The organism is Kitasatospora phosalacinea, assembly GCF_030268885.1.
In the GTDB taxonomy this organism is placed as follows: domain Bacteria; phylum Actinomycetota; class Actinomycetes; order Streptomycetales; family Streptomycetaceae; genus Kitasatospora; species Kitasatospora phosalacinea_C.
In genome coordinates, this window is sequence record NZ_BSSA01000019.1 from 1 (window position 1) to 56627 (window position 56627).

Sequence of the window (56627 nt, forward strand, 5' to 3'; positions counted from 1 at the left end):
CGGCCAGCCGTCGTGGTAGTTGGTGTAGTAGGGGACGGCCTGGCCCTTGGCCTTGACGGCCTTCAGGTCGGCGAGGAACTCCTCGGGGGTCTTCGGCCAGGCCGTCACCCCCGCGTCCGCCCACACCCTCTTGTTGTAGACGAAGCCGGTCACGGTGCCGAAGTTCGCGATGCCGTAGACCTTCCCGCCGACGGTGCCGTAGTCGGTCCACTGGTAGGTCTTCGACAGCTCGTCCGCACTGCCCAGCGAGGAGAAGAAGGTGGGCAGCTGGGCGATGGACAGGTCGGAGGGGATCGGCAGCACGTCACCGTAGTTCTCGGTGTTCATGCGGATCTTGACTTCGCCCTCGTAGTCCTTCATGGCCTCGAACTTCACCTTGACGTTCGGGTAGACCTTGTTGAACTCCGCGGCGTACTTGTCGAGCGTGCCGTCGCCCACCTGGTCGGTGCGGTTGGTCAGCACGGTGATCGAGCCCGTGACCTTCGCCGGGTCGGAGTTCACCGACGGCGCAGCGGACACCCCGCCACCACCACTGCTGCTACAGGCAGTGAGCACCACCATGGAAGCGGCCCCGACGGCCAGCCATCCTCTGCGCATCTCGCTCATCCTTCACGCTGTTCCTCATCGACCCCGGACCACCCCCGGGGCTGTTGGACGCTTAACGTAGACGTCACATCGCAGCCCTGTCCATAGACCGGTCAACACTGAAATACAGCGGATCTACGGCGACAAAGCACCGATCAACTAAAACTTTACTTAACTAGATGACGGATGAGTCTCGTTACCGGACCGCGATCGCGAACCACTGGACAACGTTGTCAAAGCGGGTCAGAATTCACCGCAGCACAGTCACGTTGAGTCACCGCGCCCGGGCGTGCAGAGGCCGCGGCCACGCCCCGGGAGCGAGGGGCGGGGCCGCGGCCGGAGTGGCGTCAGACCGTCCGGGCCAGCCGGTCGGCCAGCAGCTTGGCGAAGCGGGCCGGGTCGGCGAGGTCGCCGCCCTCGGCCAACAGGGCGGTGCCGTAGAGGAGTTCGGCGGTCTCGGTGAGGGCCGGGTCGTCGGCGCGCTCCTCGTGGGCGGTGCGCAGGGCGCCGACCAGCGGGTGCTCGGGGTTGAGCTCCAGGATCCGCCGGGCGGGCGGGACGTCCTGGCCCATCGCCCGGTACATCTTCTCCAGGGTCGGGGTGAGGCCGTCGGCGTCGCTGACCAGGCAGGCGGGCGAGTTGGTGAGGCGGCTGGTCAGGCGGACGTCCTTGACCTCGGCGAGCGTCTCCTTGAGCCAGCCCAGCAGCGGCGCGTACGAGCCGGTGCGCTCCTCGGAGACCTCCTCGGCGGGCAGGTCGACGGCGCCGCGGGCCACCGAGCTGAACTCCTTGCCCTCGTACGCGGGGACGCCCTCGACCCAGATCTCGTCCACCGGGTCGGTGAGCAGCAGGACCTCGTAGCCCTGGGCCCGGAACGCCTCCAGGTGCGGGGAGTTCTCGACCTGGGCGCGGCTCTCGCCGGTCATGTAGTAGATCTTGTCCTGGCCCTCCTTCATCCGGGCCAGGTAGTCGGCCAGCGAGGTCGGCTCCTCGCCCGCGGTGCTGGCGAAGGAGGCGACGTCGAGGATGGCCTTGCGGTCCTCGGCCGGGTCGAGCAGGCCCTCCTTGACGGCGGGGCCGAACTCGCGCCAGAAGGTGCGGTACTTCTCCGCGTCGCCGGTCATCATCTCCTTGATCGTGGCCATCACCTTCTTGGCGAGGCGGCGGCGGATCAGCTGGATGTGCCGGTCCTGCTGGAGGATCTCGCGGGAGATGTTCAGCGACAGGTCGGCGGCGTCGACCACGCCCTTGACGAAGCGCAGGTGGTCGGGGAGCAGCTCGCGGCTGTCCTCCAGGATGAACACCCGCTTCACGTACAGCTGGACGCCGTGCCGGCCGTCGCGCTGGAACAGGTCGTGCGGGCGGCGGGCCGGGATGAACAGCAGCGCCTCGTACTCGAAGGTGCCCTCGGCCCGCAGGCTGATGGTCTCCAGCGGGTCGGTCCAGTCGTGCGAGACGTGCCGGTAGAACTCGTGGTACTCCTCCTCGGCGACCTCGGCGCGCGGGCGGGCCCACAGCGCCTTCATCGAGTTGAGGGTCTGCTCCTCGGCGCCCGCCGCCGCGGTGGCGCGGATCGGGAAGGCGATGAAGTCGGAGTAGCGCTTGACGATCCGCCGGACGGTCGCCAGGTCGGTGTAGTCGTGCAGGCCGTCCTCGCCGTCCTCGGGGCGCAGGTGGACGGTGACCGAGGTGCCCTCGGGCGCGTCCGCGACCTCCTCGACGGTGTAGGTGCCCTCGCCGGCCGACTCCCAGCGGGTGCCGGTGGGCTCGCCGGCCTTGCGGGTCAGCAGGGTGACCCGGTCCGCGACCATGAAGGTGGAGTAGAAGCCGACGCCGAACTGGCCGATCAGCTCGGCGGGTTCCTTGCTCTCGCGCAGGCGGCGCAGCGTCTCGGCGGTGCCGGAGCGGGCGATGGTGCCGATCAGGCCGACGACCTCGTCACGGCTCATGCCGATGCCGTTGTCGCGGACGGTCAGGGTGCGGGCGTCCGGGTCGACGGCGAGGGCGATGTGCAGGTCGTCGGCGCGCAGCCGCTCGTCGGTCAGTCCGGCCAGGCGCCGCTTGTCCAGGGCGTCCGACGCGTTGGAGATCAGCTCGCGCAGGAAGACGTCCTTGTTCGAGTAGATCGAGTGGACCATCAGCTGCAGCAACTGCCGCGCCTCGGCCTGGAACTCCAGCGTCTCGGTGGTCATGGGGCCCTTCTCGCTCAGTTTCGCTCGGGTGACGGTACGGGTTCGGGAGCACGCGCTCCGTGGCAATGTGACACACCGGCGGCGGCCCGGACAAACCCCGTGGACGGTGGGTCCAGGCCCACCCGGTCGTACGGGCAGGCCCATGTCGGGGCGGCCGCGCGCTCCGTAGCGTCGAAGGCACCACGACACCGCGAGACCCGGGGAGCCCGAGACCGTGAACGCCACCGACGCCAACGCCGCCACCGCCGCCACCGCCGCCACCGCCGACGACACCTTCACCGACCGCCGCGCCGGGGAGGCGCTCGACACCGTCCGGACCTGCATCACGCTGTTCGGGGCGGTCGGCGGGATCGTCCTGGCCACCGTCGCCGTGACGGCCGCCACCGGGCACCCGACCACCGCGTTCATGTGGGTGCGCGGCGCGGTCCTGTTCCTGGCGACCTTCCTGCTGCACCGCTACCTCGGGCGCGTCCGGGCGGGCGACGCCAAGGCGTTCGACCGGCTGCGCACCCTCTCGGCCGTCGCCCCGGTCGCCGTGGTCGGCGTCGACCTCGTCCCCGGGCTGTGCCCGGCCTGGTACGCCGTCCTGCAGGGCCTGTCCGCGCTCGCGCTGGTCGGGGTCGCCGTCCTCACCCGCGGGGCCGCGCTGCGGGCCGCCTTCCCCGCCGCGCGGTGACGGCCGCCGGAGCCGGGGCCCGGCGGCCGTCGGGCGTGCCGTCAGACGTGGGCGGGCGCGCAGCCGGGGTGGCCCCAGCCGCTGCCCACCTTGGTGATCGTCTCGCCCTTGCCGTAGGAGCGCCCGCACGGGCACCGGCCGGGGAACTTCGCGGCCAGCGTCCGGCCGCCGCCCGTCGCACCGCGCTTCGCCGCCCCACCGCCGGCGCCGGACGCGGCGGAGGACGCGGAGGACGGGGAGGAGCGGCGGGCGCGCGGGGCGGGGGCGGTGACCGGGTCGGGCACCGGCAGGTCGGCGGCGGTGCCCGCGGCGGACTGCTGGGTGCGGGCCGCGTCGCTGGCGGCCTTGTCGGCGATGGCGTTCAGCCGGTCGCCGTCCACCTGGTGGGCGGGCACGTAGACGAACTCGACGTCGCGGCCGGTCAGCAGCGCGTCGATCCGCTGGATCAGCTCCTGGTTGGCGACGGGCTTGCCCGCCGCGGTCCTCCAGCCGTTGCGCTTCCAGCCGTGCAGCCACTTGGTGACCGCGTCCCGGGTGTAGGTGCTGTCCAGGCGCACCTCCAGCGGGGCCGCCGGGTCGGTGGCCTCCAGCAGGCGCTGCAGGGCCGTCAGCTCCCCGACGTTGTTGGTGTTGCGCCCCAGTGCGCCGGACTCCCAGCGCTGCGGCGCGCCGTTCCCGTCCGCGACCACGTAGGCCCACCCGGCGGGCCCCGGGTTGCCCTTGGCCGCTCCGTCGCAGGCGGCGATGACTCGTTCAACCATCCCTCGATCATGCCAGCCCGCGCCCACGGCACCGTCCCGCCCGCCCTTCCTCCGCGGGAGGGGACGGGTGGGGCGGTGCCGCCGGTCAGGAGGCGCGGCGGCGGAGGAAGCCGGTGCTCAGGACGCCGACCAGCACCAGGGCCGCGTTCACCAGCACGGCGAGCGTGACGCCGTCCAGGACCGCCGCGGCGGACGGGTGGGCGCCCGCCCGGGCCGCGACGACCGCGCTCATCACCGGGGTGCCCACGGTGATGCCGATCTGCTGGGTCATCGTCGCCAGGCCGGTGGCCAGGCCCTGCTCGCGGTCGGGCAGGCCGGAGGTGGCGGTGACCATGAAGCCGACGATCACGTACATGTTGCCGACGCCGCCGACGAAGGTCGCCGCGAGCAGCAGCCACAGCGAGGAGTGGCCCGGGCCCAGCAGCAGCAGCGCGGCCGTGGCGGCGGCCTGCACCAGGCCGCCGGTCACCAGGGCGGTGCGGGTGCCGGTGGCGGCGATCAGACGGGCCGCGGTGGCGCCGCCCAGGACGGTGCCCAGGCCCAGGACCCCGAAGGACAGGCCCGCGGCCAGCGCGGAGAAGCCCAGCACCTCCTGCAGGTAGAGGGTCAGCAGGAACACCAGCGAGGTCTCGGTCAGGAAGGCGATCAACCCGGCCGCGTTGCCCCACACCACGCTGCGCCGCCGCAGGACCGCCACCGGCACCAGCGGCGCCGCGGCCCGCCGCTCCACCGCCAGGAACACCAGCAGCAGGGCGGCGCCCAGCGCGAGCCCGCCCAGCGCGAGCGCGTCGCCCCAGCCCGCCGCACCGGCCCGGGTCAGGCCGTACACCAGGGACAGCAGGCCCAGCGTGACGGAGAGCGCGCCCGGCACGTCCAGCTCCGGGCGGGCCTCCGGACGGCTCTCCCGGATCACGCCCGGGGCGACCAGCAGCACCGCGAGCGCCACCGGCACGTTCACGAAGAACGCCCAGCGCCAGGACAGCAGGTCGGTGAGCACCCCGCCGAGCACCGCGCCGGTGGTGAACCCGGCCGACATCAGCGCCCCGTTCAGGCCCAGCGCCCGGTCGCGCAGCGGGCCCTCCGGGAACGAGGTGGTCAGCAGCGACAGGCCCGCCGGGGTGACCGCCGCCGTGGCCAGGCCCTGCGCCACCCGGGCCGCGACCAGCACCGCCGGTCCGGTCGCCAGACCGCCCACCAGCGAGGACGCCCCGAGCACCGCCAGGCCCAGCAGGAACAGCCGGCGCCGCCCGAACAGGTCGGCGACCCGCCCGAACAGCAGGGTAAACCCGGCCGCGGCCAGCGCGAACGCCGTCCCGATCCACTGCAGTTCGCCCAGCGGGAGGCCCAGGCCCCGGCCGATCGCCGGGAGGGCCACGTTCAGGATCGAGAAGTCCACCGCCAGCATGAACTGGGCGACCAGCAGGACCAGCAGGACGACGCGCTGACGCTTCGTCAGTCCTGATGCCGAGTACGGGCGTTGAAGCTCCCCGGGTACCGTTTCCGTCGTCATGGCGGGCCTCCCTCTCGATGCTGCTGCGCGGTTGCGCGGTGACGAGGAGGAGACTGCACCGGCCCGGGAGACCCACCCAGACCCCTGCGGAAGGTAGCACCGGCAGGGACACCCTGCACCGGCCGCGCAGGCGCCCCGCACCGGCACACTGGACGGCATGGAGACCTCGACCGACCTCGGCGCGTTCCTGCGCAACCGCCGCGCCCGGCTGCGCCCCGAGGACGCCGGGCTGACCCCGTACCCCGGCCGCCGACGGGTGCCCGGGCTGCGCCGCGAGGAGCTCGCCCTGCTCGCCGGGGTCAGCGTCACCTACTACACCCGGCTCGAACAGGGCCACAGCGCCAACGCCTCCGACGGTGTCCTGGACGCGCTCGCCCGCGCCCTGCGCCTCTCCCCCGACGAGCGCGCCCACCTCTACGACCTGGCCCGGCCCTCCCGCGTCCGGCGTGCGCCGCAGCTCCGGCCCGCGAAGGTCCGGCCCGCCACCAAGCACCTGATCGACGCGATGCCGCTGGTGCCCGCCGTCGTCCTGGACCGCGGCAACGACGTCCTCGCCTGGAACGCCCTCGGCCACGCCCTGCTCGCCGGGCACCTCGACCCGACCTCCCCCGACCGGCCCGCCGACCGCCCCAACCTGACCCGGCTGCTCTTCCTCGACCCGCACACCCGCGAACTCCACACCCGCTGGGACGAGGACGCCCGCACCGCCGTCGCCGCCCTCCGGCTCGCCGTCGGCCGCCACCCCGAGGACCACCGCCTGGCCCGGCTCGTCGGCGAACTCGCCATCCAGAGCACCGAGTTCGCCGCCCTCTGGGCCCGCCACCCGGTCCGTGACTGCACCGTCGGGACCAAGTCCTTCCACCACCCCCTGGTCGGCCCGCTGGAGCTCGACTTCGAGAGCCTCCCCCTCTCCGACGGCACCACCCACCGCCTCCTCCTCCACACCCCCGCCCCCGCCACCCCGTCCGCCGCCGCCCTCGCCCTGCTGGCCACCACCCTCACCGCGCCGACGGGGGAACCCGGACGGGCACGGGCAGCGGGGACGGCGGCAGGGCGCGGGGACGGCGACGGCGGCTGAGGGCGGGCCGGAGAGCGGGGCGCCGCACGTGGAACCGCCCCCGGCGTCCCGCCCCGGGGAGCCGGGGCGGGAGGTCGGGGGCGGGGGTGCGTGCGGGGTGGGTCAGCCGATCCAGCCGTGGCTCTTGGCGAGTTGGAGCATGGCGGCGCGGACCTGGAGGATCTGGGTGCCGGTCAGGGACGGGGCGGCTTCCAGGAGGGCCTCGGTGACGTCGTCGAGGTAGTCGTCGGAGGCGAGCTGCTCGTCGTCGTCGACCGGGCGGGCGATGCGTTCGGCGAGGGGGGCGGCGGGGGCCTTGGGGTCGGCGCCGGGGGCGAGTTGGACGGAGGAGGCCTTGGGGCCGCGGTCGCCCTCCTCGATGTCGAAGACCACGGCGAGGCCGGTGCGGATGTAGGACTCGGGGATCAGCAGGTCGTTGACGTGCAGGAAGACGTCCTCCCCGCCCTGGTCCGGGGCGATGAACCCGTAGCCCCGAGAACCGTCGAACCGCACCACGCGACCGGCAACCATGCCAACCCCCAGACACCTTCCGGGCCCCTTGCCCGCAACCTGGGCCCGAGGATAGTCCGGCCGCGGCGGCGTGGCGAACCCGGCCGTTCGGGGAGCGGTGGGCCGGGTGTCACCCGGCGGTCGCCGGGGCGGGGCGGCGGGGCCGCGGGCGGGCGTTCCGCACCGCGGAACGGTCGGTGTACAACGGCGAATCGGCCCTCGTAGCATCCCGGTCAACGGAACGCTCTCCGAGGGGAAGACCCGCATCATGAAGCCCTGTGCCCGGACGGTGAAGGCCCTGCGCGCTGTCGCGTGCCGCCGCTGTCCGCGCCGCCGCTGTCCGCGCTGACCACGCGCGCCGGACGTCTCCCGCTTCGCCCTCCCCGTCCCGCCCTCCCCCGTCGCCGTCCCCCTTTCTCCGGTGCCGCCGGTCGCCCGTCGTGACCGTGCTGCCCTCGTCGCCGTTCCCGCGACTCACCCCTGCCCGAGGATTGGATTCGCATGCCGGTGCACTCCCGTGTGGAAACCGTCGAGTTCTTCCTGCCGGAACTCCCCCGCCTCCTCCCCTACGCCTACCATCCGCAGGCCGCGCAGATCGAGATCGCGTCGAACGGCTGGATCCGCCGACTGCTCGCCGACACCTTCGCGGACGAGGACGCCCTGCTGTTCTTCCTCCGCCAGCGCAACGGGATCTACGGGCCGCTGACCGTCCCGCACGCCCCGTACCAGCGCGCCCTGGACATCGCCGACTGGTACCAGTACGTCACCGTCATCGACAGCTTCGTCTCCGACCGCACCGCGCTGGGCTCCAGCGCGCGGGCCGCCCGCGAGGTGTTCGCCCGGATCCTCGGCGACTTCGAGGGCGACGTGGAGCCGGACCCGCAGTTCCCGTACGGGCGGGCCGGGCAGGACCTGTGGCGGCGGATCAGTCCGGGGCTCAGCAAGCACCAGGTCAAGCGCTTCGCGGCGAGCCTGGAGGCGTTCCTGCGCGGCTGCGCCACCGAGATCCAGGCCAAGGTGGACGACGCCGTGCCCGACTACGAGACCTGCATGGCGGTGCGGTTGGACAGCTTCGGCTGCGACTTCATCGAGCTGATGACCGAGTACGGCACCGAGACCGACATGAGCGAGCTGCTCCCCCGGCTGGACGAGGTGCACCTGCACTGCCGACGGCAGATGATCATCATCAACGACCTGCTGTCCTGGCGGAAGGAGCACGCCCAGGACGACAAGATGACCGTGGTGCGCGTCCTGACCGAGGGCCAGGGCCTCGGCCTGCAGGACGCCGTGAACCGGCTCTGCGCCCTGGTCGAGGAGCACGAGCGGGCCTACATCGCCGCCCGCGACGAACTCCTCGCCGGACCGCTGGGCGAGCGCGAGGACGTGCGGCGCTACCTGCGCGGCCTGGACCACCTGATGGGCGGCAGCCAGGAGTTCGAGTACCTGACGCCGCGCTACTTCGGCGACGGCTCGGCCTGGGACGGCACCACCTCCGGCTGGGTCGACCTGAACGCGCCGGTCACCCGCTTCCGGCCCGAGCCCTACCCGGCGACCGCGGCGGCGGGGGAGGCGGCCGCAGGAGCGGAGGAGCCCGCGGCGCCGGAGGAGCCGGAGGAGCCCGCGGCGCCGGAGGAGCGCGCGGAGGCCGCGGGGCCGCAGGAACCCGCGGGGCTCCCGGCGGCGGAGGCGGCCGCGGTCCGGCGGCTCGCCGCCGGTGGCGGGGAGCGGGTGGCGGAGCGGCCCGCGGGCCGGGCTGCGGCGGGGCGGGACGGCAGGGGCGAGTGGAAGGTGGTGGCGGCCCGGAGGGCGGTGCCGGTGCTGGGGCACGCGCTGCCGCTGTGGCGGCGTCCGCTGCGGTTCCTGGCCGAACTGCCGGGCGACGCCGACCTGGTGGAGGTGCGGCTGGGCCCGAAGCGGGCGTACCTGGCGCACAGTCAGGAGCTGGCGCAGCAGGTGCTGACCGATTCGCGGACCTTCGACAAGGGCGGCCCGCTGTTCGAGAAGGCCCGGCTGCTGGTGGGCAACGGGCTGGTGAGTTCGGAGTGGGAGCCGCACCGGCGGCAGCGCCGGCTGCTGCAGCCCGCGTTCCACCCGTCCCGGGTGCCGGGGTACATCGCGCTGATGGGCGAGGAGATCGAGGAGGAGCTGGCGTCCTGGCGGCCGGGGAAGGCGCTGGACGTCAGCGAGGTGATGCACGGCCTGACGCTGAAGATCACCGCGCGGACGATGTTCGCGACCACCGCGGACCGGCGGGCGATCGACGAGGTCGCGTACTGCATGCCGGTGATCATGCGGGGCGTCTACAAGCGGATGATCGCACCGCTGGGCCTGCAGGAGCGGCTGCCGACCGCGCACAACCGGGACTTCGAACAGGTCCGGGTCCGGATGCGGACGCTGATCCGGGAGACCCTGGAGAAGTACCGGGCCCAGGGCTCCGAGGACTCCGGCGACCTGATGTCGATCCTGGTCAACGCGCGCGACGAGCAGACCGGGGCCGGGCTCAGCGACGAGGAGATCCACGACCAGGTGATGACCCTGCTGATCGGCGGCACCGAGACCACCGGCAACACCATGGCCTGGGCCTTCCACCTGCTCGCCACCCACCCCGAGGTGGAGGAGAGGCTGCACGCCGAACTGGACACCGTCCTGCAGGGCCGCACCCCCGGCTTCGCCGACCTGCACAGCCTGCCGTACACCGGCCGGGTGCTGACCGAGACGCTCCGGCTCTACCCGCCCGCCTGGCTGCTCACCCGCACCGTCACCCGCGACACCGAACTCGCCGGACGTCCGCTCGCCAAGGGCTCGATCGTGATGTACAGCCCGTACGCGCTGGGGCACAACCGCTCGGTCTACCGGGACCCGGAGCGCTTCGACCCGGACCGCTGGCTGCCCGAGCGCGCCGCCGAACTGCCGCGCAACGTCAACCTGCCGTTCGGCGGCGGCAGCCGCAAGTGCATCGGGGACAGCCTCGGCTTGGCCGAGACCACCATCACGCTGGCCGGCATCGCCTCCCGCTGGCGGCTGCGCGCGGTGCCCGGCGCCCGGGCCGGGACGGCGGTGCCCCGGGCCTCGCTGGGCACCGGCCCGCTGCCGATGCTCCCCGAGCCGCGCGGCGCCGCCGCCCGCACCGACGCCCTCGCCGGGGCGGTGGCCCGGTGAACGACATCCGGATCGAACCCACCGCCCGCCCCGACGCCCTCGACCTGCTGCCGCTGGACGGCGCCGACGTCCTGCGGACCCTGGAGCTCTGCCGCGACCTGGTGGCCCCCGCGCTGCGCGAGGCCGTCTCCGGGCTTCCCCCGGACATCGGCCGGGCCGTCGAGTACACCCTCGGCTGGCGCAGCGTCGAGGGCCTCCCGCAGCAGGCCGGCGGCAAGGCGCTGCGCCCGGCGCTGGCCCTGCTCGCCGCGCAGGCCGTCGGCGCGCCGCCGCGGAGCGCGGTGCCCGCCGCCGTCGCGGTCGAACTGGTGCACGTCTTCTCGCTGGTGCACGACGACATCATGGACGGCGACGAGCAGCGGCGGCACCGGCCCTCGGTGTGGAAGGCGTACGGGGTCGGCCCGGCCGTGCTGGTCGGCGACGCGCTGCTGGCGCTGGCGCTGGACTCGCTGGCCCGGGCCACCAGCGGCCGGATCGGCGCCGCGGCGCTCACCTTCCTCTCCTCCTCGCTGGTCGAACTCGTCGCCGGGCAGGCCGAGGACATCTCCTTCGAGGACCGGCCGTGGACCGGGCAGCGGGCGGTGACCGTCGCCGAGTACAACGCCATGGCCGACCGCAAGACCGCCTCCCTGCTGGGCTGCGCCTCCGGGCTCGGCGCCCTGCTGGGCGGCGCCGACGCCGCACAGGTCGCCGAACTCACCCTGGTGGGGCGCCACTTGGGGCGCGCCTTCCAGGCGTCCGACGACCTGCTCGGCATCTGGGGCGACCCGGACGTCACCGGCAAGCCCGTCTTCAACGACCTCCGGCAGGGCAAGAAGACCCTTCCGGTGATCGCCGCGCTCGGCTCCGCCGCCCCCGCGGCCCGGCTGCTGGCCGCCCTGCTCGGCAGCGGCGAGGGGCCCGGCGTCAGCGACGAGCAGGACCTGCGGGACGCGGCCGAGCTGATCGCCGCCGCGGGCGGCCGCTCCTTCGCCGCCGAGGCCGCCGCCCGGCACCTGGAGCAGGCCACCCGGATCATCACCGGCACCGCCGTGGAGAGCGGCGCCGCGAACGCGCTGGCCGCGATCGGCCGGTTCGCCGTCCACCGCAGCCACTAGCGCGGTGCCGGGCGGCCCGCCCCACCCGGGCGGGGCGCCCGGCACCGGACCGCACCCGCACACCCACGCACCCGCACCCGCACCCGCACCGCACCCGCACCTCCTCGTACCCGTGCATCCGTACCCGTGCATCCGCACCCCAGAGAACGGCTCGACCCTCATGAGAAGCAGAACCGTGCCCGGCGCCTGCCGGCGCGCCCTCCCCGCCGTGCTGTCCGTCGGCGTGCTGGCCCTGGCCGCGTGCGGCTCGCCGGCCGCCGGTGGCGGCGGCGGGGCGGGGGCCGCCGGAACCCCCCGCAGCGGCGGCACGCTGACCTACGCGGTCGGCACCGACGTGCTGTGCGCGGACCCGCAGCAGGCCGGGAACGGCGACGAACTCGCCGCGGCCCGCGGGCTGGTGGACTCGCTCACCGCCCACGACCCGGACAGCGGCAAGCAGGTCCCGTGGCTGGCGAGCTCCTGGGAGGTCGGCGAGGGGGCCCGCAGCTTCACCTTCCACCTGCGCACCGGGGTGACCTTCAGCGACGGGACGCCGCTGGACGCGCAGGTGGTGAAGGGCAACTTCGACAACGTCGCCAAGCTGGGCGCGCACGCCGTCCAGGCCACCAGCTACCTGGCCGGGTACCGGGGCACCACCGTGGTCGACCCGCAGACCGTGCGGATCGACTTCGACCAGCCCAACGCCAAGTTCCTGGAAGGGACTTCCTCCCCCAGCCTGGGCCTGGTCGCGACCGCGACGCTGGCGAAGCCGGCCGCCGACCGGTGCAGCGAGGGCGTGATCGGCTCCGGCCCGTTCACCCTGGAGCGCTTCACCCGCAACCAGCAGGTGGTGGAGGTGCCGCGCAAGGACTACGCCTGGGCCGCCGCCAACGCCGCGCACCAGGGCCCGGCGTACCTGTCCTCGCTGGTGTTCAAGGTGGTGCCGCAGGACGGGGTGCGCTCCGGCGGCCTGCGCTCCGGCCAGTTCGACGCGATCGGCGCGGTCGGCCCGCAGGACCGGCAGCCGCTGCGCGCCGCGGGCTACCAGCTGCTCACCCGGGCGGTGCCCGGCCTGGTGTACAGCCTGAACGTCAACGTCTCGCGGCCCGCGACCGCCGACCCGGCGGTGCGCACGGCGCTGCGGCTGGCCCTGGACCGGCAGCAGATCGTCGACACCGTGCTGGGCGACGGCAGCAAGGCCGCCACCAGCGTCCTGGCCTCGACCACCCCCGGCTACACCGACCTGGGGCCGAAGCTGGCCGCCGACCCCGCGGGCGCCGCCCGGCTGCTGGACGGCGCGGGCTGGACGAAGGGCCCCGACGGCGTCCGCACCAAGGACGGAACCCGGCTGTCGCTGGTCGCCGTCTGGTTCGGCGGGGCCGGGCCGGTGCAGACCAGCCTGGAGCTGGCCCAGCAGCAACTGAAGTCCGTCGGCGTGGAGTTGACCCTGCGGCCGATCGCGATCGCGCAGGCGATAGCGACCTTCAAGGCCGGGGACTACGACCTGATCGACGGCCAGGGCTCCAACGCCGACCCGGACATCCTGCGCACCTACTACAACCCGCAGGGCCTCAACGTGGTCCGGCTGCCCGCCGGTCCGCTGCAGGACCTGCTCAACTCCCAGGCCACCGAGGCGGATCCGGCGGCGCGGGCGCAGCAGGTCGGCAAGGCCCAGCAGCAGCTGGTCGACGACGGCTACGCGATCCCGCTGTACGAGGCGACCGGCGTGATCGGGCTGGCCCCGCGCGTCCACGGCGTGAGCTTCGACGCCGCCTCCCGGCCGCAGTTCCACGACGCCTGGCTCTCCTGAACCTCCCGGAACGGGCACACCGCCCGCACCCTGCACCCCAGAAGTACACAACTGGATTGCTACGCACCGCAGTTCGAACATATCAGCGATGTGAACAGTTCATTGAACCGCCGCCCGCCCGCGCCCGGCGTGGTGACCTGGCCCGACCCGCTACCGACACGGAGTGTGAACCATGAACGCCACGGTGAAGTCCGCGGTCCGCGCGGCGGCCACCGCCGAGGGGCTCGGCCCGGAGCCGCACGGCGCCGTGGCCAAGTCCGTCCTGGTCCTGGACACCCTGCCCGGCGACGGCAACTCGATCGGGCTCGCCGAGATCGCCCGGCGCACCGGACTGCCCAAGACCACCGTCCACCGCATCCTCGGCATCCTGACCGGCCTCGGCCTGGCCGGGCGCCACCCGACCGGCTACCGCCTCGGCGACCACATACCCGACCTGGTCAAGGAGACGCCGTGCGTGCGCACCACCGAACTGCGCGAACGGATGCTCCCCTACCTGCTGGACCTGCACCGGCTGACCGACGAGGCGGTGCACTTCGGGGTCCTGCGCGACCAGGGCGTGCTCTGCCTGGAGCGGCTGCACGGGCACCGCAGCGCCCCGCTGCCGGTCCGGGTCGGCCGGGTGCTGCCCGCGCACGCCACCGCGCTGGGCAAGGTGCTGCTGGCCTTCACCGACGAGTCGGCGCACGCGTCCACGTCGGCTCCGGCTCCGGCGCAAGGCGGCGTCCGGGCGCACGAGTTGGCACCCTTCACCGCCCGCACCCTGACCCGCACGACGGCCCTGGCCCGCGAGCTGGCGACCGTCCGCACCCGCGGGATCGCCCTGGACCACGGGGAGTTCCGCCCCGAGGTGCACTGCCTGGCCGCGCCCGTGTGGGGGCCGGGCCGGGTGCTGGTCGGTGCGGTGTCGACCAGCTGGCCCGCGAACCGGCTCTGCGTGGAGGAGGCCGGCCGGCACGTCCGGCTGGTCGCGCACGCCGCCTCGCGCGCCCTCGGCTCGCTCTCCGAGGCGGCCTGACCCCGCCATGACCCGCTACCTGCTGCGCCGCCTGGCGCACACCGCCTTCGTCCTGTGGGCGGCCTTCACCGCCTCCTTCGTGCTGCTGTTCCTGCTGCCCGGCGACCCGGTCGCGACCATGGTGCTCGGCGGCGGCGGATCGGCCGCCCTGGACGGCGCCCAGGTCGCCGCGCTGCGGCACGCGTACGGCTTCGACCGGCCGGTGCCCGCCCAGTACCTGGACCGGCTGCTGCACGCCCTGCACGGCGACTTCGGCAGTTCGGTGCAGAGCGGCGAACGGGTCGGCGCGCTGATCGCCGACGCGCTCCCGCAGACCGCCCAGCTCACCGGTGCGGCCCTGCTGCTGGCCCTGCTCGGCGGCGGCGCGCTGGCCCTCGCCGGGGCGTGGACCCGCAGCCGCCGGCTGGCCCGGCTGCTCGACGCGGCGCCCGCCCTCGGGGTCTCCGCGCCGACCTTCTGGACCGGCCTGATGCTGATCCAGTTCGTCTCCTTCCGGCTCGGCCTGTTCCCGTCCGTCGGCGCGGCCGGACCGGCCGCGCTGGTGCTGCCCGCGCTCACCCTGGCCCTGCCGGCCGGCGCGGTGCTCGCCCGGGTGTTCACCGGCAGCCTGCGGGCCGCCCTCGGCGAGCCGTACGTCACCACCGCGCGGGCCAAGGGCGCCACCCGGGCCCGGGTGTACTTCGGGCACGCCCTGCGCAACGCGGCGGGCGCCCCGCTGGCCCTGCTCGGGCTGCTGGTCGGCGAACTGCTCGCGGGCTCGGTGGTCACCGAGACGGTGTTCTCCCGCGGCGGCCTGGGCCGGGTCACCGCCTCGGCCGTCGCCACCCAGGACATCCCGGTCGTCCAGGGCCTGGTGGTGCTCGGGGCCGCGGTCTTCGCCCTCGCCAACCTGGCCGTCGACCTGGCCCAGCCGCTGGTCGACCCGCGCCTGCTCGTCCGCACCGCCGCCCCGCGGAGCGTGACCGCGTGAGCCTGCTGACCGCCACCTCGGTCCGGGTGCGCTCCGCCGGTGCGGGCGCCCTGACGGCCGCCGGGTACCTGCTGCTGGTGCTGGTCGCGGCCGTCGCCCCCGGCCTGTTCACCGACCGCGACCCGCTCGCCGCCCGCCCCGCCGACCGGCTGCTGCCGCCCGGCTCCGGGCACCCGTTCGGCACCGACGAACTGGGCCGCGACCTGTTCGCCCGGGTCGTGCACGGCACCGCGCTGTCGCTGGAGGCCGCCGCGATCGCCTGCGCGATCGCCCTGGTGCTGGGCACCGCGCTGGGCCTGCTGTCCGGGGCGCTCGGCGGCCGGGTCGACGAGCTGCTGATGCGCGCCACCGACGTGCTGCTGGCGATCCCCTCGCTGCTGCTGTCGCTGGCCCTGGTCACCGCGCTGGGCTTCGGCACCGTCAAGGCCGCGGTCGCGGTCGGCGTGACCTCGGTGGCCGGGTTCGCCCGGATCATGCGGGCCCAGGTGCTGCGGGTGCGGGCCGCTCCGTACGTGGAGGCGGCCCGGGCGGCCGGGGCCCGGTGGCCCGCCGTCCTGCTCGGGCACGTCCTGCCGAACGCCTGGGGGCCCGTCCGCGGCTTCGCCGCCCTGCAGTTCGCGACCAGCCTGCTGTCGGTCTCCTCGCTGGGCTTCCTCGGCTACGGCGCCGCGCCGCCCGCGCCCGAGTGGGGCTCGCTGGTGGCCGCCGGACAGAACTGGTTCGCCTCCGCCTGGTGGCTGAGCACCCTGCCCGGGCTGACCGTCGCCGCGACCGTGCTGGCCGTCAACCGGCTCGCCGCCGCCCTGCCGGACGCGGAGAGACCTTGAACGAGGAGAGAGCGTGACCGAGCACCCGCCCGCCCTGCTGTCCGTCCGCGCGCTGACGGTGTCCTACCGCGTCCGCGGCGGGCCGCCGGTCACCGCCGTCCGGGACGCCTCGCTGGACGTCGCGCCCGGCGAGGTGGTCGCCCTGGTCGGCGGCTCCGGCTCCGGCAAGTCGACCCTCGCGCACGCCCTGGTCGGCCTGCTGCCCGCCGGGGGGCGCCGCGAGTCCGGGCAGGTCCTGTTCGACGGCACCGACCTCGCCGCGCTGCCCGAACCGCAGCTGCGCGCCCGGCGCGGCCGGGACCTCGCCCTCGTCCCGCAGGACCCGCTGACCTCGCTCAACCCCGTCCAGCGGGTCGGCCGCCAGGTCGCCGAGGTGCTGCTGCTGCACGGGCTCGCCGACCGCGAGCAGGCCCCCGCCCGCGCCGTCGAACTCCTCGACCTGGCCGGGGTGCCCGACCCCGGGCGCCGCGCCCGGCAGTACCCGCACGAGCTCTCCGGCGGCCTGTGCCAGCGCGTCCTGATCGCGATCGCGATGGCCGGCGGGCCGCGGCTGATCGTCGCCGACGAACCCACCAGCTCGCTGGACGCCCTCGTGCAGCGCCGCGTCCTGGACGAGCTCGGCGAGCTCACCCGGCGCTCCGGCACCGCCCTGCTGCTGGTCACCCACGACCTCGGCAGCGCCGCCGAACGCGCCGGGCGGCTGGTCGTGATGTCCGGCGGCACCGTCGTGGAGAGCGGCCCCACCGAGCAGCTGCTCGAACGCCCCGCCCACCCGTACACCCGCGAACTCCTCGCCGCCGCCCCCGGCCTGACGCCCCGCCGGTACGCCCCACCTCGGCCGGTGCCGACCGTGCCGCTGCTGACCGCCCGCGGCCTGGTGCACGCCTTCCCCGGCGCGCCCGCGCCCGCCGTCGACGGGGTCGGCTTCGAGATCGGCCGCGGCGAGACCTTCGCCCTGGTCGGCGAGTCCGGCTCCGGCAAGTCCACCACCGCCCGGCTGGTCGCCCGGCTCGCCCGCCCCACCGGCGGCGAACTCCACTTCGACGGACGCGAGGTCACCACCCTGCGCGGCACCCCGCTGCGCGAGCTGCGCCGCCGGGTCCAACTCGTCCAGCAGAGCCCGTACGCCTCCCTCGACCCGCGGCACAGCGTCGCCCGGATCGTCGGCGAACCCCTGCGCGCCTTCCGCACCGGCGGCCCCGGCGCCGCCGGGCGCCGCGCCCGGGCCGCGCTGGTCGCCGAGATGCTGGAGCGGGTCGCCCTGCCCGCCGACACCGCCCACCGGCGCCCCGCCGAGCTCTCCGGCGGCCAGCGCCAGCGGGTCGCCATCGCCCGCGCCCTGGTGCTCCGCCCCGACCTGGTCGTCTGCGACGAGCCGGTCTCCGCGCTCGACGTCACCGTGCAGGGCCAGATCCTGCACCTGCTCGCCGAACTGCAGGCCGAACTCGGCGTCGCCTACCTGTTCATCACCCACGACCTCGCCGTGGTCCGCCAGATCGCCCACCGCGTCGGCGTCCTGCGCTCCGGCCGCCTGGTCGAGACCGGCGACGTCGACACCGTCCTCACCGCCCCCGCCCACCCGTACACCCGCGAACTCCTCGCCGCCGTCCCCGGCCCGCCGAAACCCGCGGCCGCGCAGCAGGCCACCACCTGAGCCCCGGCCGGCCGGAAAAGCGTTCGCGCCCCGGCCCGGGCTCGGGCAGGATCGGCCGGTGGACCTCCCCCTGCTGCTGGCCGCCGTCGAACGCGGCGACGAAGACACGGCGCTCGAACTCCTCTTCGGCGCCAGCGCGGGCGACCTGGCGAGCGAGGACGCCGTGACCCTGCTGGCCGCCGCCGCGCGGGCCGGACGCCAGCGGGTCGTCGACCACCTGGTCGTCTGGGACGTGGACGTCACCCGTCCCTGGGAGGGCGGCGTCGACCCGGTGGCCTGGGCGGCCGAGAACGGCCGCTACCTGGTACTGGAAGCCCTGCTGTCGCGCAGCGGCGACCCGCTGAGCGACGACAGCCCGCACCGCCGTGCGCTGCGGGCCGCGCAGGCGGCGCTCGCGTCCGGCGCGGGGGACGGGAGCGCGCACCGGGCGATCGTCACCGACCTGGAGGCCGCGCTCGGCGTCCGACACTCACCGGACGAGTTGCTGGCCCGCGCCCTGGTGCACCGCGACCCCGACCACGACGACTGGTGGGCCTCGGCCTACCAGCTGGGCCTCCGCATGGACCGGGAGACCTTCGACTGGGCGCTCGAAACCGCCCGGGACACCACCGACCCCGACCGCAGGCGCTTCGGGCTCGACGTGCTGAACCACCTGGCGATCGCGTTCAGCGCTCGTCCGGACGACGACGAGGCCGTCGAACTCCCCTTCGCGCGCGAGGCCGAGGACTTCCTGCGACCGCTGCTGGACGGTGAGCAGGACCCGCGCACGCTCTCCGTCGTCATCAGGGCCCTCTCCTTCTACGACAGCTCGGACGACCCGGTCACGGCGTTCCTGCCCTACGCCCACCACGCCGATCCCGGTGTCCGGGCTTGCGTCTCCACGATCATCCACAGCAACACCGCCCGGCGGGAGGAAGCCCTCGCGGCCCTCGTGCACCTGGCGGACGATCCCGTGCCCGTGACCCGGGCGAACGCCCTCTACAAGCTCGCCAGGTCCGACGTCGACACCCCGGAGCTGCGCGCCGTCTTCGCCGCGCACCTGGCGGACCCCTTCTTCTACGCCCGGCTGAAGGCCGCCGCCGGGCTCGCCCTGCGCGGCGAGGAGCGCGGTCTGGCGGCCCTGGACGAGATCCGCTCCGGCATCAAGAACATGAACAGTCCCGGCTGGGGCAGCCTCGGCGTCATCGACCACCTGCTGCGCGTCCGTGCCGAGACGGCGGCCGGGAGGAACTGAGGCGCCTTCACCGCACGGGCGTCGCCAGCACGCTCGCGCCCGGCACCGGCCCCGTGGCGGTCCAGGCGCGGTGGCAGGTGCCGGAGGCGGTGAGGGCGGCGGCGAGGCGGGTGGCGGCGGCGGCGTCCGCGGCGAGGAAGGCGCAGGTGGGGCCGGAGCCGGAGACCGTCGCGCCGAGGGCGCCCGCCGCGGTGCCGGCCCGGAGGGTGGCGGCCAGGGCGGGGCGCAGGTGGAGGGCGGCGGGCTGGAGGTCGTTGCCGAGGGCGGCGCCGAGCGCGGCCGGGTCGCCGGTGCGCAGGGCGGCGAGGACGGCGGGGTCGGCGCCGAGGGTGCGGTGGTGGCGGGGGCGGAGGCGGTCGTGGGCGGCGTAGACGGCGGGGGTGGGGAGCGGGCCGTCGGCGGTGGCCAGGGCCCAGTGGAAGGGGCCGGTGACCGGGAGCGGGGTGAGGCGGTCGCCGCGGTCGAGTCCGAGGGCGGCGCCGCCGAGCAGGGCGAAGGGCACGTCACTGCCCAGCTCGGCGGCCAGCAGCTGGAGTTCGGCGGGCGTGCTGCGGGTCTCCCAGAGCGTGGCGCAGGCCAGCAGTGCGGCGGCGGCGTCCGCGCTGCCGCCCGCCATGCCGCCCGCGACCGGGATGCGCTTGTCGATGTGCAGGTGGACGTCGGGGCGGATGCCGTGCTGCGCGGCGAGCGCGGTGGCGGCGCGGGCGGCGAGGTTGTCGCGGTCGAGCGGGACGCCGGCGGCGCCCTCGCCCGCGACGCTGAGGGTGAGGCCCTCGCCGGGGGCGGCGGTGACCAGGTCGTGGCGGTCGACGGCGAGGAAGACCGAGGCCAGCGGGTGGTAGCCGTCGGCGCGCCGGGCGCCGACGGCCAGTTGCAGGTTGACCTTGGCGGGTGCCCGGACGGTGACGGTGCCCAGGGCCGCGGCGGTGGCGGTGCCCTCCACCGTCAGCCGGTCCGGTCGAGCAGCGGGTGGTCGGCGTCGAGCGGGGGGACGGTGCGGGCGCCGCCGGGCGAGCCGAGCGGGGCGAGGACCTCGGCGGCGGCGGGCCGGAAGCCGGTCCACTCGGGCGGGAGGTCGTCCTCGTAGAAGACCGCCTCGACCGGGCAGACGGGTTCGCAGGCGCCGCAGTCGACGCACTCCTCGGGGTGGATGTAGAGCATCCGCGGGCCCTGGTAGATGCAGTCGACGGGGCACTCGTCCACGCAGGCCCGGTCCTGGACGTCGACGCAGGGCTGGGCGATCACGTAGGTCATGCGTTCTCCTCCTGGTCCTGGCCGCTCTCGGCCTCGGCGAGTCTGAGGGCCTCTTCGAGCAGGGTCTCGACGATCCGCGACTCGGGGACGGTCTTGACCACCTCGCCGCGGACGAAGATCTGGCCCTTGCCGTTGCCGCTGGAGACGCCGAGGTCGGCCTCCCGGGACTCGCCGGGCCCGTTGACCACGCAGCCCATGACGGCGACCCGCAGCGGGTGCGGGAAGCCCTCGAAGGCGGCCTCGACCCGGGCGGCGAGCGAGTGGATGTCGACCTGGAGGCGTCCGCAGCCCGGGCAGGAGACGATCTCCAGCTTGCGCGGGCGCAGGCCGAGCGCGGCCAGCACGTGGCAGCCGGCCTTGACCTGTTCGGCGGGCGGGGCGGAGAGCGAGACCCGGATGGTGTCGCCGATGCCCTCGTTGAGCAGGATGCCCATCGCGACGGCCGACTTGATGGAGCCCTGGAAGGCCGGTCCGGCCTCGGTGACGCCCAGGTGCAGCGGGTAGTCGCGGGCGGCGGAGAGCTGCCGGTAGGCGGCGATCATGGTCTGCGGGTCGTGGTGCTTGACGGCGATCTTGAGGTCGGTGAAGCCGTGCTCCTCGAACAGCGAGCACTCCCACAGCGCGGACTCCACCAGCGCCTCCGGGGTGGCCTTCCCGTACTTGGCGAGCAGCCGCGGGTCGAGCGAGCCCGCGTTGACGCCGATCCGGATCGGGACCTTCGCGGCGGTGGCGGCGGCGGCGATCTCCTTGACCTTGTCGTCGAACTGGCGGATGTTGCCGGGGTTGACCCGGACGGCGGCGCAGCCCGCGTCGATCGCGGCGAACACGTAGCGGGGCTGGAAGTGGATGTCGGCGATCACCGGGATCGGTGACTTGGCGACGATCGCGGGCAGCGCCTGGACGTCGTCCTGGGAGGGCACGGCGACCCGGACGAGGTCGCAGCCCGCGGCGGTGACCTCGGCGATCTGCTGGAGGGTGGCGTCGACGTCGGCGGTGACGGTGGTGGTCATGGTCTGGACGGAGATCGGCGCGCCGCCGCCGACCGGGACGCTGCCGACCTGGATCCGCCGGGTGGGCCGGCGCTGCGGGACGGCGGGTCCGGCGGCGGCTCCGGGGGCTCCGGGGGGTTCGGCGCGGCGGGTCAGCAGGGTCAGGTCGACGGCGGTCATGACGTCCTCCCGGGGTTGGGGTGCGCGGGGTGGGACAGGTCGTGCGCGGCGGCCGCACCGGTGGCCCGGGCCAGCAGGGCGCGGGCGGTGTCGGCCAGCGCGGGCCCGCTGAGGCCCGCGGCAGCGAGGAGTTCGGCGCGTTCGCCGTGGGCGAGGAAGCGGGTGGGCAGGCCCACCGGGTGGACGGGGGTGGTGCCGTGGTCGGCGCTGTGCTGGGCGATCAGGGCTCCGGCCCCGCCCTCGCGGACGCCGTCCTCGATGCTGAGGGCGACCCGGTGGCGGTCGGCCAGGTGGGCGAGCGCGGGGTTGACCGGGACGACCCAGCGGGGGTCGGCGACGGTGACGCCGAGGCCGTGGCGCTCCAGGATGCGGGCGGCGTCGAGGGCGGCCGGGGCGGTGGCGCCGATCGCGATCAGCAGGACGTCCAGGGCGGCCCGGGGGGTGCGGTGCAGCAGGTCGATGCCGTCCATCGCGGCGAGGGCCGGGAGGTCGGGGCCCGCGGTGGCCTTGGGGAAGCGGACGGCGGTCGGGCCGTCGGTGGTGTCGACGGCCTCGCGCAGCAGTTCGCGCAGCCGGGCGGGGTCGCGCGGGGCGGCGATCCGCAGGCCGGGGACGCGGGAGAGCAGGGCGAGGTCCCACAGGCCGTGGTGGGAGGCGCCGTCGGGCCCGGTGACGCCGGCCCGGTCGAGCACCAGGGTGACCGGGAGGCGGTGCAGGGCGACGTCCATCAGGAGCTGGTCGACGGCCCGGTTGAGGAAGGTGGCGTAGAGGCAGACCACGGGGTGCAGCCCCCCGGCCGCCAGTCCGGCCGCGGAGGTGACGGCGTGCTGCTCGGCGATGCCGGAGTCGAAGGTGCGGTCGGGGAAGCGGGCGGAGAACGGCCCGAGGCCGACCGGCAGGCGCATCGCGGCGGTGAGCGCGACCAGGTCGGGGCGGTCCTCGGCGAGGGCGGTGAGCTCGGCGCCGAGGACGGAGGTCCAGCTGGGTGCGGCGGGGGTGAGCGGGCGGCCGGTGCGCGGGTCGATGACGCCGCAGGCGTGCATCCGGTCGTCGGTGTCGGCCTCGGCGGGGGCGTAGCCGCGGCCCTTGTCGGTGACGGTGTGCACCAGGACGGGGCGGCCCAGGGCGGCGGCCTCGCGCAGGGCGTCCTGGGTGGCGGTGAGGTCGTGGCCGTCGACCGGTCCGAGGTAGTGGAACCCGAGGTCGGTGAAGAGGTTGCGCCCGGCCGGGGCCTCGCCGCTGCGCAGCCGGGCCAGGTGGGCGGCGAGGGCGCCCGCGGTGGGGTCGTAGGAGCGGGTGTTGTCGTTGAGGACGACGACGACGGGGGTGGCGTGCGCGCCGATGCTGTTGAGCGCCTCGAAGGCGGCGCCGCCGGTCAGCGCGCCGTCGCCGACCACGGCGACCACCCGGCGGTCGGGGGCACCGGTGCGGTGGAAGGCCCGGGCCAGGCCGTCGGCGTAGGCCAGCGAGGTGGAGGCGTGCGAGCTCTCGGTCCAGTCGTGCGCGGACTCGGCCCGGGAGGGGTAGCCGGAGAGGCCGCCGCGGCGGCGCAGGGTGTCGAAGTCGGCGGCCCGGCCGGTGAGGATCTTGTGCGGGTAGGTCTGGTGGCCGGTGTCGAAGACCAGGGCGTCGCGCGGCGAGTCGAAGACCCGGTGCAGGGCGATGGTGAGCTCCACCACGCCGAGCGAGGCACCCAGGTGGCCGCCGCTGCGACTGACCGTACGGACCATCAACTCACGGATGTCAGAGGCGAGTTCGGGCAGGTCCTGGTCGTCCAGGGTGCGCAGTCCGGCCGGGGTCGCGGCCCGCGAGAGCAGGTCCGTCATGCGGAACGCACCTTCTTCGGCAGGGCGAAGCGCACCGACTCGGTGGTGACGGTGCGCTCCTCGACGCTGATCGGGCCGCGGGCGGCGATCGCGGCGACCACGCCCTCGACCAGGACGGCCGGGGCGGAGGCCCCGGCGGTGACCGCGACCGTCCGGGCCGGGTCGATCCACGCCGGGTCGACCTGCTCGGGACCGTCGACCAGGTGCGCCTCGGTGCCGTGCCGGTGGGCGAGTTCGACCAGCCGCACCGAGTTGGAGGAGTTCGGCGAGCCGACCACCAGCAGCAGGTCGGCCTCCGGCAGCAGCGCCCGGACGGCGTTCTGCCGGTTGGTGGTGGCGTAGCAGATGTCCGCCGAGGGCGGCTCCTGGACCAGCGGGAAGCGCTCGCGCAGCGCCGCGACCACCTCCTCGGTGTCGGCGAGCGCCAGCGTGGTCTGGGTGACGTAGGACAGCCGGGACGGGTCGGGGACGCTCAACCCGGCGACGTCCTCGGCGTCCTGGACCAGCACGGTGGCGTGCGGGGCCTGCCCGAGGGTGCCCTCCACCTCCTCGTGCCCGGCGTGGCCGATCAGCACCACGGTGTCGCCGCGGGCCGCGGCGCGCTGCGCCTCGGCGTGCACCTTCGACACCAGCGGACAGGTCGCGTCGATGACGTCCAGGTTCCGTTCGGCGGCCTGGGCGCGCACCGCCGGGGAGACGCCGTGGGCGGAGAAGACGACCGTCGCCCCGGACGGCACCTCGTCCAGCTCCTCGACGAACACCGCGCCGCGGGAGCGAAGTTCGGAGACCACGTAGGCGTTGTGCACGATCTGCTTGCGCACGTACACCGGGCCGGGGGCGTCCGCGAGGGCGGCGGCGACCACGTCGATCGCGCGCTCCACGCCGGCGCAGAAGGAGCGGGGGGAAGCCAGCAGCACCGTGCGGACGGGGGCGGACTCGGGGAACGACCGGTCGGACATGACTTCTCCTCGGATGAGCGTTCCGTTGTCCGCGATGCTAGGAGCGGGAATTCCGCCCTGTACACCGGCCGTTCCGCCCGGCGGAACGAATGACGCCGATTCAACACGCTTGTCACGCGCGTTAACTGTCGCGCAGTCGGCACTATTTACCGCGTCCGCCCCGACGTATGGTGACGCGGGAGAAAAGCGGGCGGCCCGGCCCGCGGAATCCGCTATTCCGGGAGAGACGAGGAACTCCGTGACGCGCGAACTCCACCTCAACATCAACCTGCTGTCGACCGGAGCCCACCACGGCGCCTGGCGGTGGCCCGGGGTCGACCCGCTCTCCTTCGTCCACGTGGAGAACTACGTGGCGTCCGCACGGGTCGCCGAACGCGGCCTGTTCGACGCGGTGTTCCTCGGCGACGTGCCCGGCATCGCCGAGAACATCAACTACCGCCCGCAGTTCAACGGCCTCGAACCGACCCTGGTGCTCACCGCCATCGCCCTGGCCACCGAGCGGATCGGCCTGATCGGCACCGCCTCCACCAGCTACAACGAGCCCTACAACCTGGCCCGGCGGCTCCAGGCCCTCGACCTGATCAGCCACGGCCGGGCCGGCTGGAACGCCGTCACCACCTCGATACCGGCGATCTCGCACAACTTCACCGCCACCCTGCCCGACCGGGAGGAACGCTACGCCCGGGCCCGGGAGTTCGTGGACGTGGTGCGCACCCTGTGGCTCAGCTGGGAGCCCGACGCGCTGCCCGCCGACACCGCCGCCGGACGCTTCGCCGACCTCGACCGGATCCCCGCGATCGACCACCACGGCGCGCACTTCGACGTCCGCGGCCCGTTCTGCCTGCCCCGCTCCGAGCAGGGCCACCCGGTGATCGTCCAGGCCGGCGGCTCCGGCCACGGCCGCGACCTGGCCGGCCGCACCGCCGACGCGGTCTTCGCCAGCGGCACCGACCTGGCCTCCTCCCGCGCGTACGTCGCCGACCTGCGCCGCCACGTCGCCTCGTACGGCCGCGACCCGGAGGCGATCGTGGTGCTGCCCGGCCTGGTCACCCACATCGGCGACACCGAGCGCGAGGCGTGGAAGCGCCGCCGCGCCCTCGACGAGCTCGACCTGGAGCACCGCGGCACCAGCAACGGCCACCTCACCGCCACCGGCACGCCCGAGCAGGTCGCCGACCTGATCCAGCTGTGGTTCGAGGAGGGCGCCGCGGACGGCTTCAACCTGATGCCGGACGTGCTCTCCGACGGCCTGCCGGTCTTCGTCGACGAGGTGGTGCCGATCCTGCAGCGCCGCGGCCTGTTCCGCACCGAGTACCGCGGCAGCACCCTGCGCGAGCACTACGGTGCGGCGCAGCCGGTGCGGCCGGACGGGGCGGCGGCCGCCGCGCGCTGACGGCGGCCGTCCGCGCCGCGGCCCCCGCACCGTCCGGACGGTGCGGGGGCCGCGGCACTGCTGCCCGGCGGGCTCACCAGGTGACCGGCAGCGCCCGCACCCCGTAGGTGAGCATGTCGTGCCGGAACGACAGCTCCTCCAGCGGCACCGCCAGCCGCAGCCCCGGCAGCCGCCGCACCAGCGCCTCCAGCACCACCTCCAGCTCCAGCACCGCCAGCGGCACGCCCAGGCAGCGGTGGATGCCCGCGCCGAAGGCCAGGTGCTGCGGGGCCGCGCGGGAGAGGTCCAGCTCGTCGGGGCGCTCGAAGACGGCCGCGTCCCGGTTCGCCGAGTTGAGCGAGAGCAGCACCCCCTCCCCCGCCCGGACCAGCTGCCCGCCGATCTCCACGTCCGCGGTGGCGATCCGGGACAGGCCGTGGTTGCCCACGCTGTGGTAGCGCAGCAGCTCCTCCACCGCGCCCGGCACCAGCGTCGGGTCGGCGCGCAGCCGGGCCGCCTGCTCCGGGTGCAGGGCCAGGCTCAGCCCGGTCAGGCCGACCATGTTGGCGGTGGTGTCGTGCCCGGCGATCAGCAGCAGCCGGGCGATCCCCAGCAGGTCCTCGTGGCTCAGCGCGCCGGGGCGGACCTGGTCGACCACCAGCCGCCCGAGCAGGTCGTCGGTCGGCCGCGCCTCCTTCTCCCGCACCAGCGCGTCCAGGTACTCCAGCAGTTCGCCGAACGCCCCGCCGACCTCCTCCGGCGAGGCGTTGGCCGACATCGCGGTGTACGTCTTGTCCTGGAAGAACTCCCGGTCCTCCGCCGGGACGCCGAGGATCAGGCAGATCACCGTGGCGGGCAGCGGCAGGCCCAGCGCGGCCAGCAGGTCCGCGGAGCGCTCCGGGCGGGCCAGCAGCCCGTCCAGCAGCTCGTGGGTGATCCGCTCCACCATCGGCCGCATCGCGGCCACCCGGCCCGCCGTGAACTCCTTCCCGATCATCCGCCGGATCACCGTGTGGTCCGGCGGGTCCATCCGCACCAGCCAGCGCGTCCCGCCGCCCCCGGCCGCCAGCGCGGCGGCCGCGGCCGTCGCCTTCGGGAAGCCCTCCCGGCTGGTGTCCGAGCTGAAGTGCGGGCTGTGCAGCACCGCCCGGACGTCGGCGTGCCGGGCCGCCAGCCAGCTGGTGCTGCCGTCCCACAGCCGCACCCGGGTCAGCGCCTGCCCGCTGCGCCGCAGTTCGGCCAGCGCGGGGGGTGGGTCCAGCGGGTCGGTGCGGGGCATCGGGAAGGCGGGCAGCGGGGCGGGCGCGGTGCTCACGGTGCTGCTCACGGTCGTGCTCGCGGTCGTGCCGGCGGTCATCGCGTGTCTCCTGGAGGGGTGCGGAGGAACGGGAGGGGCGGCGCTGCGGGCCGTGGGGACGACCCGGGCAGCGCCGCCCGGTGCTCAGCTCGGTGGTGCGGGTGCGGAGGTGGTGCGGGTGCGGAGGTGCTCAGCTGCTGCCGGAGCCCTGCGGAGCGGCGGCCCCCGCCCCGGCCCCCGCGGCGCGGCGCAGCGGGAGGGCGGTGAGGGCGATCAGCAGCAGGGCCAGCAGCAGGAAGGCGGTGGCCCCGGTGAAGGCCGCGCCGATGCCGTGCGCGGTGGCCGCGGCCCGCGGGGTGTCCGGGGCGGCGTGGCGCAGGGAGGAGCCGTAGACGGTGATCAGGACGGCGATGCCGAGGGCGCCGCCGCTCTGCTGGAAGGTCTGCAGCACGCCGGAGGCGGCCCCGGCGTCCTGCGGGGGGACGCCGCCGAGGATCAGGCCGGTGAGCGGCATCAGGAAGGTGCCGATGCCCAGGCCGAGCAGGAACAGCGGGACGAGGACGCCGCCCGCGTAGCTGCTGCCGCCGTCCAGTCGGCTGAGCCAGCCGATGCCGACCGCGCACAGCACCAGCCCGCCGAGGATGAGCGGCCGCGGGCCCCACAGCGGCAGCAGCCGGCGGGTGGAGCGGGAGACCACGAACACCGTCAGGGCCATCGGCAGGAACGCCAGTCCGGCGCTGAGCGCGCTGTAGTGCAGCACGTCCTGGAGGAACATCGGGACGAACAGCGAGATGGTGAAGTTGCTGGCCATCGTGAACGCCATCGCCAGGTAGCCGCTGGTGCGGTTGCGGTCGGCGAGCAGCCGCAGCGGCATCAGCGGCTGGGCGGCGCGCGACTGGCGCAGCACGAACAGGGCCAGCAGGACGGCCGCGGCGACCAGCGCGACGGGCGTCGCCCCGCCCCAGCCGTGGGCGGAGGCGTTGATGAACGCCCAGGCCAGGACGGACAGTCCGGCGGTCGCGGCGAGCGCGCCCGGCACGTCGAGGCGGCCGGGGTTGCGCGGGGGCTCGGCGACCAGGCGGGGGGTGAGCACCACGATGGCCAGCCCGATCGGGACGTTGACCAGCAGCACCCAGCGCCAGGAGGCGACGTCGGTGAGCACGCCGCTGGCGATCATGCCGATCGCCATGCCCAGGCCCGCGACGGTCGAGTACCCGGCCAGCGCCCGGTTCCGGGCCGGCCCCTCGGCGAAGTTCGCCATCAGCAGCGACATCGCGCCCGGCGCGGCGAACGCCGCCCCGACCCCCTGCAGCGCCCGGGCCGCCAGCAGCCACCCCGGCGAGGGGGCCAGCCCGCCGAGCAGCGAACTGGCGGTGAACAGGGCCACCCCGGCGACGAAGGTGCGGCGGCGGCCGAAGACGTCACCGGTGCGGCCGCCCAGCAGCAGCAGCCCGGCGTACGGGAGGATGTACGCGTTCAGCACCCAGGCCAGGCCGGTCGGGGAGAAGTGCAGGCCGGACTGGATCTCGGGCAGGGCCACCGCCATCGCGGTGGCGTCGACGACGACCATCATCTGACAGGCCACGATGACGGCCAGGACGACGCCGGGGTACTGCCCGGCCCGTCCCTCGCTGGTCGCGGGCCGGGTGGTGGAGGAGAGGGACATGACGGGTTCTCGCTTCTGAATTCTGTCGGCCGTTCCGTCGGCCGTTCCGTTGGGCGTTCCGGCGGCCGTTGCGTCAGCCGGTCGGCCGGTCGGCCGACTGCCGGGTCACCAGGTCACCGGCAGGCTCTCGAGGGCGTGGAAGATGAAACCGCCCGGCAGGTGGCGCGGCCGGAAGCCGTCCGCCAGGCGCAGTTGCGGGAGGGCCTCGGCCAGCGTCTCCAGGGCGACCCTGGTCTCCAGCCGGGCCAGCGGGGCGCCGACGCAGAAGTGGACGCCGAAGCCGAAGCCGAGGTGGTTCGGGGGGCCGGTGCGGTCGAGCCGGAACTCCTCGGCGTCCGGGACGACCTCGGGGTCGCGCCCGGCCGCGGCGAACATCACCCGGACCCGGGCGCCCGCGGGCACCAGGGTGTCGCCGATCCGGACGTCCTCGGTGGCCACCCGCAGCGCGCCCTGCACCGAGGAGTCGTGGCGCAGGGTCTCCTCCACCGCGGCGGCGGCCAGCGCCGGGTCGGCCACCACCGCGGCCCACCGCTCCGGGACGGTCAGCAGCTGGTGGACGGCGTTGGCGATCAGGTTGGTGGTGGTCTCGTGCCCGGCCGCGATCATGAAGCGCAGCGCGACCACGGCCTGGTCCAGGGTGCACAGCGGGTCCTCGCCCAGGGTGGCCCGGTACAGTCCGCCGATCAGGTCCTCGTCCGCCTCCGGCGCACCGTCCGCCCGGGTCAGCAGCAGCTCGCGCAGGTACTCCTCGTACGCGGCCAACTGCCCGGCGAACGCCAGCTGCTGGTCGGGGGTCAGCGGGGCGACCTGGAGCAGCAGCCAGGCGTTGTTCCACTCCTTCACGGCGGCCCGGTCGGCGACCGGCACGCCGATCACCTCGCTGATCACCGTGTACGGCAGCGGGTAGGCGAACCGGGCCAGCAGGTCCACGCCCTCGGCACCGTCGCCGCCCTCGGCGACCAGCTCGGCGGCCAGTTCGCGGGCCACCTCGCGGATCCGGGGTTCCAGCACCCGCAGCTTGCGGGGCGTGAAGTACTCGTTGATGAACGCCCGGAACCGGGTGTGCGCCGGGCCCGCCAGGTTGTACAGGGCGGGCTGGTAGAACAGCGTCCCCTCCAGCACCTCCTTGGCCTGCGGGGCGATCGGCACGTGCCCGTCCAGGTTGTGGCGGCTGGTCAGGCCGGTGCTGTCGCGCAGGGCGGAGTGCAGTTCCGCGCGGCCCGTGACGATGTACTCGTCGAACCCGCGGTGGTGGGCGACCGGTACCGTGCCGCGGGCCTTCGCGTAGGCCGCGTACGGGCACGCCATGAATTGCTCGGACAGCGGGTCGAATACCTCCTCGATTTCCCAGTCGACCACCGAAGGAACAGATTCCGGCATGGCCCGAATACCTCCCCGCTCATTGATTTCCGCCCCGAACGGCGCACCGGGTCCAGGAAAGCCGCCAGTCGATCTGTTGTCAAGGACACTGTTCGTCAAGGCAGTTCGGATAAATCCGTCCCACGCACGGGACAATTTCCTTTTCCGGAAATTGTCACGCCCGCGGGACAATTCCCGGCCCACCGGGGCCCCCGAACCCCGCCCCGGTCGGCGCCCGCCTTGCTACGATGGACGGGCCCGGTTCCGTCCTGCCAGGGGGTGCGCACGTGGAACGATGTCCGGCCGCGCCGAGGGAGGCGCGGTAGCCGCGGGACCTACCCGCCGCCGCACCGCCCCACCGCCCGAGCGCACCCACGCCCGCCGGCCCCCTGGGGATGAATCGATGGACCTGCAAGCACCCGGCCCCGCCGACCCGGACCGCACCCCGCCCGCGGTCCCCGCCGCCACCCCGCCCGAGACGCCCCCCGCCGCCCCGCCCGGCTCCCCCAGCGCCAAGCTGGTCAGCGCCCGCGGCGCCGCGGAGATCCTCGGCGTCACCGACGGCGCGGTCCGCAAGATGATCGCCCGCGGCACCTTCCCCGACCCCGACGTCCTCCTCGACGCCCGCCGCCTGTGGTGCCGCACCACCATCGAGGCGTACTCCAGCACCGGCCGCCGCCGCCCCGGCCGCCCCCGCAAGGACGCCGACCCGCGCACCGCCTAGGCCGTGTTCGGGAAGGAGCTCGTCGTACGCGGAGCGCGCCGTCGCCCTCGTCGTGCGACGGACTCCTGAGGAGAGGATCATGGACGGGTTCTGCGTAGCTCGATCGAGCAAGGAGCCGTCCCATGGCACGTCCCACCCGCCCCCTTTCGCGAGCTCTCGTACTCGGCGGGGGAGGTGTGACGGGCATCGCCTGGGAAGTCGGCGTCCTCGCAGGTCTCAGCTCCCGGGGCATCGACTGGAACAGAGCCACCTCGGTGATCGGAACCTCGGCGGGCTCGTTCGTCGGAACCGCCGTCGCCAGCGGCTACGACCTGGAGCGCCTCTTCGCCTCCCAGTTGGTCCCGGACGAGAACGAGGTGGACGTCAAGGCGTCAGAGGCCACGAGGGCCGCCTGGTGGGCGGCCCTCGCCGAAGGCGGCGACGATCCGCGCAAGGTCGGCGCGGCGATGGGACGCATCTCCAAAGCAGACCCCGAGCCCGTGTCCCCAGCCACCCGACGCCAAGTCGTCGCCTCACGTCTGGTCACCACCGACTGGCCCACCCGCTTGAAGGTCACCGCGATCGACGCCGACACGGGCGAGCTGCATCTGTTCGACGAGCACACGGGCGTCTCACTGACCGACGCTGTCTCCGCGAGCGGTGCGGTCCCCGGCGTCTGGCCTCTCGAACACTTCTTGGGCCGTTCCTGGGTGGACGGCGGTATGGTCTCCACCACCAACGCACGCCTGGCCGCCGGCCACGACAGGATCGTCATCCTGGCACCGATGCCTGACGGCTACGGACGGATTCCCGGTGCGGCCGCGGATGCCGAAGCCTTGGCGGAGCAGGCCCAGGTATGTCTCATCGCGCCGGACGAACAGAGCGTCGAAGGCATCGGCCCCAACCCCTACGATCCCAGGCGCCGCAAGGCCGCAGCACGAGCCGGCCGAGCCCAGGCCGAGGCCCTGGCCGACAAGGTCGCGCTGCTGTGGTGAGAAGCCGCGCCACCCGCAGAGGGAACGGCTACGGCCACTCGCCGATCGCGGCGATCAGGACGGCGGCTTCGAAGCGGACCGCGAGTCCGTCGAACCGGGTGGCGACCGCCCGGTTTGCCCTGGCTCGCAGGCCAGGTGGATCTTCGTGGTGAAGCCTCCCCGGGACCGGCCCGGGCCATGGTCCTCGGGTTCGGCGCGGGTCCCGGCCGCGTCCGCCACCGGATCCCGTCGATGAGTCTCCGCCGGCCCAACGGTGGCCGCCCCGACACCGCGACCGGCAGCAACGGCTCCAGCACCGCCCGCTGTTCGTCCGGGAGACCCCCTCGTCCCACACCGAGATCATCACAATGCGGACCGAGGAACAGGAGCGACTTTTACAACACGGCCAAGCGCCCGTCACCACCCCACCCGGTCACCGCAGTTGGGCGGCGCGGCGGTACGCTGCCGTGCCGTCCGATCCAGCGAGGAACCCCCTGTGACCACTCCCCCCGTCTCCGACGCCCCCGAACCCGCCACCGCAACCACCGAACCCGCCGAACCCGCCGAACCCGTCGAACCGACCGCGGCGCCCGAGACCCCCGCGGCCCGCCGCTGGGTGCCCGGCGCCCTGAAGGTCGCGGGCCTGGTGGTGGCGATCGTGGTGGCCCTCCTCGCCGCCGCCTACCTCTCCCGCGACACCCCGGCCGCCGCCAAGGCGGGCGACTGCGCCCACAACGCGGGCACCGACGACAAGCCCGACGTCAGCCTGGTCGACTGCCACTCGGCCGACGCCGAGTTCACCGTCCTCAAGGTCGTCCACGGCGCCGACGAACAGGACTGCCAGACCGAACCGGCCCTCGTGGCCACCTACGTGGAGACCCGCCGCAGCTCCGTCCTCGTCCTCTGCCTGGGCGTGCACGGCTGACCCGCCGCCCCGCCCCGCCGGCCGCCGGGAAAACCCGTTGCCCGCGGCCGCGGCCCCGGAGCAGAGTAGGGGTGTCAGCCCGGCACCGAGGCAGCGGAGGGGAGCACGCGATGAGCAGCAGCCAGTCGTATCCCCAGCAGCGCCAGGGGCGTTCCTCCTCGCGGTAGCCGGCTTCGACAGCGCCCGGCCGTCCGAGGGGGAGTCCCCCGTCCGGGCGGCCCTTCTGTCGGCCGCCCGCCCGCAGTGCCGGATGGTGCAACTGGCAGCACGCCTGACTCTGGATCAGGAAGTTCGGGGTTCGAATCCTCGTCCGGCAGCGCAGCACCTGGAGAGTGAGCCGAGCGCGTTCGGTCCGTGCACTCTCCGTCGAGGGCGAGCTGGGCAGTGGAGAGCCCAAGGGCCTGTAAAGCCCCCGCTTCGGCTGTGCCGGTTCGACTCCGGCCTCGCCCACCGACAGCAGTGACCGCTTCCCGCGGGGTCAGGGGGCGGCGTCCTCGCGGACGGGGAGGCCGTCCGGGCCGCGGACCTCGATGCGGAGGGCGAACTCGTCGCGCAGCAGGGCGGCGTGCTCCGGGGTGGCGAGGAGGTAGTGGTCGTCCGCGCAGGCGTCGAGGCCGGGGAGGCAGTGGAGGACCCGCGGGTCGAGGGAGCGGTCGGGCAGCAGGTCGGCGACGTTCTCGTGGACGGCGCCCTGGTCGAGGTAGTCGTCGGACTCCTGCTCGATCCACCAGGACTTCTCGGCGCCGTTCACCCGGAACCGCAGCTCCCGGGAGCCGCCGGGCTCGCCGAGCAGTTCGACGTCGGTGATGCCGGTGCCGGGGCCGAGCACCGCGGCGGCCTCGTCGAGGATCCAGGCGTACGCGGACCCGGCGTCGTCGACGTCCTCGCCGTGCACCGAGAACGCCAGCCCGCACTGCAGGAAGGTCTCCACCAGCTCCTCGGTGCGCCGGGCCGGGCCCGGCTCGGGGAAGTCGGCGAGGTACGCGCACGCCTCGGCGTACCGCTCGGCGTCGACCGTGCCGAGCTCGTGCAGGCGGGCGGCCAGCCGCAGGTAGGTGTTCGGGGCGGTGACGGCGGTGGTGTCGGTGGTGTCGGTGGTGTCGGTGGTGGCCATGGGGGGATTCTGACAGGACGTCATGACACCGCGGTCGGCCCGGATCGGCCCTCCCGGGCCCGCCGGTCCTGCTCGGCCTTCCAGGCGAAGGCGTCCGCGGTCCGCCGGGTCAGCGAGTCGTCGTGCCAGCCGTCCGTGACGTCGGTCCACTTGCCGATGCGGGCGTGGGCGGCGCCGCCCTCCGCCCGCTGGTCGTAGGACAGGTGGAACCGGTGGACCCGGCCCTCGGCGGAGATGATCTGGCCCTCCTCGTGGTGGAGGCTCTCCTGCAGGAGGTCGACGACGACCGTCTCCGCGGGGTCGAGCCCCCGTTCCCGCAGGAGCTCCCGCAACCTGACCCAGAGGTCGATGTCGCTGGTCCGCAGGAGGCGGGTGTACTGGACGACGATGTCGGAGACCATCGGCCGATTCTCCCGGACGCGCCTCCCGCTACGCCAGGTCCGCCCGGCGGGCGGCGAGCTCGGCGGCGGTGGGCGGGTTGGCTCCGGCGCGGGAGACGGTGACGGCGGCGGCCGCGGCGGCGGTCCGCAGGGCGGCGGTCAGGGCGTCGAGGCCGGGGCGGGGGGTGTCGAGGGCGGCGAGGAGGGCGGACATGAAGGAGTCCCCGGCGCCGACGGTGTCGACGACGGTGGTGGGCGGGGCGTCGGTGCGGGTCTCGCCCTCGGGGGTGAGGGCGAAGGCGCCGTCGCCGCCCCGGGTGACGACGACGGTGCCGGGGCCGAGGGTGAGCCAGCGGGCGGCGCTGTCGCGGACGGGGACGCCGGGGTAGAGGAAGGCGAGGTCCTCGTCGCTGGCCTTGACCAGGTCGCTGAGCGCCACGCAGTGCTCGACCGCGGCGACGGCGGCCGACCGCTCGCCGAACAGGTCGGGGCGGACGTTGGGGTCGTACGAGACGGTGGCACCGGCGGCGCGGGCGCCCCGGAGCAGGCGGCGGGCGACCGCCGCACCGGGTTCCTGCACGGAGGCCAGCGAGCCGAGGTGGACGTGCCGGGCCCGGGGGGCCGCGGCCGTCGGGGCGAGGGTCCAGTCGATCGCGAAGCGGTAGGAGCCGCTGCCGGACGGGTCGAGGGTGACGATCGCGCTGGGCGTCGGGACGTCCCGGCCGTCCGTCAGGACGGTGGTGCCGCCCGCCTCCAGGTGGGTGCGGATCAGTTCGCCGTACGGGTCGGTGCCGAGCTGGGTGAGCAGGGCGGTGCGTCGGCCGAGCCGGGCGAGGCCGTGGGCGACGTTGGCGGGGCTGCCGCCGGGGTGCGGCCGGTCGGGGTGGCCGGGGGTGCGGACGATGTCGGCGACGCACTCGCCGATCACCAGGAAGTCGAAGTCGGCGGGGGTGGGTTCGGGCATGGTGCGGGCTGCTCCCGGTAGGGGGTGGGTGCCCGGGCGGCGCACGCGGGTGCGCCGCCCGGGCGTCGGTCAGTCGCTCAGGACGACCTGGTCGACCATCAGGTGTCCCCAGGCGCCGGTGGCGTCGTCGAGGACCTGGAGCTGCGCGGTGCGCCCCTGGAGGTCGGTCAGGTCCCAGTCGACGGGTCGCATGGCGCCGCTGTCCGCGCCGGTGGCGGTGCGCACGGGCCGCCCGTCGACCAGCAGGTTGACGCTGGTCGCGCCGGGGGTGCCGAGCGGGTGGTCGCCGCCGGCGAGGAGGAGGTGCAGGTGGTCGCGGTCGACGGTGAAGGCGGGTGAGGTGAGCGTGCCGGTGGCGCCGTCGCGGCCGGCGAAGGTGTCGAGGACGGCGTTCCCGACCGAGCCGGGGAGCCGTTCGGTGGTCGGCGCGGTCCCGGCCAGGTCGCCGGTGCCGGTCCAGCCGGGGGCGTACGCGCCGCCCTCGAAGTCGGCGAGCGGCCGGGCGGGGCGCTGGGCGAGGTCGGCGTACTCGGTGACGGTGAGGTGGGCGAAGGTGGCGGTGCCGCCGCTGGTGAACAGTTTCAGCCCGTCGTCGGCGGGGTCGGCGAACACCTCGTCGGAGTGGACGTGGCGGCCGTCGTCGACGAAGTACTCGACGCTGGTGCGGTCGACCAGGACGGTCAGGTGGGCGGTGGTCCGCGCCTGGTCCCAGGGGGCGCGGGACTCCAGGTGGGTCCCGTCCGCCGAGGGGTTCCCCGTCCCGCCGCGGTTCAGGTAGCTGTGGTCGCGGTAGATCCCGGCGTCGGCGTGCCGGGTGCCGTCGGCGGAGACCCGCAGCTGGACGCCGATGTTGTCCAGGGCGCTCCAGCTGACGTCGGCGTCCAGCCGGTACGCGGTGCCGCGGTAGGGCAGCGTGGTCAGCCCGTTCACCCGGACGGTGCCCAGGTCGGTGGTCCGCGCGGCGTGCCGGTCGAGGGCGGGGGCGGGCCGGGAGGCCAGCGCGTAGCCGTCGGCGTAGCGCTTCAGGCTGAGCTGCCGGGTGATCGCGTCGGTGCCGTTGAAGCCGTCGGAGGCCCAGGTCGGGGTGGTGTACGGGTAGGTCCAGTTGTTGAGCCAGGCGGTGGCGTAGCGGTGGTCGAGCGGGGCGGCCGGGTCCTCCCAGGTGACGCCCGCGTACCAGTCGAAGCCGTGGTCGAGCCACTGCGGGGCGGCGCTGTCGGGGGTGAACGCGGTGCCGTCGAAGCTGCCGGTCCAGTAGGCGTAGGTGTTGGGGTCGCCGGTGAGGTAGCCGTTGGCGCTGGCGCCGAGCACCCAGTGCACGGTGCCGTCGTCGGCGCGCATCCGGAACAGGTCGGGGCACTCCAGGGTGCCCAGGCCGGGGTGGGGGGAGTCGGACGCCCAGGTCCAGGTCCTCAGGTCGGGCGAGGTCCAGAGGCTGAGCTTGGTGCCCTCGGCGAGCAGCGCGACCCAGCGGTTCCGGTCGGCGTCCCAGACCAGCTTGGGGTCGCGGAAGTCCTTGCGGCCGCCGTTGGGGAGGACGGGGGCGTCGCCGTAGGGGCGGAAGTTGCGGCCGCCGTCGGTGGAGTACCAGAGGAACTGGGCCTGCGGGCCGGAGGCGTCGGCGATCTGGGCGGGGGTGGGGTGGTCCATCTGGGTCACCAGCACGACCACGGCCCCGGCGCCGAACCCGGCGGTGTTGCCGGTGTCGACGACCGCGGAGCCGGACCACAGGTCGTAGTTGGCGTTGGTCTGCTTGGGCGCGGCCACGCCCTGGTCGTGGAAGGCCACGCCGTCGGTGCTGGTGGCCTGCCGCCAGGCGGTGCCGACGGCCTGCCCGTAGTCGGCGTTGTAGAGGTAGTAGTAGTGGAACGCGCCGTCGGACCAGACCGGCCGCTGCGGGTCGTTCTTCCAGTGGTCGGGGACGGTGAAGTGGTAGACGGCGCGGTTGCCGTCGGCCGCCCGGGCCGCGGTGGGGGCGGCCGGGCCGGGGGCGGCCACCGCGGCCGCGGTCAGGACGAGGCCGAGCAGGGCGGCCAGGCCGAGCCGCAGGGTGCGGCCGGGCCGGGGCCGGCGCGGCGCGGTGGCCGCGCCGGCCCGGTGGAGCGAGGAGCGTGGGGTCATGCTCGACTCCTGGGTGGGGAGGTGGGGGGGGGACGGAGGGGTCAGCCGACCGCGGCGGGCAGGGCGTCCACGGACGGCCCTTCGGCGGCCGGTCCTTCGACGGTCAGCCGGTGCCCGTCCCAGGACACCGGCATCGGGTCGCTGATGCCGCCGGTGAACGCCCCGTCGGGGCCGGTGTGGTGGAAGCCCATCAGGGCCCAGGAACCGTCGCGGCGGCGGACCAGCTTGCCGCTGTAGTAGCGGTCGTCGGTGACCTGCCGGGCGGCGCCCACGTCGAACGGGCCGAGCAGGCTCCCGGCGGGGGCGGCCCAGATGCCGCCGCGGGTGCCGGTGGCGCGGCGGCTGTCGGAGGCGTGCTCGGCGAGGCAGGAGAAGAGCAGCAGGGGCTTGCCGTCGACGACCTCGGTCTGGGTGACCTCCAGCTGCCCGAAGCCGTGGGCGGCGGGGGCGGAGAGCGGGGGCCGCAGTTCCCAGGTCCGCAGGTCGGCGGAGACCGCGTGGCCGACCACGCCGCGTTCGAAGGCCGGTCCGGTGGTGGCCCGGGCGGTGATCAGCATGTGCCAGCCGTCGCCGTCCGGGTCGGGGAAGACCCACGGGTCGCGGAACGCCTCGTCGTGCCACTGGCCGGTGTCGAGCGTCTCGTAGAGGGTGGGGTCGGCGCTCAGCACCGGGCCGGGGCCGGCCTTGTGCCAGGTGGTCAGGTCGGTGGAGGTGGCGTAGCCGATCCGCTGGACGTTCCTGCCGCCGGGGGCGCGGGTGGAGCCGGTGTAGAACAGGAACCAGGTGCCGTCGGGGTGGCGGACCACCGAGCCGGTCCAGGTGGCGAGGTCGTCGAAGGCGGGGGCGTCGGCGCGGACCAGGGCGTCGGGGACGCGGGTCCACTCGACCAGGTCGGTGGAGACCGCGTGGCCGATGGAGGCGCGGTAGTGCCGGTCCTCGGGGTCGTGCAGGGCGCGCGAGGCGTACAGGAAGAACAGGTGGTGGCGTTCGCCGTCGTCGGCGAACCAGAAGTCCCAGACCCAGCAGTCGGGCGGAGCGAACATGACGGCCTTTCGGGCGTGCCCCGCGGACCCTCGGCCGCGGTGGGCGGCGGGGTCTGCGGAGGAGGGGGCGGGAGGGGGCGTCAGCCCTTGACGCCGCTCGCGGCGACGCTGCTGACGAAGGAGCGCTGGAAGGCGAGGAAGACCACCAGCACCGGCAGGGTGATCATCGAGGTGTAGGCCATGACCTCGCCCCAGGCCGGGTTGTCCTGGAAGAAGTACTGCATGCCGACCATGACGGGGCGCAGCTTCTCGTCCTGGACCACCATGGTCGGCCACAGGTACTGGTTCCAGGCGGGCAGGAAGGTCAGGATCGCCACGGTGGCGAAGGCCGGTCCGGACAGCGGGACGACGATCCTGCGGTAGATGGTGAACCAGCCCGCGCCGTCGATCCGGGCGGCCTCGTCGAGCGAGGTCGGGATGGTGGAGAAGTACTGGCTGAACAGGAAGATCGAGAAGGCGTTCGCGACGAACGGGACGATCTGCACCTGGTAGCCGTCGAGCCAGCCGGTGTCCCACACCAGGGTGCCGTCCTGGAGGAACAGGATCGGCAGGTGCGCGACCCAGTACACCAGCGGCACCGCGATGGTCTCGAACGGGACGATCAGGGTCGCGATGACGACGCTCGTGACCAGGCCGCGGCCGCGCCAGCGCATCCGGGACAGGGCGAAGCCCGCCATCGAGTTGACGACCAGTCCGAGGCCGACGATCGCCACCGTCACGAACAGCGAGTTCAGCAGGAACCGGCCGACCGGCACCCGGTCGAAGACGGCGCCGTAGTTGTGCAGGCTGATGTCGCCGACCGGGAGGAAGGCCCGCCAGCCGCCGATGTCGGAGAGCAGCTGCCCGTCCGGCTTGAGGCTGGAGACGAACATGAACACCAGCGGGAACAGGAAGAACACCGACAGCCCGACCAGCACCAGGTAGGACCACGCCCGGCGGCGCCGGCGCAGCTGCTGCTCGCTCGTCTCGGTGCGCGCCCGCGGGGCGCGTGCGGTCTCGGCCATGGTCAGTCCTTGTCGCGGGTGAGGTGGCGCTGGACCAGCGCGATGACGAGCACGATCACGAAGAAGACCAGCGACAGGGCCGAGCCGTACCCGATCTGCTGCTGGCGGTAGCCGGTGAGCACCGCGTGGTAGACCAGCGTCGAGGTGGAGTCGACCGGGCCGCCCTGGGTCATCACGTCGATCTGCACGAACAGGCCGAGCGCGGCGATGGTGATGGTGATCAGGACGAAGATCCTGGTCGGGCGCAGGCACGGCCAGGTGACGTCCTTGAACTGGCGCCAGGCACCGGCGCCGTCCATCCGGGCCGCCTCGTAGAGCTCCTCCGGGATGGTCTGCAGGCCGGAGAGCCAGATCAGCATGTGGAAGCCGACGGCCTGCCAGACGGACAGCACGATGATCGCGAACAGTGCGGTGCTCGGGTCGTTCAGCCAGGCGGTGCCCTGCCAGGCGCCGAGGGTGACCGAGTCGATGAAGGAGTTGATCACGCCGCTCGGCTGGTACATGAACTTCCACAGGATCGAGACCACGACGATCGAGGTCACGACCGGGATGAAGAAGATCACCCGGAACGCGGTGACGCCGCGGATCCTCTGGTTGACCAGCAGCGCGAGGAACAGGCCGAACCCGGCCTGCACCGGCACCACCACCGCCGCGAAGGCGAAGGTGTTGACCATCGACCGGAAGAAGGTCGGGTCGACGGTGAACGCGCGGACGAAGTTGTCGAGGCCGACGAAGCGCAGCGGCTCCGGGGAGACCAGCCGGGCGTTGGTGAAGGACAGGACGAAGCCCAGCAGCACCGGCACGATCAGGAAGGCCAGCAGCAGCAGGATCGCCGGGGAGGCCATCGCCAGACCGGCCCGGGCCTCGCTGCGGCGGGCCGAGCGGGGGCGGGCCGAGCGGGGGCGGGTGGCGGGACGGGCCCCGGCGGCCGCGGGGCCGGGCCGGGGTTCGTCGGGGCCGGGGCCGGGGTCGGCCGGGGGGTCGAGGCGGAAGGTCGCCGTCATGGGGTCACACCTTTCCGGCGGCCGGGCGGTGGCACGCCCCGCCCGGTCGCCGTTCGCCGCTGCGTCAGTTGCCGTAGCCGTTGTTCGACTTGATGTCGCTGTCGATCGCCTGCACGGCGGCGTCCAGCGCGGGCTTGACGTCGGCGCCGTTCATGATGTCCTTGGCGGCCTTCTCGAAGCTGGTGGAGACCACCGGGTAGCCGGGGGTGGCGGGCCGGGCCAGCGCGAACTTCTGCGACAGCACGGCGAACTGGCGCAGCGCGCCGTCCGGGCCGAAGTACTTGGAGGCGGCGGTGGCGCCCGCGGTGGCGGGGATGACCACCTGGCTGTCGGAGAACGCGGTGAGGTACTTGTCCTGGAAGCTGAACTCCAGGTACTTGCGGGCGCCCTCGGACTGCGCCTTGCCGCAGCCCGCCGAGATGCCCCACTGCCAGGAGCCGCCGCCGATCCTCGGTCCCTTGCCGAAGTCCACCGGCGGGAGGATCAGCAGGTCGGAGCCGACCTTGTCCAGGGCGTCCTTGGCGTTCCACACGCCGGTGTAGCTGAGCGCGACCTTGTCGTCGACGAAGTTCTGGTTGCCGACCGGGCCGTCGCTGTTCGCCCAGCCCTCCTTGAACGCCTTCTGGAACCAGCTGAAGAAGGCCACCGCGGCCGGCCCGTTCAGGGCGCCCTGGGCGGTCCTCATGCCGCTGCGGTCGATCTCGTCGCCCCCGGCGCTCTGCAGCATCGGCGAGTAGGCGTAGGACCACCACTCGCCCTTGTCGGCCGCGCCCAGGTCCAGCGGGGTCTTGTAGCCGGAGTCCTTCAGCTTGCCCACCGCGGCGTCGAACTCGGCCAGGGTCCACGGCTGTTCGACGGTCGGGATGCGGATGCCGTTCTTCTCCAGCACCGACCTGCGGGCGAAGAGCGACAGCGCTGCGTCCCAGTAGCCCGCCGAGTAGACCTTCCCCCGGTACGTCCCGACGGCGGTCGGCAGCAGCGAGTCGGTGAGGCTCGCGGGCAGGTCGAGCGGCTGCAGGTAGCCGGCCCACGCCCAGTTGGGCATGACCGGGCCGTCCATGTCGATCAGGCAGGGCAGCTTGCGGGCGGCGGCGGCCGCGGTGACCGCGTCGTTGTACGAGCCCTGTGGGAAGTTCTGCTGGACGATCTGGTACTCGCCCTGCGAGGCGTTGAAGTCGTCGATGATCCGCCGGTAGACGGCCAGTTCGCCGGGGTTGCCCGCGGAGTGGGTCCACATGGTGATCTTGGTCGGGCCGCCGCCGTCGGCGGAGGCACCGTCGTGGCTGGCCTTGGCACAGCCGGTCAGCGCGACCGTACCGAGCAGGCTCGCCGCTGCTACCATCGCGAGGGGATTGCGCACAGGAGGTCCCTTTCCGGGGGCCGACCGCCAAGTCGGCCCCGAGTGAACGGCAGCGCCAACTGCCGTGTGGTTGCACCGGCCGGACGGCAGCGCCAACTGCCGCGGCCGGACGTACGACGAGGAGTCCGCCGCCGTTACCGGCTCGCCCGCGCGGGCGGCGGCGGACCCACGGATTCCCGGCGGATGACCGGGCACGGCATCCGGTGCGGTTCGTCCGGGTCGGCCGTCCGCTCCCCGAGCGCCACCTCCATCGCCCAGCGCCCCATCTCGTAGTGCGGCAGGGCGACGGTGGTCAGCGGCGGGTCGAGTTCGGCGGCGATCAGCTGCTGGTCGTCGTAGCCGACCACCGACAGGTCCTCCGGGATGCGCAGGCCCCGGCGGCGGGCCGCGGCGTAGGCGCCCATCGCCATCCGGTCGTTGAAGCAGAACAGGGCGGTCGGACGCCGGTCGGCGGGCAGGTCGAGCAGCTCCTCGGCGGCGGCCCTCCCCCCGCCCGCGTCGGTCTCGCCGCGCACGTGCAGCGCCGGGTCGGGGGCGATGCCCGCCTCGGCCAGCACCTGCCGGTAGCCCTCGTGGCGCAGGGCCGAGGCCACCACGCCGCCCGCCGGGGCGTCCAGGTAGGCGATCCGCCGGTGCCCGGCGGCGGTCAGCTCCCGGGTCGCCGCCACCCCGCCCTCCCGGTCGTCCGGCACCACGGCGGGCCAACTGCCGTGTGCGGGGCGGCAGTCCAGGAAGACGCTGCCCTCGGCGAGGCCCGCCGGGGCGTCCACCACCTGGTGCCACATCCGGGCGTAGACCATCGCGTCGACCCGCTGCCCGGTCAGTGCCTCGACCGCCTGCCGCTCCTGCGCCGGGTCGCCGTCGGTGTCCACCAGCACCACCAGGTGGCCGTGCTCGCGGGCCGCGTCGTTGGCGCCCGCCAGCATCCGGCCCGCGAAGGGGGTGGTGGCGATGCTGTCGGAGATCAGGCCGATCATCCGGGTGCGCTGCGTCCGCAGGCTCCGGGCCACCGAGTTGGGCGCGTAGCCGATCGCCTCGGCCGCCTCCCGCACCTTCGCCTGGGTCGCGGCCGAGATCCGGTCGCCGCCCGCTCCGCTGAGCACCATCGACACCGTCGCCGTCGACACCCCCGCCGCGGCGGCGACATCGGACATCCGCACCCGGGCCATGGCCGTCCGCACCTCGCACCGTTTCCGTTTAATCGATTAACCGTCGGGAAGCGAGTATGCAATCGGGCCGACATCCGGTCAAGGGGAGTCCGCGGCAGCGTTACCTCACCGCAACGCTGCCGCGGTCGGTCGGACCCGGTGCCCTCAGGCGTCCCGGGCGTGCAGGACGGTGCGGCCGAGGGCGAGGGCGGCGGCGGCCCACAGGGCGAGGACGCCCAGGCCCGCCCAGGGGCCGATCGGCAGGCGGGCGGTGTCGAGGGTGGCCTGGACGGCGAGCCCGGCGGGCATCGGGGCGACCTGCCGGAGGTGGCGCTGCCAGTCGGGGTCGGCGACCACCGCGGCCAGCGCGGGCAGCACGAACAGCAGGCCGAGGACGGCGCCGGTGGCGGCCGCGGAGCTGCGGGTCGCGGTGACGGCGCCGAGGCCGAGCAGGGCGACCAGCAGCAGGTAGAGCACCGAGCCGGCGGCGGCCCGCAGGGTGGGTCCGTCGGCGAGGGACAGCGCGGGGTAGCCGTGGGCGGGGGTCGGCCCGTTGCCGGGCAGCAGCAGCCGGGCGGCGAGCAGCGAACCGGCCACCGCGAGCGCCCCCGCGACGAGGACCGCGGCGGACAGCACCAGGGCCTTGGCGGCCAGCACCGCGGAGCGGCGCGGCACCGCGGCCAGCGTCGTCCGGATCATGCCGGTGTGGTACTCGTTCCCGGCCGTCAGCACGCCCAGCACGACCGCCGCGACCTGGCCGACCAGGACGCCGGTCAGGGCGGTGCGGGGCGCGTCGACGCCGCAGCCGGGGGCGGGGCAGGTGGTGGTGGCGACGGTGGCCGCGCCGACCGCGACGGTCAGCAGGACCAGGCCGAGCAGCAGCCGGGCCTGGGTGGCGTCGGTGCGGAACTTGGTCCACTCCGCGGCCAGCGCGAGGCGCAGCACGGGCCGGTCGGACGGGGAGGACGTCACGCGTCCCTCCGGCGGATCAGGACGACGGCGGCGAGCAGGGCCGCCGCCGCCCAGGCGGTCAGGACGGCGAGCCCGGCCCACGGGGAGAGCGGGTAGTAGCCGGAGGCGGGCGTGTAGAGGGTGAACACCTGCGGGAGGCGCGGCAGGCTCTGCTGGATCGCGAACCCGGCCGCCGGGGTGACCCGCAGCAGCCACTCGGACGCCCCGACGGGCAGCGCCCCGGAGGTGGCCAGCAGGTAGGGCAGCACCAGGCCCCCGACGGTCGCGGCGATCGCCGGGGCGGCGCGCCGCAGCAGCAGGCCGAGCGCGAGGGCGAGCACGCAGGACGCCGCGAGCAGCAGGCCGGTGCCGAGCACCACCCGCAGTTCGACGGCGCCGGGGACGACGGCCACCGGGAAGCCGTGCGCGGTGGACCAGGCGGTGCCGAGCGGCACGGCGACCGCCGCGGCGGCCGTGCCGACCAGCAGGGCGAGGGCGGCGATCGGCAGCGCCTTGGCGACCGGGAGCAGGCCGCGGCGGGGGCTCGCGGCGAGGGTGAGGGCGATCAGGCCGCGCCGGTACTCGGCGGTGGCGCAGCCGGTGGCGACCACGGCCAGGGCGGCCAGCCCGGCGAAGGTGCCGACCAGGGAGTTCTCCACCGTCCGTCCCCCGGCCAGGGCGGGGCCGCCGACCACCGCGGCGATGTCGCCCGCGCCGGTGACGGTGAACCCGGCACCCTCCCGGGCGTACCCGCCCGGGACGCCCGGCAGGTAGCTGCCGGAGGTGCCCGCGTCGGCGCCGACCAGGCTGCCGGTCCATCCGCCCGCGCCGTCCGGGCCGTCGCCGGCCGGTGGGGCCCAGCCGCCGGAGAGCACCGCCGGTCCGAACCGGCCGGTGGCGACGGCGGGGGTGAGGCCGGTGCCGGTGCCGGTGTCCTCGGCGCGTTCCGGGGAGGTGGCGAACAGGCCGACCTGCGCGGTGCGGGGCAGGCCGGGGAGCCGGGCGGTGCCGATCCGCGTCCAGTGCTCGCCGTCGGCGGAGTCGTAGCCGGTGACGGTGTCGCCGGTGCGGGTCAGCCGCAGCCACTGCGGGGCGGTGTCGGTGGGGAGGCCGGGGCGGCCGGCCGCGTCGTGGGTGTAGTCGTACTGCCACCGGACGCCGTGGGACCCGGTGGCGGTGACCGCCGCGTACGGGGAGCCCTGGTCGAGCCCGGCCTTGACGATGATCCCGGCCTTCGCCCACTCGGCCGCCGGGCCCGGCGAACTCCCTTGCGGGCCATCGGCGTTGACGCTGGTGAGGCCGAGCACCGGGACGGTCAGGGTGCCGTCGCCGGAGAGGGTGCGGTGGACGAAGGAGAAGCTGTCGTTGACCGCCTGCCCGCCGGGGCCGACCGGCAGTTCGGTGCGGCCGGGGTTCGGGTTGGTCGCGGCGGTGCCGACCAGGCCGACGGCGAGGACCGCCAGCAGGGCGCCCGCCACGGTGGCGACCCAGCCGGGGACGGTGCGCAGCTTGGTCCACTCGGCGCGCAGCATCCGTCCGAAGTCGCCCGCCGCGGAACGGAGTCGCCCGGTCATCGGGCACCTCCGCCGTGGTACTGGACGGCGTCCCGGGTCAGTTCGAGGTACGCCTCCTCCAGCGAGGCGCGGTGCGCGGAGACCTCGGCGAACGGGACGCCCGCGGCGGCGAGCAGCGCGACGATCCGCTCGGGCTCCAGGCCGTGGACGGTGACGGTGTCCGGGCCGGTGGTGCTGACGGTGGCGCCGCCGCCCGCCAGGGCCCGCACCGCCCGGTCGGGGGCGGCGGTGCGCAGGGTGACCCGGCCGTGCGAGGCGGTGGCCAGCAGGGCGGCGACGGTGGTGTCGGCGATCACCCGGCCGCGGCCGACGACGATCAGGTGGTCGGCGGTGTCCTGGAGTTCGCCCATCAGGTGGCTGGAGACCAGGACCGCCCGGCCGCGGGCGGCCTGCTCGGCGAGCAGGGCGCGGATCCACCGGAAGCCCTCGGGGTCGAGCCCGTTGAAGGGCTCGTCGAGCATCAGCGCGGGCGGGTCGCCGAGCAGGGCCGCGGCGATGCCCAGCCGCTGGCGCATGCCGAGCGAGAACTGCCCGGCCTTGCGCCCGGCCACCTCCTGCAGGCCCGCCGCGGCCAGCACCCGGTCGACCCGGCGGGCGTCGATGCCCTGCGAACGGGCCAGCCACAGCAGGTGGTTGCGGGCGGTGCGGCCGGGTTGCAGGGCGCCCGCGTCGAGCAGGGCGCCGAGGTGGGTGAAGGGGCGGTGCAGGCTGCGGTAGGGGCGGCCGCCGACCAGGGCGGTGCCCGCGTCGGGGGTGTCGAGGCCGAGGACCACCCGCATGGTGGTGGACTTCCCGGCGCCGTTGGGGCCGACGAAGCCGGTGATCCGGCCGGGGCGGACGGTGAAGGTCATGCCGTCCAGGGCCGGGTTCGCCCCGAAGCGCTTGCGCAGGCCGGTGACGCGGATCGTCCCGGCCGGGTCGGCGCCGGGCCGTCCCGGGGGGTGCTGCTCGCTGGTGTGCCGCTCGGCGGTGGTCGGGTCCATGGTGGTCGAGCGTAGGAATCCGACCCCCGCCGGGTCGTCACGGCCGGGAGCGATCCCGCGGACGGGCGCCGTCCCCCGCAGGAGCTACGACGCCCGCCCGCGGGGGCCTCAGCCCTGGACCTCGCTCATGTCGCCGGTCGCCGGGACGCCCTCGACCAGGCCGTAGCGCAGCAGGACGGTGCCGCGCGGGCCGGCGGCGGGCGGTTCGAGCAGCGCGAGGCTGGTGGGGACGGCGCCCTCGGCGAAGACCTTCTTGCCGGTGCCGAGGACGATCGGGTGCACCCACAGGTCGAGCCGGTCGAACAGCTTCTCCCGCAGCAGGGTCTGCACCAGGTCCAGGCTGCCGACCACCTTGACCCGCTGGTGCCGCTCGCGCACCTCCCGCACCGCGGCGACCAGGTCCGGCCCGAGCAGCTCGGACCCGGCCCAGGTCAGCTCGGGCTTCCCGCGCGAGGCGACGTACTTCGGGATGCGGTTGAACAGCTCGGCGAAGGGGTTGTCCCCGGCGTTCGGCCAGTAGGCGGCGAAGATGTCGTACGTCCGCCGCCCGAGCAGCAGCGCGTCGGCGCCCTCGTACGCGGCGTCGACCTGCGCCCCGGAGACCTCGTCGATCAGCGGGGCCTGCCAGCCGCCGAAGGCGAAGTCGTCCGCCGGGTCCTCCTCGGGGCCGCCGGGCGCCTGCCCGACCAGGTCGAGGGTGGTGAACAGCTCGATGTCGATGACGCCCATGGTGTGCTCCCGGGGAGGGGTGAGTGGTCCTGTCCCAGGTGCAGACGGACCGGGACGGGCGAACTCATCGGTCCGCTCCCGTCCAGTCTGCCCGCCCGGGCCGTCCCCGCTACCGGTCCCGGCCGCCGGGCACCACCAGCCCGCTCTCGTAGGCCGTCACCACGGCCTGGGTGCGGTCGCGCAGGCCGAGTTTGGCCAGGATCCGGCTGACGTGGGTCTTCACCGTCTCCTCGGTGACGGTGAGGCGGGCGGCGACCTCCGGGTTGGACAGGCCCTCGGCGACCAGCAGCAGCACCTCGGTCTCGCGCGGGGTGAGCGTGCGCAGCCGCTCGGCGGCGGGGTGCGGGCTCGGGTCGGTGCGCGGGTCGGCCCCCGGGCCGGTGCGGGGGTCGGTGCGCGGCGGGGTGGCGGCGAACTCGGCGATCAGCCGGCGGGTCACGCCGGGGGCGAGCAGGGCGTCGCCCGCGGCCACCACCCGGACCGCCTCGAAGAGCCGCTCGGCGGTGGACTCCTTGAGCAGGAAGCCGCTGGCCCCGGCGCGCAGCGCGTCGTAGACGTACTCGTCGAGGTCGAAGGTGGTGAGGATGAGCACCCGGGGCGGGTTCGGGCCCTCGGCGGTGACCTGCCGGGTCGCCTCGATGCCGTCGGTGCCGGGCATCCGGATGTCCATCAGGACGAGGTCGGGCCGCTCCTCCCGGCAGGCCAGCACGGCCTCGGTGCCGTCGCCCGCGGTGCGGACGACCGTGAAGTCGGGCTGGGCGTCCAGCAGGGTGGCGAACGCGGAGCGAACCACGGGGTGGTCGTCGGCGACCACGATCCGGATCGGCCGGGACGGCCCGCTCCCCGCCCCCGGGTTCACCGCGCCCGCCCGCGCGGCAGGTGCGCCGTGACCGCGTAGCCGCCGCCCGGGCCGGGGCCGGTGCGCAGCGTGCCGCCGACCGCGGCGGCCCGCTCCCGCATGCCGGTCAGGCCGTGCCCGCCGGACGGTCCGCCGCCCGGGCCGGGGCCGTGGTCGCGCACCCGCAGCTCCAGAGCGGTGGCGGTGTGGTGCAGTTCGACCTCGACGGCGGCGCCGGGGGCGTGGCGGCGGGCGTTGGTCAGCGCCTCCTGGACGATCCGGTAGGCGGCGAGCTCGGTGCCGGGGTCGAGCGGGGCGGGCGTGCCGCGCACCACCAGGCGGACGGTGCCGCCCCCGGCCGCCCGGCGGGCCTGCGCCAGCAGCCCGCCCAGGTCGGCCAGCCCCGGCTGCGGGGCGCGGGCGGGCTCGGCCCGGTCGTCCTCGCGCAGCACGCCGAGCAGGCGCCGCATCTCGGCGAGCGCGTCGCGGGCCGCGTCGCCGATCTCCAGCAGCCGTTCGGCGCCCTGCGCGGGCAGGTCGGGGGTGGCCAGCCGGGCGGTCTCGGCCCGGACCGCGATCATCGACACGTGGTGCGCCACCACGTCGTGCAGCTCCCGGGCGATCCTGGCCCGTTCGGCCCGGGCGGCGTTCTCCGCGACGGCGCCGAGGGCGAGCGCGCGGGTCCGCTCGTGCGCGGTGCGCTGCTCGCGGGAGCGACGGTGCAGGCCCGCCGCCGCGGCGACGGGGGCGAGCGCGGCGAGCAGCCAGAGGCGGACCCGCAGGTCGGTGCCGGCGTCCGCGCCCGCGGCGAGCGCGAGCACCGGGAAGGGCAGGGCGAGTCCGAGCGCGAGCGGGGTCCGGCCGGTGCGGCCCAGCCGGTACTGGGCGAGCAGGAGGGTGGCGATCCCGACGGCGGTGGCGGTGTGGAAGGCCCCGAGCGTGCCGAGGACGGCGGCGGTGACCGCCGGTCCGGCCGCGGCGGGGCGCAGGTACAGCAGCGGCAGTGCGGTGGCCGCACCGAACAGGCCGAGCAGGAACAGCAGTTGGACGCCCAGGAGGCCGCCACCGGCCGTCTGCTGGGCCCGCTCGGCGGCGAGCCGCGGCAGCGAGCCCTCGGCGGCGACCAGCTCGGCGAACGAGGCGACGGCCGCGAGCACCGCGAACAGCCCCAGCACCGCCCCGCCGACCGGTCCGCCCCGGGCGCTCCCCCGGCCGCCCCCCGCTGCCGCCCACCACGCCGTCACCGGCCGCACCGCCGTCCGTCCCATGCCGGTCATTATGCCCACGACCGCGCTCCCGCCCGGGCGGTCGACCGGGGTCGGCGGCGGCCGGTCCCCGGCCGGGAGGTCCGGGGACCGCTGGGTGAACAGGGTAGTGACAGGGGTCACCCACCTGTCCTAACCTCGCGGGGTCCTCCCGATCACCGAGGGCACTGCTCGGCGGACGCACGGCCTCGTGCGTTGCGGTGCCACTGAGGTGACACCTCGTCATCCTCCGGAGCCGCCCCGTGCCGTCCTCGTCCCCCCACGTCCCCACCGCGGGCGCCCCGCCCGCGGTCTCCGCCGCCCGGGTGCTGGCCGGGCTGTGCCTGCTGGTGCCGATCGTGGTGATGATGTGGGTGCCGTCCTACAGCAAGGTCACCCCGAAGCTCGGCGGGATGCCGTTCTTCTACTGGTACCAGCTGCTGTGGGTGCTGCTGTCGGCGCTGTTCACCAGTGCCGCGTACCTGCTGATCCGGCGGGACGAGGCGGCCCGCCGGGACGCCGCCGCCCCCGCCCCCACCACCGCGGCCGCGCCCGTCGTGCCCGCCCCGAAGGACGGGGGCCGGGCGTGAAGCACGTCGACTGGACCGCGATGACGGTCTTCCTGCTGTTCTTCGCGCTGGTGACGGTGATGGGCTTCCTGGCCTCCCGCTGGCGCCGCGCCGACGACGCCGCGCACCTGCACGAGTGGGGCCTGGGCGGCCGGAGCTTCGGCACCTGGATCACCTGGTTCCTGCTCGGCGGCGACCTGTACACCGCGTACACCTTCATCGCGGTGCCCGCCGCCGTCTACGCGGGCGGCGCCATGGGCTTCTTCGCGGTGCCGTACACGATCATCGCGTACCCGCTGGTGTTCCTGTTCCTGCCCCGGCTGTGGTCGGTCTCCCGGGTGCACGGCTACGTGACCCCGGCCGACTTCATCCGCGGCCGGTACGGCTCGCGCGGCCTGTCGGTGGCGGTGGCGCTGACCGGCATCCTGGCCACCATGCCGTACATCGCGCTGCAACTGGTCGGCATCCAGGCCGTGCTGGACGTGCTGGGCGTCGGCGGCAGCGGCAACTGGTTCCTCCAGGACCTGCCGCTGTTCATCGCCTTCGGCGTGCTGGCCGCGTACACCTACTCGGCCGGGCTGCGGGCCCCGGCGCTGATCGCGTTCGTCAAGGACGCGCTGATCTACATCGTGATCGCGGTCGCGGTGATCTACATCCCGATGCGGCTGGGCGGCTACGGCCACATCTTCGACGCCGCGCAGCACAAGTTCGCCACCCCCGGCGCGGACGGCAAGCCCAGCGGCTCGCTGGTGGTCGGGCCGAGCGGCCAGTGGGCGTACGCGACGCTGGCGTTCGGTTCGGCGCTGGCGCTGTTCATGTACCCGCACTCGGTGACCGGCGTGCTGGCCTCCAAGTCCCGCAACACGGTGCGCCGCAACATGGCGATCATGCCCGCGTACTCGCTGATGCTGGGCCTGCTGGCGCTGCTGGGCTTCATGGCGATCGCGGCCGGGGTCAGCAAGGGCGCCAAGGGCTACAACAGCCAGCTGGCGGTGCCGCAGCTGTTCGCCGACATGTTCCCGTCCTGGTTCACCGGCGTCGCGTTCGCGGCGATCGGGATCGGCGCGCTCGTCCCGGCGGCGATCATGTCGATCGCGGCGGCGAACCTGTTCACCCGCAACGTCTACAAGGAGTTCCTGAAGCCGGACGCCACCGCCGCCGAGGAGACCAAGGTCGCCAAGATCGCCTCGCTGCTGGTGAAGGTCGGCGCGCTGGTGTTCGTGCTGACGATGGACAAGCAGGCCGCGATCAACATGCAGCTGCTGGGCGGGCTGTGGATCCTGCAGACCGCGGTCGCCCTGGTCGCGGGCCTGTTCACCCGCTGGTTCCACCGCTGGGCGCTGCTGGCGGGCTGGGCCGCGGGCATGGTCTACGGGACGTGGGCGGCCTGGGGCATCTCCTCCAAGGCCACCAAGCACTTCGGCGGCAACACCAAGGTGATCCCCGGGATCGGCGAGACCGGCTACATCGGCCTGACCGCGTTCGCGCTGAACCTGGTCGTCGCCGTGGTCCTGACCCTGGTGCTGCGGGCCCTGAAGGCGCCCGAGGGCACCGACGAGACCAGCCGGGCCGACTACTCCGCGGAGGCGGGCGACGAGGCCGTCGAGCGCGCCCCGCAGCCCGCGGTGGCGCACTGACCCTCCGCGCGCGGCCGCCTCGGGTGGTCAACTCCTGTTTCAGTGACCGGAGTTGGCCACCCTTCGGTCTGCTCCGGCCTGCTCCGGCCCACTCCTGCCCGCTCCTGCCCGGCCCGGCTGACGCGGCGTTAGCATGTCCGCAGCGCCGGTGAGCGGTGGCTGCCTCCGGATGGGCGCCCGGCTCGCGCTGACCCGAAGGAGTTGACCGTGAGTCTCGACTTTGCCCTGCAGCCCAGTGCCCACCCCGCCCCGGAGGCCGAGCGGGCGGCGATCCTGGCCGCCCCGGCGTTCGGCCGGTACTTCACCGACCACATGGCGTCGGCGGTGTGGACCCCCGAGGCGGGCTGGCACGGGGCCCGGGTCGGGGCGCTGGAGCCGTTCTCGCTGCACCCCAGCGCCGCCGTGCTGCACTACGCCCAGGAGATCTTCGAGGGCCTGAAGGCGTACCGGCACGCGGACGGCAGCGTCTGGCTGTTCCGCCCGGAGGCCAACGCCCGCCGCTTCCAGCGCTCCGCCGCCCGGCTGGCGCTGCCCGTCCTGGACGAGGCGGACTTCCTGGCCGGCGTCGAGGCGCTGGTCCGGGCGGACGAGGCGTGGGTGCCGGTGCCGACCACCGAGGAGAGCCTGTACCTGCGCCCGTTCATGTTCGCCGCCGAGGCCTTCCTCGGGGTGCGCCCCGCCGAACGGTGCGTCTTCTCGGTGATCGCCAGCCCGGCCGGCCCCTACTTCGCCTCCGGCGTCGCCGGGGTCACCCTGTGGGTCAGCAGCACCTACACCCGGGCGGCGCCCGGCGGCACCGGCGACGCCAAGTGCGGCGGCAACTACGCGGCGAGCCTGGCCGCGCAGCTGGAGGCCAGGGAGCACGGCTGCGACCAGGTGCTCTACCTGGACCGGACGGGCGGCGAGGGCCGCCTGGAGGAGTCCGGCACGATGAACCTGTGCCTGGTCACCTCCTCCGGCGAACTGCTCACCCCCGGCCTCGGCACCATCCTGGAGGGCGTCACCCGCGACACCGTGCTGACCCTGGCCGGGAAGTTCGGACTGACCCCGGTCGAGCGTCCGGTCACCTTCGAGGAGCTGCGCACGGGCGCCGCCGACGGCACGATCACCGAGGTCTTCGCCGCCGGGACGGCCGCGGTCGTCACCCCGATCGTCGCCCTCAAGAGCCCCGAACACTCCTTCACGGTCGGCGACGGCCAGCCCGGCAAGCACACCCTGGCCCTGCGCGAACACCTGCTGGACATCCAGTTCGGCCGCGTCCCCGACACCCACGGCTGGATGCGCCGGGTGCTGTGACCCGCTCCGCAGCGCCGATCGGGCTGCTCGACGGACGCACCGGCCGGGGGGACCGGTGGGTCCGCGGCCGGTGCGCCCGAGGATGAGCGGCACCGCCGGGGACGACGGCTCCTCCTGCCGCGCCCCGCAGCACTCGTCCCGGACCCCAGGCAGCGGGCGTTACTGCCGCGTTACCGGCAGAAGGGCTCCGTCCGCTTGCGCAGCCCGTTGTCCGGCGGGAGTTCGTTCCCGGCCCCCCGGGGTCAGCGCGGGGCCCTGGCGGGGTGCGGCCAGCCGGGGACGTCGCGGACGTGGACGCGGTCGTCGCACCAGGCGCACTCCCACTCGCCGAGGTCGATGTCGTAGGCGAGGCGGCCGCAGTGGACGGGGATGGGCTGGCTGCCGAGGTGGGTGGTGTGCCAGTCGGTGCGCTGCGCAACGGAATCGGTCATGGGGAGAGCGTGGCAGGGGGGACTGACGGCCGGTCAGGTCCGGGCAGCACGACGGGCGGGTGGCCCCGGGGTCTCCCCCGGCGCCACCCGCCCGTCACTGCCTGCCTACCGGTTCACCGCCGGGTTCAGGCGGAGGTGCGCTCGCCCGCGTCCTGGCGCGGCATGAACGGCGCGTCGCGGCCGGTGCCCGCCGGGGTGGAGCGCTTGGAGTCGCCGCCCTCCTCGTGGTACTCCTCCTCGACGTTGACCTCCCACACGTCGTGGGTGGAGCCGGTGCGGATGTTCTCCGCGGTCAGCAGCGCGGTCATCATCGAGTGGTCCTGGTTGTTGTACCGGTGCATGCCGTTGCGCCCGATCGGGTGCACGTTCGGCACGGCCTCGGCCAGCCAGGCCCGGATGACGTCCAGGGAGGCCTGGTAGCGGTCGTCGTAGATCGGGTACGCCTTGTGGATGCGCACCGCGTAGCCGACCTCGACGCTGCCCGGCTTGGTCAGGCCCAGCTGCTCCAGCTCGGCGGTGCCGAGCTTCACCAGCTCCTCGTCGGTCATGTTCCAGAGCTCGTCGCCCTCGTTGACGAAGTACTCCAGGCCGAGGCAGGTGCGGCCTTCCTTGACCAGGTACGGCGACCAGGAGCCGAAGTTCTGGATGCGGCCGACCTTGACGCCCGGGCTGTGGATGTAGATCCAGTTGTCCGGGAAGCCGTCCTTCTCCGGGACGACCAGGGCGACGGTGAGGAAGTCGCGGTAGCGCAGGTTGTTCGCGGCCTCGATCACCTCGGCCGGCGCGGCCGGCTCCATGATCCGGACCAGGTGCGAGATCGGGGTGGAGGACACCACGTGCTCGGCCGGGACCTGCGAGACCTCGCCGTCGGGGCCGGCCACGGCGACGGAGACCGCGCCCTTGCCCTGCTCCCAGTAGACCTTCTCGACGCGGGTGTTCATCTCGACCGTGCCGCCCTGGGCGCGGACCTTGTCGGTCGCGGTCTCCCACATCATGCCCGGGCCGTACTTCGGGTACTGGAACTCCTCGATGAGGGACGTGATGTCCTTCTGGTTCCGGCTCGGCAGCACCGCGTTCTTGATCGCGGCCATCAGCGACAGGTTCTTGATCCGCTGCGCGGCCCAGTCCGCCTGGAGTTCGGTGGTCTTCATGCCCCACACCTTCTCGGTGTAGGTCTTGAAGAAGATCGAGAACAGTCGGCGGCCGAAGCGGGCGGTGACCCAGCCCTCGAAGTGCGACTGGTCCTTCGGCGGGCGCACCCGGGCCCAGAAGTACGAGCCGATGCAGCGCGCGGCCTCGAGGACGCCCAGGCCCTTGAGCGCGTTGCCCGCCTTCAGCGGGTAGTCGAAGAGCTTGCCGCGGTAGAAGATGCGGCTCATCCGCGGGCGCAGCAGGAAGTCCTCGTCGGGGAGGATCTCGTGCCAGAGGGCCTCGACGGCGGCGACCTTGGTGAAGAAGCGGTGGCCGCCGATGTCGAAGCGCCAACCGTCGCGCTCCGCGGTCTGGGATATGCCGCCGACGACGTTGTCCGCCTCGAAGACCCGGGCCGGGAAGCCGTGCTTGGTCAGGTCGTACGCGGCGGTCAGGCCGGCCGGGCCGGCGCCGATGACGACCGTTTCCGGCTTCGGCTCGGCCGGCGTGTTGCTGGATTCCATGTCTGGCCAGATCCTCGGTTCATGGTCTTCACGGGAAGACCGTCTGTCTGTTGAGCGGTGCAGTGGTCGTACGGGTGGAGCTGCGGGGTCGTACGGGGGTGGGTCCGGTGGGCCGTGGCGGCGGGTCGGGAGGGCGGGTCAGGAGGCCGCGACCGCTTCCGCCGCGGTGGAGGGGTGGTCGCGGTGCGCCGTGCCGCCGTCGTCCGGGGCCGGCGCCTGCGCGTCGGTGCCGGGTCGGGCGCGGTGCTCCCTGGCCAGCAGCCAGTGGGTCAGCACGCCCACGGCCGCGACGATGCTTCCGCTGGTCCAGGCGAACTGGCTGCTCGGCGGTCCGGCCCAGAAGGCCTTCGCCAGCAGGATGTTGCTGAAGATCCCGAGCCCGGCGAGCACCAGCCAGCGGGGGCCGATCCGGTCGGCGCGCATCGCCAGCAGCAGGAACAGGGTGGGGTAGATCGGGAGCAGGTAGCGGGCGCCGACCTGGTCGTAGCCGGCCGCCTGGAACATGATGACGGGCAGGAACAGGGCGGCGGTGCCCGCCCACATCACGGTCCGCATCCAGCGGTCGGCCGCCTTGCCCTGCGAGGAGACCAGGAACAGCAGCATCAGCGGGGTGCTGAAGAAGATGCTGGTGCCCATGCCGCCCGCCCGCAGGTCCATCACCGGGTGCGCGTCGTTGACGCCGGTGTAGGAGAAGTCGGGGAAGCGCAGGAAGTCGATGACGAAGTTCGGCCAGATGTAGTGCCAGTTCATCAGCCCGTACGGGAAGACCACCACGTCGTTGGCGGAGTGGATGTCGTAGCCGGTGCTGGTGATGCTGCCGAAGTACAGCTTGTTGCGGGCCAGCAGGACCGCGCCGCAGACCGCGAGCGGGACCACGGTGGCCGCGACCTCGCGCAGGGACGGCCACCGGGCCGGGCGGAAGTTCCACCGCCCGGCGGTCCTGCGGCCCACGCCCAGGTCGCGGAGGTACACCAGGGCCGGGACGACGCCCACCACCATCTCGGTGGTGCGGGTCAGCGCGATCAGGCCGACGCCCAGCCAGGCCGGCCACCAGCGGCGGCAGATCGTGCTGTGCAGCACCAGGAGGATCAGGGTGGTGCTCATCAACTGCCCGGTGAACCAGACCATCCCGGCGAGCGAGAGCCACAGCATGATCGTGCCGAAGCCGAAGACCGCGGCCAGGACGAGGTTCTCCAGCGTGGTGCGCCGGGTGATCCGCCGATGGCGCATCAGCTCCAGGGTGCGGAACACCAGCACCACGTTGAGCGCCGCCACCGCCCAGGTGAACCAGACGTCGCTGAAGCCGTCGCCCAGCAGCCACACGAAGGGCAGCATGACCATGGCCGGGAACGGCGGGTACATCGAGTAGTAGTGGCCGTTCACGGTGATCTTGTCGTCGACCACCCACGGACCGGGGCTCGGACCGAGGTCGAACCTGCCGTCCAGCCACGCCTGCACCTGCCACACGTAGTGCGGCGCCAGCGAGATCTTGCCCGAGTCGATCTTGAAGATGCCGGCGAACATCGCGAGCAGCGCCAGCGCGACGGCGAAGATCCCGAGGTCGACCAGCCGACGCCGGAAACGAATCATGACAGAAGCTCCATGGTGGACTATGAGAAATCGCGCGCCGAAAACACACCCCCAGGCGGCGTGGCCGTCCGCGTTCTCAGGACGGAGCACCGCAATGGTAGGGCACGATCGAGCCAACCTCTGACACGGGTCCGGCCAGTGGTCCGGTTCCCGGCGGAGCGGGACTCACCTCCCGGGCCTTTTCTCCCAGTTCGCGGTCGTCCGCCCGCCGGACGGCGGTTCCCGGGGACCGCCGGAACGGAACGGAACGGTCACGGGACGGTTGCCTCCCGGCCACCGGGCGACCCCCCGCCGTCAACCGCGGACGCGGTGCCGTCGACCCGGTGGTCCCGGTCCGGCTCCGCCTCGCCGGCGAGCAGCCAGCAGGTCAGGGCGCAGACGGCCGCGACGATCGCGGCGGTGGTCCAGGCGAACCTGCTGTCCGGGGGCGCGAGCCAGAAGTCCCTCGCCAG

Annotated in this window: 49 protein-coding genes, 2 tRNA genes and 1 pseudogene (1 of these 52 running past the window's edge); 19 read left to right on the plus strand and 33 right to left on the minus strand. The window is 74.3% G+C overall.

What is annotated here, in order from left to right; genetic code table 11:
- Both QSK52_RS24640 and htpG read right to left on the minus strand, forming a co-directional pair.
- A partial coding sequence (locus QSK52_RS24640) for an ABC transporter substrate-binding protein (protein ID WP_285738320.1) occupies positions 1-597 on the minus strand: 597 nt, incomplete at its 3' end.
- 335 nt (positions 598-932) lie between these two features.
- Positions 933-2777, minus strand: a complete 1845-nt coding sequence (gene htpG / locus QSK52_RS24645; RefSeq protein ID WP_285738321.1) for a molecular chaperone HtpG — start codon at positions 2775-2777, stop codon at positions 933-935.
- A 214-nt stretch (positions 2778-2991) separates the two neighbouring features.
- On the opposite strand from htpG, the gene QSK52_RS24650 reads away from it, so the two are divergent.
- Complete coding sequence (locus QSK52_RS24650) at positions 2992-3453, plus strand: hypothetical protein (protein ID WP_285738322.1); 462 nt, start codon at positions 2992-2994, stop codon at positions 3451-3453.
- Between the two features lie 41 nt (positions 3454-3494).
- On the opposite strand, the gene QSK52_RS24655 is transcribed toward QSK52_RS24650, so the two are convergent.
- Together QSK52_RS24655 and QSK52_RS24660 are read right to left on the minus strand one after the other, a co-directional pair.
- Positions 3495-4214, minus strand: a complete 720-nt coding sequence (locus tag QSK52_RS24655) for a ribonuclease H family protein (RefSeq protein WP_285738323.1) — start codon at positions 4212-4214, stop codon at positions 3495-3497.
- Positions 4215-4299: 85 nt separating this feature from the next.
- A complete protein-coding gene (locus tag QSK52_RS24660) occupies positions 4300-5724 on the minus strand; it encodes an MFS transporter (RefSeq protein ID WP_285738324.1) in 1425 nt (474 codons plus the stop codon).
- Positions 5725-5881: 157 nt separating this feature from the next.
- Between QSK52_RS24660 and QSK52_RS24665 the strand changes: the two genes are divergently transcribed.
- A complete protein-coding gene (locus QSK52_RS24665; protein ID WP_285738325.1) occupies positions 5882-6802 on the plus strand; it encodes a helix-turn-helix domain-containing protein in 921 nt (306 codons plus the stop codon).
- A gap of 102 nt (positions 6803-6904) precedes the next feature.
- On the opposite strand, the gene QSK52_RS24670 is transcribed toward QSK52_RS24665, so the two are convergent.
- Entirely contained in the window at positions 6905-7312 is a 408-nt protein-coding gene (locus QSK52_RS24670; protein ID WP_285738326.1) for a cold-shock protein, read from the minus strand.
- A 480-nt stretch (positions 7313-7792) separates the two neighbouring features.
- Between QSK52_RS24670 and QSK52_RS24675 the strand changes: the two genes are divergently transcribed.
- The 8 genes from QSK52_RS24675 (at position 7793) to QSK52_RS24710 (ending at position 19036) form a co-directional block, all read left to right on the plus strand.
- Positions 7793-10450, plus strand: a complete 2658-nt coding sequence (locus QSK52_RS24675) for a cytochrome P450 (protein ID WP_285738327.1) — start codon at positions 7793-7795, stop codon at positions 10448-10450.
- Positions 10447-11547, plus strand: a complete 1101-nt coding sequence (locus QSK52_RS24680) for a polyprenyl synthetase family protein (protein WP_435053349.1) — start codon at positions 10447-10449, stop codon at positions 11545-11547. Before QSK52_RS24675 ends, QSK52_RS24680 begins: the two co-directional genes overlap by 4 nt.
- Positions 11548-11707: 160 nt before the next feature.
- Positions 11708-13336 (plus strand): ABC transporter substrate-binding protein, encoded by a 1629-nt coding sequence (locus QSK52_RS24685; protein WP_285738328.1) that lies wholly within the window; start codon positions 11708-11710, stop codon positions 13334-13336.
- A gap of 172 nt (positions 13337-13508) precedes the next feature.
- The gene (locus QSK52_RS24690) at positions 13509-14351 is read left to right on the plus strand and encodes an IclR family transcriptional regulator (protein WP_285738329.1); all 843 of its coding nucleotides are present in this window, start codon (positions 13509-13511) and stop codon (positions 14349-14351) included.
- A gap of 7 nt (positions 14352-14358) precedes the next feature.
- A complete protein-coding gene (locus QSK52_RS24695) occupies positions 14359-15321 on the plus strand; it encodes an ABC transporter permease (protein WP_285738330.1) in 963 nt (320 codons plus the stop codon).
- The gene (locus QSK52_RS24700) at positions 15318-16148 is read left to right on the plus strand and encodes an ABC transporter permease (protein WP_435053350.1); all 831 of its coding nucleotides are present in this window, start codon (positions 15318-15320) and stop codon (positions 16146-16148) included. Before QSK52_RS24695 ends, QSK52_RS24700 begins: the two co-directional genes overlap by 4 nt.
- Positions 16149-16161: 13 nt before the next feature.
- Entirely contained in the window at positions 16162-17802 is a 1641-nt protein-coding gene (locus QSK52_RS24705; protein ID WP_285738331.1) for a dipeptide ABC transporter ATP-binding protein, read from the plus strand.
- A gap of 58 nt (positions 17803-17860) precedes the next feature.
- On the plus strand, positions 17861-19036 hold the full coding sequence (locus QSK52_RS24710; RefSeq protein ID WP_285738332.1) for a hypothetical protein: 1176 nt from the start codon (positions 17861-17863) through the stop codon (positions 19034-19036).
- 7 nt (positions 19037-19043) lie between these two features.
- On the opposite strand, the gene QSK52_RS24715 is transcribed toward QSK52_RS24710, so the two are convergent.
- From QSK52_RS24715 to ispH, 5 genes are read right to left on the minus strand one after another with little or no spacing between them, the layout of a single operon-like run.
- Positions 19044-19979, minus strand: coding sequence for a 4-(cytidine 5'-diphospho)-2-C-methyl-D-erythritol kinase (locus QSK52_RS24715; RefSeq protein WP_285738333.1), 936 nt, complete (start codon positions 19977-19979; stop codon positions 19044-19046).
- Positions 19980-19981: 2 nt separating this feature from the next.
- The gene (gene fdxA, locus QSK52_RS24720) at positions 19982-20290 is read right to left on the minus strand and encodes a ferredoxin (RefSeq protein ID WP_285738334.1); all 309 of its coding nucleotides are present in this window, start codon (positions 20288-20290) and stop codon (positions 19982-19984) included.
- Complete coding sequence (ispG, locus tag QSK52_RS24725; RefSeq protein ID WP_285738335.1) at positions 20287-21459, minus strand: flavodoxin-dependent (E)-4-hydroxy-3-methylbut-2-enyl-diphosphate synthase; 1173 nt, start codon at positions 21457-21459, stop codon at positions 20287-20289. The genes fdxA and ispG overlap by 4 nt, the downstream gene beginning before the upstream one ends.
- Complete coding sequence (locus QSK52_RS24730; protein WP_285738336.1) at positions 21456-23285, minus strand: 1-deoxy-D-xylulose-5-phosphate synthase; 1830 nt, start codon at positions 23283-23285, stop codon at positions 21456-21458. The genes ispG and QSK52_RS24730 overlap by 4 nt, the downstream gene beginning before the upstream one ends.
- A complete protein-coding gene (gene ispH, locus QSK52_RS24735; RefSeq protein WP_285738337.1) occupies positions 23282-24244 on the minus strand; it encodes a 4-hydroxy-3-methylbut-2-enyl diphosphate reductase in 963 nt (320 codons plus the stop codon). The genes QSK52_RS24730 and ispH overlap by 4 nt, the downstream gene beginning before the upstream one ends.
- 238 nt (positions 24245-24482) lie before the next feature.
- On the opposite strand from ispH, the gene QSK52_RS24740 reads away from it, so the two are divergent.
- Complete coding sequence (locus QSK52_RS24740) at positions 24483-25637, plus strand: NtaA/DmoA family FMN-dependent monooxygenase (protein WP_285738338.1); 1155 nt, start codon at positions 24483-24485, stop codon at positions 25635-25637.
- A gap of 73 nt (positions 25638-25710) precedes the next feature.
- On the opposite strand, the gene QSK52_RS24745 is transcribed toward QSK52_RS24740, so the two are convergent.
- From QSK52_RS24745 to QSK52_RS24755, 3 genes are all read right to left on the minus strand, one after another.
- The gene (locus QSK52_RS24745; RefSeq protein WP_285738339.1) at positions 25711-26973 is read right to left on the minus strand and encodes a cytochrome P450; all 1263 of its coding nucleotides are present in this window, start codon (positions 26971-26973) and stop codon (positions 25711-25713) included.
- A 130-nt stretch (positions 26974-27103) separates the two neighbouring features.
- On the minus strand, positions 27104-28579 hold the full coding sequence (locus QSK52_RS24750; protein ID WP_285738340.1) for an MFS transporter: 1476 nt from the start codon (positions 28577-28579) through the stop codon (positions 27104-27106).
- 105 nt (positions 28580-28684) lie between these two features.
- Complete coding sequence (locus QSK52_RS24755) at positions 28685-29938, minus strand: cytochrome P450 (protein ID WP_285738341.1); 1254 nt, start codon at positions 29936-29938, stop codon at positions 28685-28687.
- A gap of 403 nt (positions 29939-30341) precedes the next feature.
- Between QSK52_RS24755 and QSK52_RS24760 the strand changes: the two genes are divergently transcribed.
- Together QSK52_RS24760 and QSK52_RS24765 are read left to right on the plus strand one after the other, a co-directional pair.
- Positions 30342-30662 carry a helix-turn-helix transcriptional regulator gene (locus tag QSK52_RS24760; RefSeq protein ID WP_285738342.1) on the plus strand — a complete coding sequence of 107 codons (321 nt, stop codon included), beginning with the start codon at positions 30342-30344 and terminating at the stop codon, positions 30660-30662.
- Positions 30663-30784: 122 nt separating this feature from the next.
- A complete protein-coding gene (locus QSK52_RS24765) occupies positions 30785-31636 on the plus strand; it encodes a patatin-like phospholipase family protein (RefSeq protein WP_285738343.1) in 852 nt (283 codons plus the stop codon).
- 123 nt (positions 31637-31759) lie between these two features.
- On the opposite strand, the pseudogene QSK52_RS39705 reads toward QSK52_RS24765, so the two are convergent.
- Positions 31760-31846: pseudogene (locus QSK52_RS39705) on the minus strand (IS5 family transposase); the annotation flags it as partial.
- A 265-nt stretch (positions 31847-32111) separates the two neighbouring features.
- Here QSK52_RS39705 and QSK52_RS24770 point away from each other — a divergent pair.
- The 3 genes from QSK52_RS24770 (at position 32112) to QSK52_RS24780 (ending at position 32990) form a co-directional block, all read left to right on the plus strand.
- Positions 32112-32540, plus strand: a complete 429-nt coding sequence (locus tag QSK52_RS24770; protein ID WP_285738344.1) for an LppU/SCO3897 family protein — start codon at positions 32112-32114, stop codon at positions 32538-32540.
- Positions 32541-32784: 244 nt separating this feature from the next.
- Positions 32785-32857 (plus strand) — tRNA-Gln (locus QSK52_RS24775).
- Between the two features lie 53 nt (positions 32858-32910).
- Positions 32911-32990, plus strand: a tRNA-Tyr gene (locus tag QSK52_RS24780).
- Between the two features lie 28 nt (positions 32991-33018).
- Here QSK52_RS24780 and QSK52_RS24785 read toward each other — a convergent pair.
- The 15 genes from QSK52_RS24785 to QSK52_RS24855 all read right to left on the minus strand — a co-directional run bounded on the left by QSK52_RS24785 (position 33019) and on the right by QSK52_RS24855 (position 49021).
- Complete coding sequence (locus tag QSK52_RS24785; protein ID WP_285738345.1) at positions 33019-33654, minus strand: hypothetical protein; 636 nt, start codon at positions 33652-33654, stop codon at positions 33019-33021.
- A 20-nt stretch (positions 33655-33674) separates the two neighbouring features.
- Positions 33675-34055, minus strand: a complete 381-nt coding sequence (locus QSK52_RS24790) for a hypothetical protein (protein WP_285738346.1) — start codon at positions 34053-34055, stop codon at positions 33675-33677.
- Between the two features lie 28 nt (positions 34056-34083).
- Positions 34084-34998 (minus strand): carbohydrate kinase family protein, encoded by a 915-nt coding sequence (locus QSK52_RS24795; RefSeq protein WP_285738347.1) that lies wholly within the window; start codon positions 34996-34998, stop codon positions 34084-34086.
- 69 nt (positions 34999-35067) lie between these two features.
- Positions 35068-37119 (minus strand): glycoside hydrolase family 32 protein, encoded by a 2052-nt coding sequence (locus QSK52_RS24800; RefSeq protein ID WP_285738348.1) that lies wholly within the window; start codon positions 37117-37119, stop codon positions 35068-35070.
- Between the two features lie 41 nt (positions 37120-37160).
- Complete coding sequence (locus QSK52_RS24805) at positions 37161-38162, minus strand: glycosyl hydrolase family 32 (RefSeq protein ID WP_285738349.1); 1002 nt, start codon at positions 38160-38162, stop codon at positions 37161-37163.
- Positions 38163-38242: 80 nt separating this feature from the next.
- Positions 38243-39166, minus strand: a complete 924-nt coding sequence (locus QSK52_RS24810) for a carbohydrate ABC transporter permease (RefSeq protein ID WP_285738350.1) — start codon at positions 39164-39166, stop codon at positions 38243-38245.
- A 2-nt stretch (positions 39167-39168) separates the two neighbouring features.
- Positions 39169-40170 carry a carbohydrate ABC transporter permease gene (locus tag QSK52_RS24815; RefSeq protein ID WP_285738351.1) on the minus strand — a complete coding sequence of 334 codons (1002 nt, stop codon included), beginning with the start codon at positions 40168-40170 and terminating at the stop codon, positions 39169-39171.
- Positions 40171-40234: 64 nt separating this feature from the next.
- Positions 40235-41530, minus strand: coding sequence for a sugar ABC transporter substrate-binding protein (locus QSK52_RS24820; RefSeq protein WP_285738352.1), 1296 nt, complete (start codon positions 41528-41530; stop codon positions 40235-40237).
- A 134-nt stretch (positions 41531-41664) separates the two neighbouring features.
- Positions 41665-42699 carry a LacI family DNA-binding transcriptional regulator gene (locus QSK52_RS24825; protein ID WP_285738353.1) on the minus strand — a complete coding sequence of 345 codons (1035 nt, stop codon included), beginning with the start codon at positions 42697-42699 and terminating at the stop codon, positions 41665-41667.
- Positions 42700-42843: 144 nt separating this feature from the next.
- Positions 42844-43650: an ABC transporter permease subunit gene (locus QSK52_RS24830; protein ID WP_285738354.1), complete on the minus strand. Its 807-nt coding sequence runs from the start codon at positions 43648-43650 to the stop codon at positions 42844-42846.
- On the minus strand, positions 43647-45203 hold the full coding sequence (locus QSK52_RS24835) for a hypothetical protein (protein ID WP_285738355.1): 1557 nt from the start codon (positions 45201-45203) through the stop codon (positions 43647-43649). The genes QSK52_RS24830 and QSK52_RS24835 overlap by 4 nt, the downstream gene beginning before the upstream one ends.
- Positions 45200-46054 carry an ATP-binding cassette domain-containing protein gene (locus QSK52_RS24840; RefSeq protein WP_285738443.1) on the minus strand — a complete coding sequence of 285 codons (855 nt, stop codon included), beginning with the start codon at positions 46052-46054 and terminating at the stop codon, positions 45200-45202. Before QSK52_RS24840 ends, QSK52_RS24835 begins: the two co-directional genes overlap by 4 nt.
- 240 nt (positions 46055-46294) lie before the next feature.
- Entirely contained in the window at positions 46295-46915 is a 621-nt protein-coding gene (locus QSK52_RS24845) for a dihydrofolate reductase family protein (RefSeq protein ID WP_285738356.1), read from the minus strand.
- A 109-nt stretch (positions 46916-47024) separates the two neighbouring features.
- Positions 47025-47774 (minus strand): response regulator transcription factor, encoded by a 750-nt coding sequence (locus QSK52_RS24850; RefSeq protein WP_285738357.1) that lies wholly within the window; start codon positions 47772-47774, stop codon positions 47025-47027.
- Positions 47771-49021 (minus strand): sensor histidine kinase, encoded by a 1251-nt coding sequence (locus QSK52_RS24855; protein WP_285738358.1) that lies wholly within the window; start codon positions 49019-49021, stop codon positions 47771-47773. The genes QSK52_RS24850 and QSK52_RS24855 overlap by 4 nt, the downstream gene beginning before the upstream one ends.
- Positions 49022-49260: 239 nt before the next feature.
- On the opposite strand from QSK52_RS24855, the gene QSK52_RS24860 reads away from it, so the two are divergent.
- The 3 genes from QSK52_RS24860 to QSK52_RS24870 all read left to right on the plus strand — a co-directional run bounded on the left by QSK52_RS24860 (position 49261) and on the right by QSK52_RS24870 (position 52499).
- On the plus strand, positions 49261-49587 hold the full coding sequence (locus QSK52_RS24860; RefSeq protein ID WP_285738359.1) for a DUF3311 domain-containing protein: 327 nt from the start codon (positions 49261-49263) through the stop codon (positions 49585-49587).
- 20 nt (positions 49588-49607) lie between these two features.
- A complete protein-coding gene (mctP, locus tag QSK52_RS24865; RefSeq protein ID WP_435053356.1) occupies positions 49608-51203 on the plus strand; it encodes a monocarboxylate uptake permease MctP in 1596 nt (531 codons plus the stop codon).
- 207 nt (positions 51204-51410) lie between these two features.
- Positions 51411-52499 (plus strand): branched-chain amino acid aminotransferase, encoded by a 1089-nt coding sequence (locus tag QSK52_RS24870; protein ID WP_285738361.1) that lies wholly within the window; start codon positions 51411-51413, stop codon positions 52497-52499.
- Positions 52500-52741: 242 nt separating this feature from the next.
- On the opposite strand, the gene QSK52_RS24875 is transcribed toward QSK52_RS24870, so the two are convergent.
- The 4 genes from QSK52_RS24875 to QSK52_RS24890 all read right to left on the minus strand — a co-directional run.
- Entirely contained in the window at positions 52742-52930 is a 189-nt protein-coding gene (locus QSK52_RS24875) for a hypothetical protein (protein ID WP_285738362.1), read from the minus strand.
- A 125-nt stretch (positions 52931-53055) separates the two neighbouring features.
- A complete protein-coding gene (locus QSK52_RS24880; RefSeq protein ID WP_285738363.1) occupies positions 53056-54585 on the minus strand; it encodes an NAD(P)/FAD-dependent oxidoreductase in 1530 nt (509 codons plus the stop codon).
- A gap of 138 nt (positions 54586-54723) precedes the next feature.
- Positions 54724-56175: a hypothetical protein gene (locus tag QSK52_RS24885; RefSeq protein ID WP_285738364.1), complete on the minus strand. Its 1452-nt coding sequence runs from the start codon at positions 56173-56175 to the stop codon at positions 54724-54726.
- A 251-nt stretch (positions 56176-56426) separates the two neighbouring features.
- Positions 56427-56627, minus strand: the 3' end of a protein-coding gene (locus tag QSK52_RS24890; protein WP_285738365.1) for a hypothetical protein. 1215 nt of this gene lie beyond the right edge of the window; 201 of the gene's 1416 nt are visible here — the last part of the coding sequence; its start codon lies off the right edge, out of view; it ends in the stop codon at positions 56427-56429.

Bases quoted from the DNA above. Each gene is read 5' to 3' on its own strand.
- htpG (WP_285738321.1), bottom strand. From the start codon at position 2,777: ATGACCACCGAGACGCTGGAGTTCCAGGCCGAGGCGCGGCAGTTGCTG.
- QSK52_RS24655 (WP_285738323.1), bottom strand. From the start codon at position 4,214: ATGGTTGAACGAGTCATCGCCGCCTGCGACGGAGCGGCCAAGGGCAAC.
- QSK52_RS24660 (WP_285738324.1), bottom strand. From the start codon at position 5,724: ATGACGACGGAAACGGTACCCGGGGAGCTTCAACGCCCGTACTCGGCA.
- QSK52_RS24665 (WP_285738325.1), top strand. From the start codon at position 5,882: ATGGAGACCTCGACCGACCTCGGCGCGTTCCTGCGCAACCGCCGCGCC.
- QSK52_RS24670 (WP_285738326.1), bottom strand. From the start codon at position 7,312: ATGGTTGCCGGTCGCGTGGTGCGGTTCGACGGTTCTCGGGGCTACGGG.
- QSK52_RS24675 (WP_285738327.1), top strand. From the start codon at position 7,793: ATGCCGGTGCACTCCCGTGTGGAAACCGTCGAGTTCTTCCTGCCGGAA.
- QSK52_RS24685 (WP_285738328.1), top strand. From the start codon at position 11,708: ATGAGAAGCAGAACCGTGCCCGGCGCCTGCCGGCGCGCCCTCCCCGCC.
- QSK52_RS24690 (WP_285738329.1), top strand. From the start codon at position 13,509: ATGAACGCCACGGTGAAGTCCGCGGTCCGCGCGGCGGCCACCGCCGAG.
- QSK52_RS24695 (WP_285738330.1), top strand. From the start codon at position 14,359: ATGACCCGCTACCTGCTGCGCCGCCTGGCGCACACCGCCTTCGTCCTG.
- fdxA (WP_285738334.1), bottom strand. From the start codon at position 20,290: ATGACCTACGTGATCGCCCAGCCCTGCGTCGACGTCCAGGACCGGGCC.
- ispG (WP_285738335.1), bottom strand. From the start codon at position 21,459: ATGACCGCCGTCGACCTGACCCTGCTGACCCGCCGCGCCGAACCCCCC.
- QSK52_RS24730 (WP_285738336.1), bottom strand. From the start codon at position 23,285: ATGACGGACCTGCTCTCGCGGGCCGCGACCCCGGCCGGACTGCGCACC.
- ispH (WP_285738337.1), bottom strand. From the start codon at position 24,244: ATGTCCGACCGGTCGTTCCCCGAGTCCGCCCCCGTCCGCACGGTGCTG.
- QSK52_RS24745 (WP_285738339.1), bottom strand. From the start codon at position 26,973: ATGACCGCCGGCACGACCGCGAGCACGACCGTGAGCAGCACCGTGAGC.
- QSK52_RS24750 (WP_285738340.1), bottom strand. From the start codon at position 28,579: ATGTCCCTCTCCTCCACCACCCGGCCCGCGACCAGCGAGGGACGGGCC.
- QSK52_RS24760 (WP_285738342.1), top strand. From the start codon at position 30,342: ATGGACCTGCAAGCACCCGGCCCCGCCGACCCGGACCGCACCCCGCCC.
- QSK52_RS24765 (WP_285738343.1), top strand. From the start codon at position 30,785: ATGGCACGTCCCACCCGCCCCCTTTCGCGAGCTCTCGTACTCGGCGGG.
- QSK52_RS24785 (WP_285738345.1), bottom strand. From the start codon at position 33,654: ATGGCCACCACCGACACCACCGACACCACCGACACCACCGCCGTCACC.
- QSK52_RS24790 (WP_285738346.1), bottom strand. From the start codon at position 34,055: ATGGTCTCCGACATCGTCGTCCAGTACACCCGCCTCCTGCGGACCAGC.
- QSK52_RS24795 (WP_285738347.1), bottom strand. From the start codon at position 34,998: ATGCCCGAACCCACCCCCGCCGACTTCGACTTCCTGGTGATCGGCGAG.
- QSK52_RS24800 (WP_285738348.1), bottom strand. From the start codon at position 37,119: ATGACCCCACGCTCCTCGCTCCACCGGGCCGGCGCGGCCACCGCGCCG.
- QSK52_RS24805 (WP_285738349.1), bottom strand. From the start codon at position 38,162: ATGTTCGCTCCGCCCGACTGCTGGGTCTGGGACTTCTGGTTCGCCGAC.
- QSK52_RS24810 (WP_285738350.1), bottom strand. From the start codon at position 39,166: ATGGCCGAGACCGCACGCGCCCCGCGGGCGCGCACCGAGACGAGCGAG.
- QSK52_RS24815 (WP_285738351.1), bottom strand. From the start codon at position 40,170: ATGACGGCGACCTTCCGCCTCGACCCCCCGGCCGACCCCGGCCCCGGC.
- QSK52_RS24825 (WP_285738353.1), bottom strand. From the start codon at position 42,699: ATGGCCCGGGTGCGGATGTCCGATGTCGCCGCCGCGGCGGGGGTGTCG.
- QSK52_RS24835 (WP_285738355.1), bottom strand. From the start codon at position 45,203: ATGACCGGGCGACTCCGTTCCGCGGCGGGCGACTTCGGACGGATGCTG.
- QSK52_RS24840 (WP_285738443.1), bottom strand. From the start codon at position 46,054: ATGACCTTCACCGTCCGCCCCGGCCGGATCACCGGCTTCGTCGGCCCC.
- QSK52_RS24845 (WP_285738356.1), bottom strand. From the start codon at position 46,915: ATGGGCGTCATCGACATCGAGCTGTTCACCACCCTCGACCTGGTCGGG.
- QSK52_RS24855 (WP_285738358.1), bottom strand. From the start codon at position 49,021: ATGGGACGGACGGCGGTGCGGCCGGTGACGGCGTGGTGGGCGGCAGCG.
- mctP (WP_435053356.1), top strand. From the start codon at position 49,608: ATGACGGTCTTCCTGCTGTTCTTCGCGCTGGTGACGGTGATGGGCTTC.
- QSK52_RS24875 (WP_285738362.1), bottom strand. From the start codon at position 52,930: ATGACCGATTCCGTTGCGCAGCGCACCGACTGGCACACCACCCACCTC.
- QSK52_RS24880 (WP_285738363.1), bottom strand. From the start codon at position 54,585: ATGGAATCCAGCAACACGCCGGCCGAGCCGAAGCCGGAAACGGTCGTC.
- QSK52_RS24885 (WP_285738364.1), bottom strand. From the start codon at position 56,175: ATGATTCGTTTCCGGCGTCGGCTGGTCGACCTCGGGATCTTCGCCGTC.